This window comes from Lysobacter sp. Root690 (genome assembly GCF_001427785.1).
In the GTDB taxonomy this organism is placed as follows: domain Bacteria; phylum Pseudomonadota; class Gammaproteobacteria; order Xanthomonadales; family Xanthomonadaceae; genus Lysobacter.
Map to the genome: position 1 here is coordinate 402,093 of NZ_LMHM01000017.1, position 57,189 is coordinate 459,281.

A 57,189-nucleotide genomic window follows, 5' to 3' on the forward strand; every position below is an offset into this window, starting at 1 on the left:
GCGGGATCGGGTAGCGTCGATTCTGGAAAGCGTTCGCGGTCTTCAATCCGCGGACGTCAACTTGCAGCGCATAGACGACGTGATGTTGGCCGATCCGGAACGCGACGAGGGCAAGAGCCTCGATCTCGACGGCGCGGCAAACATCGTGATGGAGAACGTATCGTTTCGTTATGCCGAAACCGACGGGGAAATTTTATCCGATGTCTCGCTCGTCGTGCCCGCGGGATCCTGCGTCGCACTGGTCGGTCCATCCGGCGGTGGCAAATCCACCTTGATAAAAATCCTGCTCGGCATTGAAGACGCGTCGAGCGGAAGAATAACCCTGGGAACCGGCGACATCATGGAGATGACCCGTTCTTCCTGGCGCGATTGCTTCGGGACGGTCATGCAGGACGACACCTTGTTGTCGGGAACGATCGCCGCGAACATCAGTTTTTTCGATCCCGACGTCGATATGGAACAGGTGCATCGTTGCGCCCGGGCCGCTGCAATTCACGACGACATCGTCAGGATGCCCATGCAGTACAGCAGCCTGATAGGCGATATGGGCTCGAATCTGTCTGGCGGGCAGCGGCAGCGCATCCTGATCGCCAGGGCGCTGTACCGTGATCCGAAAATATTGATATTCGACGAGGGCACGGCCAACATCGACTCGGATTCGGAAAGATGCATTTATCAGTCGATCAGCGATCTCAGCTTGACTCGCATCGTGGTCGCCCATCGCTCGGAGTTGGTGTCCTTGGCCGACGCGGTATATGAGGTCCGCGAAGGCGGGTTGAGGCGTGTGCGGTAGCCGGCCGATGCGCGCCACCGCGAGGAAGCTGCGGCGGTCTGGTCAGGCTGCTAGGGCGCGAAATCCCAGCCTGGCGGGCGCGGGTATCGTTTCGATGGCGCGCACCGACAACAGGCCAGGGTTGCGATTGCGGCGCCGCGGCACCGGCGTGGCGTTTCGCGCCGACCGGCGATCCAGCCAAAGCGCTTCTCGTTCAGCGGCGATCAGCCGACGTAATAGCCCGGCTGATCGATATCGGCGAGCAGGCCAGGGCCTTGCGGCGTCCAATCCAGCAGTTCGCGGGTGTAGGCGCTGGATGCCGACATGTCCGCGCCGGCCATCATCGCGAACCAACCGAAGTGCTCGCGGTCGCGCGACTCGGCCGGCAGGCCCAGGCGTTTGCCGATCGTTTCCGCGATCGCCTTGAAGGCGACGGCTTCGTCGGCGACGGCGTGATAGACCGGCGAGGTCGCGCCACTCTCTAGCGCCAGGCGATACACGCGCGCCGCATCGCGGCGATACACGCCAGACCAGCGATTGCCGCCTTCGCCCAGATAAGCCGACACGCCGGTCTGCTTCGCCAGACGGACCAGAATCGGAATGAAGCCGTGATCGCCGAGGCCATGCACCGATGGGGCGAGGCGTACCGTCGCGGCGCGCACGCCTTGTTCGGCCAGTGCGCGCGCGGCGCTCTCCGATTTTCTCGGCGAGCCCGAGTTCGGAAGATCGGTCTCGTGCGCGCCAGGGGCGAGTCCCAGCAAGCCCGAAGTCACCAGCAACGGTCGCGCGGAGCCTTGCAGCGAGGCGCCCAAGGCTTCGATCACGCGCCGGTCCTGTTCGCAGTTTTCCGCGAAGCGGGAGAAGTCGTGCTCGAACGCGGTATGGACGACGGCGTCCGCCGTAGCCGCGGCGCGTTGCAGAACATCGAGCTCGGCGAGGGTGCCGCGAACGATACGAACGCCGTTCGCCGCGAGAGCCGCGGCCTTGTCTTCGCTGCGGACCAGGCCGGTGACTTGATGACCGGCGCCGATCAGTTCATCGACCACCGCCGAGCCGACCCAGCCGGTGGCTCCGGTTATGAATACGTGCATGTGCAATCTCCGAACAGGAATGGATCAGCCCAGGCGCATCGACAGTTCGACGTCGTCGGCGAACGGAACCGACAGATAACCGCTGCCCGGCGCGCGCACGCGCTGCAGGTAGTCCGGGCAATAGTCGGCGTTGTCGGCGACGATCATCGCGCCCGGCGCGAGATGCGGTTCGAGCAGGTCGAGGATGTCCAAGTACAGGGACTTGGCGCCATCGAGCAACAACAGATCGATCGAAGGCGGCAGATCGACGCTTAGCGTCTGCAACGCGTCGCCCGCGCGAATTTCGATCAGGTCGCCCAGTCCGCTGGCGTCGAAATGTTCGCGCGCCTTGGCGACCTTGGACGACTCGAATTCGGTGGTAATCACGCGCCCGCCGCCGTTGTCGCGCAGCGCCGCGGCGAGGTGCAAGGTCGAGATGCCGAACGAGGTGCCGAACTCGACGACGGTCTTTGCGCGCGAGCTGCGCGCGAGCATGTAAAGCAAGGCGCCGGTTTCGCGCGAGACCGGAAGCCACAGGTCCTTCAGGCGTCCGTACAGGTCCAGGTATTCGGTCTTGCTGCGCATCAGTCTTTCGCGTTCGTCGCGCGAAATGCCGCTGAAGGCCGGACTCGTCACGGCGTCGGCCTGGTCGAACAAACGCTCCAGCAACGGCGCCAAAGGAGAAGTGGTCAATGTGGTCATGGGGGTTCTCGGATCGTGGCTGAGCGCCTTGCGGCGCGCGTTGAAAAATGCGACTAATTCGTCGTGTTGATAGAATACGATTGATCCCTCGCATTCACTATTCGCATTTCCTCACGACCATTCGAGCGCCATGACCGACCGACCAAGCCCCAGGATTTCCTCGAGAAAACAGCCGAAACAGACCCGCTCGGCCGGGCTGGTGGCGGCGGTGCTCGAAGCGGCCACTCGCGTTTTGGCCGAGGAGGGTGCCGCCCGTTTCACCACCGCGCGGGTCGCCGAGCGGGCCGGCGTGAGCATCGGCTCGCTGTATCAATACTTCCCCAATAAGGCCGCGATCCTGTTCCGCCTGCAATCGGACGAGTGGAAGCAGACCGGCGACCTGCTGCGGGTGATTCTCGAGGACGCCGAACACGCGCCGCTGCTGCGATTGCGCATGCTGGTGCATGCCTTCATCCGATCGGAATGCGATGAAGCGCAGATGCGCGGCGCGCTCAACGATGCCGCGCCGCTGTACCGCGACGCGCCGGAAACGCATGCGGCGCGCGCATCCGGCAAAAAGACCTTTCAGAAATTCATGCGCGAGGCCTTGCCCGATGCGTCGGCGGTGAAGCGCAAGCTCGCCGGCGATCTGATCGCCACGACGCTGAGTACGGTCGGCAAGCAATTCTCGACCACCGCGCCGACGGCCGCGCAAATCAAGGTCTATTCGGACGCGATGGGGGACATGTTCTGTGCGTACCTCCAGAAGATTGCGCGCGACTGAGGTTTCGCCCACCGATCCGATGGCCGGCGGATGATCGTTGGCCTGCGTTGGTCGCATGCGATCGGCGTATGACAGATGGCGATGGCAGCCATTCAGTCGGCGATTCGCGCCGCAACCCGCCGCATAGGTGACGCCCATCGCGGATTGCGTTCGCTGTGGCGGGCACGGCGGCTTTTGCCGGGCCGTTTCTGCAAAAATCCGCAAGCGATGCATGCATGGTGATCGCGCCGCGATCGCGGCGTCGGCGACTGCCCGGCGTGATCGCTCACCGTCTCGAATGTCGGCGTGTTCGATCGGGCCAGCCGAAACTGCATCGTCCGTCATCGCCGCCGAGCGCCTTCGCGTCGCCCGATCCATCGCCTGCTTGTTCGAGTCACCAAGGAAGGAGTACGAAATGGAATTTGAATCGACCCTGCTGCGATCGCGCACCTACACCGGCGTGCTCGCCGCGTTGCAGGAACACGGGATCGACCGACGCAGCCTGGCGACCCTGGAGCAGTCCGGCGCGCGCGATACCGGGCGCGTTCTCAGCCTGTTGCGTGATTTCCCCGGACTGGCGGCGAATGGTCTGGTCGATGCGCCGCGGGTCAGCTTCGCCCTCAGTCGTTCGTTTGGCGGCGCGTATACGCGCATGAACGCCGCACTGGCGGCGATCGAACTGGAGCCACGGCGCGACGACAGCCGGTTCCTGCGCGGCGCGCGGCCGCCGGCGAATTCGCCGTGGCAGATCGGCCACGCAGTGCCGCTCGACAGCGACGCCACCGCGACGCCGGGCGCCGTGTATCCGCGGGTCAGTCAGACCACGTCGCTGGATGTGCGCGCCGGTCTGCCGTGGCCGGTGCGTTATCAGGGCAATCGCGGTACCTGCGTTGCGTTCGCGGTCGCGGCCCTGGTTGAGCTGGAACGCTGCCGGCGCGGCGAGCGCATCGATCTGTCCGAGCAGTTCCTGTACTGGGCGATCAAGACCCACGGCGACGACGGCTTGCCGGACCAGGACGGCACCTGGCTGCAATTCGCGCTGGCGGTGCTGGCCTCGCACGGCATCGCCGAGGAAGCGCTGTGGGAATACGAGCAGCAGCTCGACCCGGACAACATCAGCCACGGCGGTCCCGACCGGCCGTCCGCGGCGGTGCTGCAGGATGCGCTGGCCCGCGCGGTCGATGCCGGCGTGCATGTCGATGCGCCGGTCGCCGCGGCTGTTCCGGTCCTCGAGCTGTTGCGACAGGGGCGCGCGGTGGCGGTCAGCCTGCCGGTGTTCGTCGATCCGATGGGCCGCGGCCGCAGCAACTGGGATGCCGCGATCGCGGTCAACCTGGGGCAGGTGCTGGACCCGCCGCCGACCGCGGTCATGGACGGCGCGCACGCGGTCTGCCTGACCGGGTTCGCGGCCGATCCGGACGAACCGGCCGGCGGCTATTTCATCCTGCGCAACAGCTGGTCCGAGCGCTGGGGCGCCAACCTGCCCGCGCCTGGGGTCCACGGACCGCAGCCGGGTTACGGTCAGGTCTCGGCGAGCTATGTCGACCGCTATCTGTTGGAGTACGCTGCGCTCTAGAAGCTGGTTTAGCTTGTCATCCGCCTCGGAGGTAGGATAGGCCGCATGAAAATCGTCAGCGACAGCCTGCTGCACACCACCTGCGACGACCTTGGCGTCAAGGTCGTCGACGAGGTGTTGCATGCGCCGCCGGAGCTGGTCCGGCTGTTGAACCGCATCGGCATTAAGGACGCGGCCTATCTGCCCTCGGTGGTCGAAGACATGCCGAGTCTGTTCGTGCAGGAACTCGGCATCAGCCGCGGCAGCCTGCGTTCGATCCAGGAAGCCTTGTCGGATCAACTCGAACAACTCACCGGCCCGATCCGCAACGACTTCGTGATGCCGCCGCTCGGGGCGATGATTCACCGGGCGAAGAAAGTCTAGGCGCGACACCTTCAGATAACGTGTCCGGATTGCACGTTCGCATAACCGTTCCGGGTGGAGCGATCGCCCGGTTCGAATGAACTTCACCGCTATCGTCGCTCCCGCACGATGCGACGCATCGATCGCGCATGCAGCCGAGTAATCGCTGCACAACCCTACATTCCCTTCACGCGAGTATTGCCCGACGCTTACGCGCGCCTGGTTAGGCTGCGCCATCACCCGTGATGGAGAGCCACGATGCACATCATCCTCGGCGGCACCGGACATGTCGGCTCGGCCTTGGCCGAGACGCTGCTCGAACGCGGCGAAGCGGTCACGGTGGTGTCGCGCAACACGTCGGCGCGCGAGGCCTGGGAGCGCAGGGGCGCGCGGTTCGCGGTCGTCGACGTGCAAGACGTCGACGCACTGCGTCGATTGCTGCAGCGCGGCCGCCGCCTGTTCCTGCTCAATCCGCCCGCCGCCCCGGCCACCGACACCGACGCGGTCGAGAAAGCCAACCTGCGCGCGATCCTCGCCGCGATCGAAGGCTCGGACCTGGAGAAGATCGTCGCCGAATCCACCTACGGCGCGCAGGACCGCGACCGTAGCGGCGACCTCGGCATCCTGTACGACATGGAGCAGGCCCTGCGCGCGCAGCCAACTCCTTTCAGCGTCATTCGCGCCGCGTACTACATGAGCAATTGGGACGCCTCGCTGCACAGCGCGCGCGAACACGGCAAGGTGCTCAGCTTCTATCCGGCCGACTTCAGCCTGCCGATGGTGGCGCCGCGCGATTTGGGCCGCGTCGCGGCCGATCTGATCACCGAGCCGGTCGCGAACACCGGCATGCATCACGTCGAAGGCCCGCGGGCGTATTCGCCCGCCGACGTGGCCGACGCGTTCGCGCAAGCGCTGGGTCGCGAGGTCGAAGTCGAGGTGGTGCCGCGCGCGCAATGGGTGGCCGCCTATCAAAAGCTCGGATTTTCCGAGGCGGCGGCGAAGTCGTATGCCGATATGACCGCGGTTACGCTGGATAAAAGTTACCGGCCCGCGCACGACCCAGTACGCGGACAGGTCAGTTTGCAGGCCTATGTCCAGGGATTGGTCGATCGCTTCTGATAGAGGCCGTCGCTCGGGCGATGGTTTGAGGCATCGTCCACGCGCGCTTTTGTCGTTGCCCGATCGATTAGGCAGAGCATCGTCGACCCGTCGGATGAAGCCTTGGGCGTACGCGCAATCGGCTCTATTTCCGCAGATCGTCGCGATACCCCGGCGCCAGCAGGCTTACCGATTCCAGTCGATTGTCCAGGGTGTCGAAATTGATCCAGAGCAGTTGATCCGGCGAATACCAGCGGGCCACGCCCCAGGTGTGGCTTTCTTGCCACTGATCGGCCTTGCGTCCGATCTTCTCCTGCAACACCGCGGGCGAATCGTCGAAACCCAGGCCTGACGGCAACCCGCCCAGCCATGGGCGTGAGTCGCCGAGACGATCGCGCACCATGTCCAGACCGACGAATGCAGGGGTGCCGTCGTCGGCGCGGTGGCGCGGGTCGAAGTACAACTCGAAGCCGAATTCGCATTTACGGTTCACCGCCTCGTGCTCGACCGCGGCGACGAGGCCGTCGGGATCGAAGTCGCGGAAGGCGCGGCGAAACTCTTCGCTGTGCGCCGACCGTCCGAACAAGTCGCGGATCTGCTCGGGCGAGGGATAATCCGCCGCGACGAAAGGCGCATCGCTGGCCGGCATCGCGATGCCAAGACTGATGTCGTAGAGACCAGCTTGCTCGGCTTGACCGAGGTCGCCGGGCTGATAAGTGACGCGTAATCGATAGTCGGCCAACCACCACGCATCGCGCTTGTAGGCGTGCAGCACATCGCCATGACCCTGCGCGACCAGCCTGTCCCGTGCCTGCGCCCGCGTATCGTTCCAGTCCAAGCCGAACGGCATTTCGCCGTCGTAGGGCTTGATCCGCCCCGGAATGCCCGAGGTGACCGAGATATTGGTGAACACCAGTTCGTCGCTTTTGCCGTGCAGGTTCTCCGGCAGGTTTTCCCAGTAATTACGCTCGGTGAACGACAGCAGCATCCCCAGCGATTTGATCTGCAGCACGGCTTCGTACGGACTGCGAGGCGGATCGCCGAGCATCGGACGTCGCTTGACGCCCAGTTCGCGCAGCATGGCTTCCACGCCGTCGTCGGTGGCGAGCGAACCGAAGTGCTCGGCATAACGCTGAATTCGCAACATGGTGAGGCGGTCCGTCCTGGAAAGTCGGCGGTGTTACATCACGGGCGCTTGCAGACCGACCGATTTGATCGCACCGCTCTTGGGCTCGTAGTTGACGAGCACGCGGTGCCCGTCTTTCTGCCACGTCTCCACGTATGGATCGCTGGAGTCCGGCGCGCCGAGCAATTGCGCCAGCTGTTGTTTGCTCATGTCGAAGTGCAGGCCGTAGGGCAGCGGCCCCGGATAGGCCTCGGCACCGGCGACAGCCGAGCGCAGGAACACCTGCACCAGCACCCAGGGGCCTTCGCCGATGTCGTGATAGGCGATCTCGCGCCGCCTGCCTTCGTCTTGGTACTCGAGCTGCAGCGCACGGCTCTTGTCTTCGTAGACCCGGCCGCCGACCTCGTCGAGCGGATCGGGTTGCAGGTCCGCCTCGGCAAGGCCGAGCGTTTCCAGCAAACGCGCGCCTTCGGCGCTGGTGTGGGGTTTGTCCAGCGCGGCGATGAACTCGGTCGGAGCGGGGGTGGCCATGCAATTGCCCTCGGGTGTCAAAGAATCCCTTTCCAGGGATTGGTGGTGTTCTTTCCTTTCTTGAAATCGTCCAGCACCTTGCTCAGGAATTTATCGTACTGCGCATTGGTGATTTTTCCGATTTCGCCGGTCGCCTTCTGCAGGGCGGCGAGGCATTTGTGATGTTTATCGCTGCGGCGCATGGTCTCGCGGTGCTGGCGTCCTTCCTCGCGTGCCATTTTCTGCAGATCGCTCGCGCCGTGCTTGTTGTTGGGATTGCTGTTGGTCAGTCCGTCGCCGTGAATTTCCTTGGGAACGCTGACGGTGAACGCGTGGCGTCCTATCCGCTCCCCGAGCGCCTTCTTCTGCTCCACGCCCAGATCGATACCTTGCCGGCGCGCCAGCCGCATTGCCTGCTCGAGCAGAGCGGCCTGGGGCGGGATGTGGTCGCGCTCCATGCCCACGCTTTCGGCGTCGAACTTTTGCAGCTTGCCGTAGGAGCCCTTCTGCCCACATTTGAGCGCTTTCTTGCCTGCGATCTTGCCGCCGGTGGTGGCGGGCGGGGGATCGTCGGGAGTCTTCGGTGGGCCGTCGGGCGCATGCGCGGTGGGTGCATCGTCGAGGTGCTTGGCCGCGGCGTGCTCGAGGGCTTCGCCGCCTTCGCGCGCCATCTTCTTCGCGCCGCCGCCGAGCAGTCGCTTTGGGTTGAGATTGGCCAGCAACGCGCCGCCGCGCTCGGCGGCGGAATTCATCGTGAACGGCGAGGACACCGACATCGATGCCGCATTTACTGCGACGTTGTTGCGCGCCTGCTCGGCCAGTTGGCTGGCGGCCTGCTGGTCGGCCGGATTGCTCGCCCACATCGCCGCTTCGTCCATCTGCGTCGACAGGCCCGCGGCGGTAGAGGCCGCCAGCAGATTCCAGCCGTCGGTGGGCGTGTTGCCGATGTCCTTGGCCGCACCGATCACGCCGCCGACGGGATCGTTCAACGCGGCCTTGGAATCCTGGCCTTGCTGGCTCAACCAGTCGCCGAGCTTGCCCCAGAATCCCTTTTCCTGCGCAACCTCGGGTTGTACCGGCGGATTGGCCTGCAAGGCCGGCTTGTTGGTCCGGCCGACCTGGCCGACCGCCTTGCCTAGGGTATTACCGGTCATCGCCGTTCTCCTCGACCGGCAACAGCCGGTCGAGCGGGCGCGAACGATTGCGACCTGCGATGCGTGGCTCGACGCTCATCCAACTCTCCTTGTATGGCTCGCGTGGCGCATCCTGATATCAGCGTTGTGGTGCGGCCTGCACGCGTTCGTCGGCGACGGAATGCACTTTCCAGCTTTCGTCGACCTTGGCGAAGGTGATCACGACCATGCGCATGACCGCGGTGCGTGGCGGATGACGCACCAGCGCGACCGAATCGTGGCGCAGTTCGAAGATCCATTGCCCGAATCGGCTCGCCTCGCCGAAGCGCCACAGGTTGGATTGGCGTAACTCGGCGGCGAAGGATTGATGCGTCTGGTCGAGTTCCAGCGCCGATACCGCCAGGCTGCGCAGCAGTTCGAGCTCGGACTCGTCCAGCACCAAGCGTTTGCCGGCGATGTCGAAGGTCGCGGATTTATCGTCGTTCATCTGAGCGGGAACCTGTGTCGATGACGGGGTGGGGCCTGCGGCAATCGGCGTACCGCAGGCCAACAGCGTGGCGCAGCACACCAGCATGGCCCCGATAGCGTCGGGTCTGTGCCTGCGAGGCAGCGGGCCGAGAGCTTTGACGGCGATGAGGTCGGACGTGTCCATCATGGGCATTTCCAGTCGGAGGTTTTCACGGTTCGCTGGCCTTTGACGTCTGGCGGTCCCGGCACGACGTCACCTTTTTGCGGCGCCCGGATCGTGCCGTCGGTCAACTTGACCTTGCCCGCGTCGGCGCCGCTGGCGATGATTTCTTCAATGCCCAGGGGATACTCGGCGGTGACGAAATCCGAGATCGCCTTGGTGTTCGGGATCGTCTTGCCGCTGGCATCGGTGGTGCGCAGTTTGGGTCTGCCCTGGAAACCCTTGTCGATCGCCCATTGCTCTGTACGGGTATAAGCGTCGATTTCCGCGTCGTTCCACGACATGCCGCGTTGCTGTTGGTGGGTGAGCTCGTGGTAGAAGGTCTGCGCAGCTCCTTCGCAACTGTCGCCGTCGAGCACGCCGATTTCCTTGGCCGCGCTGCTGGAGCTGCCGCCGGCATGGAAGGGCTTGCTGCGCCACGCTTTTCCGTCGAACTCCTGGTCCATGAAGGTGATCGATTTCGACGACTTCAATGTGGTCTTGGCCAGCAGATCGATCTTGTCTTTGTCCTGCGGGCAGAAGATCCGGATGATGCATTCCTTGGTCCAGGGGCCCTTGCTCGACGGACTGCCCTTGTGCCGGCCGTTCATCCAGAAGACGTCGTCGTGGCGAATGATCCTCCGGCCTTCGAAGCGGACCGTGGAACTGCGGGTCTTGGGCCAGCAATCGGCTTCCACCGTGCCGCTCTTGATGCCGTTGGCGCGACCGGGCGCGTCGCCGATGGTCTTGGGGGTCTTGCTGGCGTCGAACAGGACCACGTAGTGCGAATTCACCCGCACGGTGCTGGTCGGCTGCACGGTCTGCTGCAGTTTGGCGATCACCGGATACGGCACTGGCGGCACCGAGCTGCCCATCGGCGTCTTGCACACGTCAGGCGCCAGGCTGACTACTTTCCAGCCCGATTGCTTGCGCGCGGTGTAATCCTTGGCCATGGTCGGTTCTCCTAGCTCGATTCCGCGACCGGCGCGCCGACTTCGGGGCCTGCCCGCAACAGCGGCGCGGCCGGGTCGGTTTCGAAACGCGCCTCGGCGACGCGGATCTGCGCATCGCGCGGCAGGGTCAGGCGGTGGGTCAACTGCAGTGTCATCTCGTCGGTGTCGACGATCAGCGTGTCGGTCTTGAGCATCAGGGGCAGTAACGCGCCGCTGACCAGGCGCAGCAACACGAAGGCCCGGTGCCCTGGCAGATCGACCGTCAGGCCGCCGCGCGGGGTCAGCTCGGCCGGCGTCAGTTGCCACAGCTCGATCCGTGAGTCGGCCGGCAGGAACGCGATCTGCTGATCCGGCGGCGCGCAATTCCAGTAACCGTAATCGATGTCGAGCGGAACCCCGGGCCAGCGTGTTTCGAGCCAATGGTCGTCGTAGGTGCCGGCCAGCGCCAGACGCGGCGCCCAGGCGCGGCCCACGACGCCGAAACCGGCCGGCGCGCTGCCGCATTCCCGGGCGACCTTCGCCATCGCTGGCGCGGGCAGGTCGCCCTTGGGCAACTTGACCGAGATCAGTTGCCGCGTCGGCGCGTCGAGCGTTTCGATCTGCGGCGCCGGCATGCGCTTGATCTTGCCGTCTCCCGCGGCCAACGCGGCCTGGAGGTAGCGGCCGTCCATCCAGCCCTTGCCCAACGGATTGCTGAAGCAGACCTCATTGAGTGCGTGGCGCGGCGCGGTCGAACCCTCCACGTACTTGGGATTGCGCACCACGCTGCGCCCGCCGAATGCGTACTCCCAACGCAGTGGAACGCGATCGACCGGCGTGGGCGGGGTGAGCCGCCAGCCGGTAAACAGCCCGCGGCGGCGGAATTCGCGGGGGCCGGTCACGCGCAGCGTCTTATCGAGCAGGACGTGTTGGGTCGGCGCGTCCGCCCGTTGCTGTTCTGCCAGTTCGAGTGCCTGTCGCCACTGCGCCTGCTGCTGCGCGGTCAATGCCATGCCCGGACTCAGCGGACGCGGCCGCTCGACCGCGATGTCCAGCGGCGGCAGCGGCGCGCTTACCCGGATGCGCGCATCCCAGTGGCGCGCGAACAGCCCGCCGGGCGCGTGCGCATGGCCGTTGACGATCACGTCGCAGCGCGGTTTGTACGGAGCCAGATCACTTTCCTGGCGCGTGCTGGATTCGCCGGGTTCGCCATAGAACGTATCGGCGGTGACGAGTTCAAGGGCATCGCGATCCATGACTTGCGCGTTGAAACGTCCCGGCTCGCCGTCCACCGGCAGTAAACGATAGCCGACCTTCATCGCGACGACGCGGTTCTCATGGTCGTCGGGCGCCAGTGCGCCATAGCAAAGCACATCGAATGGAGTCAGATTGCGCAACAGCATCAGTGGGATCTCAGTTTATGTCGACGTCCTTGCCGTTGATTTCCACCGGCCCGGATGCGGAGAAATTGAACTTCGTTCCGTTCAAGGTGACCGTGCCGTCGGATTTCATGACCAGCACCGACTTGCCGACCCGGACGGTCAGGCTGTCGCCGACGGTGATGCTGTAGTTCTTGCCGATGCGGTCAGTGCGACTCAGGCCGACCAGTGACACCAACGCCGCACCGACGTTGCGGTTGTAGGCTAGGCCGACGTTGGTCATCTTGGCCAGGCCGACGTTCTGCATGTTGGTCATGGCGATGGTTTCGCGCTTGTGGCCGCCGATATTGAGGGTTTCGTTGTCGCCGACGTCCTCTTCGCGGCTCTGGCCGATGCTGATCTTCTCGTTCTGGTCGACGCGCTCGCTGCGGTTCTGGTGGATGGTGATGGTTTCGTTCTTGTCGACCGTTTCGGTGCGCTGGCCATGCACGGTGATGGTTTCATTGCGATCCACCGTTTCGGTGCGGTCTTGTTTGACCTGCACCGTCTCGTCGCGATCGATGGTTTTCTTGCGGTCGCGGCCGACCCAGTGAGTCTCGTCGTTCTCGACTTCGATGTCCTGGTTCTTCTCGGCGTGGATCCATAGTTGCTCCTCGCCTTTCTTGTCCTCGAAGCGCACCGCGTTGGCGTTGTCGTAGCCGCCGCCGCCGCTGGAGCGGGTTAGGATGCCGGTCTGGGTCTTGTTGGCCGGCAGGTCCCAGGGCGGCATGTTGTCCTGGTTGAACACTCGGCCGGTCAGGATCGGCATGTCGGGATTGCCGCCCAGGAATTGCACCAGTACTTCCTGGCCGATGCGGGGGACGGCCATGAAACCGAAGCGCTCGCCGGCCCAGGTAGAGGCCACCCGGACCCAGCACGAGCTTTTTTCGTCATATCGGCCTTCGCGGTCGAAATGGAATTGCACGCGCACGCGGCCGAACTCGTCGCAATGGATTTCGTCGCCTTCCGGGCCGACTACCAGCGCGCTGAGAACGCCGTAGATACGAGGCTCTTCGCTGTTGAGGTTGCGTCCGGGGCGCCACGGGATCTTCTTGCGCACCGCGGTGAGCTGGTTGGCGTAGTAGGCCGGTACGCCGCTGCTCAGATAGTTGTTGGAAGCGATGTGGTGGGTTTCGACCACGAGGAACTGACGGTCCTCTTCGGTACCGTGGTCGTGATCGTAGTGATCGCGCAACTCGAACCAGCGGCCGGGCTGCATGCGCTTGCAATTGCCCGCGGCATCGAAGCGTCTGGCCTGCGCCTCGATTTCCTCCATCCGTCGCTTGGCCAGGCTTTCGCCTTCGCCGGCGCTCTTGAACCCGTAAGCACCGGTGTGTTCGTACACCTCCAGAGCCGGCACGTCTCCCTGCTGGTTGACGGTGTTGGTGCTGGCGGCGATCGGCTTGGGATTCTTGAAATCGAAACTGGTGACCGCGTACTGGGTCGGGGTGATCTGCCGCACGGGCGACCATTCCGCCACCGCGTCCTCGTCCTGCGAACCGCCGGAGTCGTGGAAGCGGACTCGCTGTTCGCCGTCGATCGGCTTGGCGCGGGCGGAATCGTCGCCGAGCACCAGGCTGTGGCCATCTAGACGGTGTTCGTACCAGTAGTACCAGCCGCGCGATTCCCAGCGTCGGTGCAGGTAGTTGTAATCCGACTCCTCCCATTGCATGGCCTGGGTGATCGGCGGGTCGCCGCCGCCGAGCTGGAATTTGTAATCGCGCACGGCATAGTCGTCGAAGATTTCAACGGTGCTTTCGTAGACGGACTTGTCGTGGAACAAGAAGCAGTCCTTGCGCAGCCTGGAGAATGCCAGCCACGGCCCCAGCACCATTTCGTAACGCGCCCAGCCGCCGTCGGCGCGTACTTTGCGGAACTCGAAGACGTAGCCGTTGAAGTAGCGCGGGCTGCCGTCGTCGCGCGCCAGTTCGACCGTGGCCATCTTGCCGATCAAGTCCTTGGTCGGGATGCGCGCATCGTGCGATAGCAATTGGACGACGAAGCGGAAGTCCTGCGACAAGCCCTCGGTCGCATCGAGCTGGTCGACCAGCAACTGCGAAGAAGGTCCATCGCTGTTAGGAAACCGCAGGTACATGATGCGATTGGCTTGAGGGTCGAGCAGGGACCCGATGGTCCCCAGATTCGTATCAGCCATTGCCGTTCTCCCGGGGCTGGTTTGCGGCCCGCAGTACGCGGGCGACGTCCGTGTGGTGATTCGCGACGGCGATGGCCAATGCGCTGAGGCCTTCGCAATTGAGTCGTTTGCGATCGGCGCCGCGGACGAGCAGAAATTCGACCACTTCGGCGGATGAGCCCTTGGCAGCTTGCATCAACGCGGTGTAGCCACGATCGTCCTGATGGTCGATGCGGGCATGCCGGTCCAGCAGCGTCTGCAGCAGGGCGATCGCATGCGCGGGCGTGTGGAACGACGCCGTCGCGCGCAGCAGCGGCGTGTTTCCGCCTGCGTCGGCCAAGTTCGGATCGGCGCCGGCCGCGAGCAATGCGGCCACGATCGCCAGACGTGCGCGTTGTCGTTTTTGCAATAGCGCGACGCGGTCGTGCTCGGGCAGGAGCGGCTGTCCCGGTTCGGCCATGGACGAACTGACTGCGAGCAGCAACAGGGTTTCGCCGTGGTTGTTGCGCTCGTCGATGTCCGTCACCTTGGTCAGCAGCGTGAGCACGGTGTCCGGGTCGGATCGGAAGATGGCCGCGGCCGCTTCGCCGAACCATGGGCTGGAGGTGGTTCCGGTAGATGCCTGAGCATGCGTTAGCGCCCGGCAGACCGGTGTCGACGCGGCCGCGGGTCCGGCCGTTGATCGAGGCGTGGTCGAAGCGATCGATACGGCCGACTTGAGCGGCGCACTTCGCGGGGAGCATGCGATCAGCGCGATCAGCGCGATCAGCGCGGCGAATAAGCCAACGCGGCGGCGCGGCGAGTTAGCGCGGATGATGGACGGCATACGCGCCCCCCTTGCCCGGGTTCAGCCGCATGACGTCGCGTTCCTGCACGTAACGCAGTTTGCCGCGGATATTGATCAGGCCTTTGGGCGTGGCGGTGACCCACTTGCCACCGAGCCTGACCTGGGTGCTCGACCCGCTGGTCGCACCGTAGGTGTCGAGTTGGAAGTAATCGGCGAACGCCTGGGCGATGCTGGGTTTGACCGGATTGGATTCGTGCAGCGCGCGCCAGTAATAGGGGGCGTCGGCAGTGGATCTCAAATCGGTGATCCGGACACCGTTGCGATCGGTGTCGCTGTAGATCCAGTTCGGCACGGCGGCGTTGCAACCCCATATCTTGACGATCGCGCCGGGCGCGAACAGGCTGCGGATGCGCTCGCGGTAGTGCGTATACGGGCTACGGATGAGGTCGTCGGTGAAGATCATGCCGGCCTCGGTCTGCAGGGTGGTCAGGTACGACGAGCGGCCGCGCATGGCGACGCGCAGTCGATCCTGATACAGCGCCGGATCCGAGTAGCCCAGTGCCAGTCCGGAGCCAAAGGCGTGCGAATAGATATGCAGCGCCTTGAGTTTGTAGCCCAGGCGAGAACCGAACAGCAGGGCGAAGAACGCGTCCCGGCGTTCGGCCGAATGCAGGGAAATGCGCTTGGGGTCGATCGCCGACAGCTCGGTGCTGGCCAGATCGTCGGCGAAAGCACGGAAACTACCGAGGTCGCCCCCGCGGCCGTACACCACCATGGCACCTTCAGCGGACATGCGCGTCTCCGCCATCGAGCATCGTCGTATCGGGACGATGGGCGCATATCGGACAGGCTTCCAACGCGGCTGTTGGCGTGCAGTCCTTATGCGGCCGTTGCGGGCCGCGAGATAATCCCTTTGTCATTAATCGCATCCATACGACATTAATAAGGAACTGCAGGCGGACGCTGCGAGTACCGAGCGGGCCGTAAACCGTTTATAGCAGAAACATATTGGGGTTCAGCGCTTCAATGTGCCAATTGATGCGCTGCGTGTCACAAGCCTAGAGTGCTGTGGAGATTCCGTTCAGCTGAAAATACTGAATGGGCCGGTCTTTGAATGTCCACTTGCGGTCTGGTTGCGACGAGATTCGAATTTAAAGGGCGACAGGATCGGACAAAGTCCTCGCGCCGCCTGAGATTCCACGGCACTTTGCGATGAAAACAGCGGCTGCGTCCCAACGAGACAGCCGCCGATGGGAGAAGTCAATCTAATCGCGGTGGACGATCGGTGCTGTAAGAAAAGTCCGAGTTTCCTGAAGGTCGTTTTCGCGTCGACCATCGTGGATGGCGGTCGATATGCGATCCGCTCGACAGGGAGCGGCCGCGCCCGTGCGCGTTCGTTCGGCCAACCCAGCGACGGACGCTCGACTTCCAACGAAGCCATCGCATTGCCCGATGGCGGCACCCTGCTGCTGAGTACGGCGGTGTTCGCCGATCGCGACGCATCCGATCCGGTGCTCGCGGCAGCGCAGGCATGGCTGGTCGAAGGCAAGTCGCAAGCGCGCTGATTCGGTATTGATCCTGCCTTGATCCCGCACTGATCCGCGGCCGAACCCGCCGTCCAAGGCGGGGCGATCGGCGCTGAAAGCGAATCGGCCCTTGCGCCGAACACTCGTGCCCGTGGCTCCGCCCCGGCGCTCGCCGCGGCCCGGCGAGCAAAAACGTTTCATTCCTGAAATGTCCTGCCCGGCGTTGCACGCTCGTTTACTCGGGGGTGATCGGCGCGGACAGCGCATCGATCCACATCAAGGACCGGACCGGGCGCTGCTGCGTTCGGCCGAACAGCGCGCCGCGCTGAACTTTCAAGGAGAAACGCATGCCGCTGGGTCGACTGCTCAATATCAACCAGGTCCTCGCCGGCATCCGTCCGGCGCCGGCCGCGCAGCCGATCAAGCTGCCCGGCGGGATCGTGGTGCCGGCGCCGGTCGCGCCGGCCGTGGTGGTCGCCCCGCCGGCCGCCCCGCCGCCCGCCGCTGCGCCGCCTGTCGCCGCGCCCGCGCCGGCCGTGCGCGTGGCGCCGCCGTTCATTCCCGGCGCGGTGCGGGTCAATCCGGCGATCCTGCGCGCGCAGCCGGCGATCGTCGCGCAACTGGAAGGCCGCACCCTGCGCCCGCGCTTGAACGACCTGCGCCCGGACCTGTTTCCGATCAAGAGCGGCGGCGGCTTCGGTCGCGGTGAATCGCAGCACCCGATCAGCCCCACCCAGACTCCGGACGATCGTTGCCTGTATGAAAGTCCGAACAACCCGCAGCAACGTTATTGGCTGCCGCGCTATCGCCTGCGCAACGCCAACGGCCGCTACGAAGTCACCGTCGCCGAAGGCCAGAACGGCCTGTGGGCGGTGAGCCTGGGCCTGGAAACCTATCCCGCGCCGGAGATCGCCGATGCCGCGCGCACCGCGCAGATGCTCGAAGTCACGCGCGGCGCATCGGTGACCTACCGCGTGCCCGGCACCGCGATCGAACAACGCCTGCCGGCCGGCGAAGTGCAGAAGGACGCGACCGGTTGCGTGGTGATGCTGCAGCTGAGCCTGGCCGATCGCGACGGCCTGCTGCGCGCGTTCATGAGCAACGACGCGCAATGCAAGCTGGTGCTGTCGCGCGGCTTCACCGTCGCGGTGCCGTTGCCGGCGGGCACCGCGCCCGACGTGCCCAAGCGTCAGCTGATGATGGTCAAGGGTCAGATGCAGCTGGCGCGCGCGCCGCTGGAAAGCGCGCAGTTGATGTCGCGCGCGGCGGTGGTCGATGCGAGCATGGTGGCGAAGCCGGCGGTGACGCTCGATCCAGGCATCACCGCCAAGATGTCGGCCTCGCTTGAGCCGATGCGCATCGCACCGATGCGCGCGGTCGGGGTCAAGCCACCGGTGTCGCGCATTCCGATCTCGACGATCAAGGCGCGCCGTTTCGACGGCACCCCGATCATCGTCCAGCCCGAGCCGATGCCCGACGACGTGCCGCCGCCGCCCGCGCCGGAAACGCGTTACGAAATCTCCAACCAGGTGCAGGACTGGGCGGTCGCGTTGTTCTTCGAACCGCAGCTGCATCCGTATCTGTACCCGGCCGGCAGCGCCAACGGGCCGCAGGCCAGCCGCTGGGTCGTGCATGCGCTGCGCTATCCGGCCGGCAGCGGTCGCAGCCATGCGTATTTCCAGGACTTGAACGATCCGGCGCGGATCTTTTACCTGCCCGACGCGTTCAAGCTGGCGCGTCGCAGCGAAGCGCCGCATGCACCCTCGCTGGTGTTCCAGGTCGATCAGGGCGACAACGCCGAGCAGGTGATGGTCGACCTGACCTGCGAAGTGCGTCCGGTCACCGACGGCGAGCGCCTGCTCGCCGCGCGCCGCGACCTCGCCGACAAAGTGCCGGCGAGCGCGGCCAATCCCAATCGCGAATTCGAACTGCGCCTGCTGCGCGCCAAGTCGAGCCTGCAGATGGCGGTGCTGCGCAACGGCGCGGTGCGTTCGGAAACCGTGGCCGCGACGATCGACTGGGACAACGGCTTCACCGTCAACGAGCGCTTCGAGTTCAAGGATTTCCAGGACGTGTTCGGCGTGTTGATGGCCGCGTCCAATTCCAACCTGCTGCAGGGCAGCGTGGTGGTGACCACCGGCATCAACGAGAACGTGATGGTGCCGGTCAAGCTCAACTTCGCCGACATGGAGGGCGAGTTGTTCCAGTCGATCGAAACGCCCGATCCTCAGACCGGCGCGGTCGCGGTCAAGCTGCTCAACGCGACCGAGAGCAAGCTGCGCATCACCCAGCTGCCGACCTGGATCACCCGCGGCGAAGGATTGGTGGTCGGCCGAATCGAAGGCCTGGACCTGAGCCAGCCGGTCGAGGTCGAACCCGAACAAAGCCTGCAATTCACCGTGCAGCCCACCGATATCTTGAGCGGCAGCGCGCCGGCCGATGCGATCTTCAACACCGCTTCGGTGCGCAGCGTCCCCGACGGCGAGGCGATCCTCAAATACACCCTGGACGACACGATCGATCAGGAAACCTTCCGCGCCGTCACCGTAATGACCGCGCCGGAAGTGCTGGAGAACATCGCCACTGGTTCGTCCGGCGGTCCGATCCTCAACATCATCGTCGAGTTCCGCGGCAACCGCCGGGTGGTGCTGGGCGAGAACAACCAGAGCGTCGATATCGAAGTGCCGGTGCCGCTGATGGACATCCTGTTGCGCAAGGACAGCGAAGGCTTCTACGAATACCGCCAGACGGTGGTGTACAAGTCCGGCCAGAAAGCGCCGACGACGCCGTGGCGCCGCGACGATGCGGGCGTGTTGTTCGTGACCGCGGTCTGAGCCATGTCCTTTTCCGGTCATCCCGATTGGCGCGCGCCGATGCAGATCGGCGAACGTATCGCCTACGCCGCTTACGATCGGCCCGGCGCGTTCGCGCTGCCGCCGACCCAGTTGTCGGCGCAGACGCTCGACGAAACCCCACCGCTGCGCCTGGACATCTTCCAGCAGGACCGCGGCAGCGCCGGACTGGAGCGTTATTCGATTCTGTCGTTGGCGTTCGCCGCGCAGTTCGGCCTCGACGCCGCGCGTCAGGCCGCGTTCGACGCCGCGCAGAACGTGCGCCTGTCGCCGCTGCCGGTCGAAGGCGGCTGGCTGCGTTTGAACGCGGTGCAGGCGCTGGACTTGCCGGCATCGCTCGGCGAATTGCTGCCGCTGGACGCGGCGAGCCTGGGCTCGATGGGCCTGGCGCTGCGCATGGACAGCGCGGCGACCGATCTGTTCGTCGCCGCCCTTCAACGAGGCTTGCTCGCGGTCAGCGCGCAAGCCTGGCTGCGGGTGCGCGGCGTCGCCGATCGCCTGCCGCTGACGATGAGCTTCGATCCGGCCGCGCTGTTGGTGGCGATCAAGTCGCTCGGCAGCGGCGCGACCACGATCGATCACGCGTTGCTGCGGCAACGGCTGATCGACGCGCCGCAGACCCTGGGCCTCGGCCTGGCGGCGAGCTCCGGCGACATCCTCAAGCAACCGCTGGCCGACGCGGTGCTCGATCGCATCGTCGCGCGCTTCGCCACGCCGCAGCCGTCCGCGGCCGATGCGCCGACCGGTGTGCGCCTGGTGTTCGACGAAGCGTCGATGCGCGGCGGCACGGTGCAATGGAATCTCGTCGAGCCGCTGCTGACGCCGCGTTTGTTCGTGATCGAGGCCGATCCGCTCGGTCCGCTGCGCAGCCTGCCCGGCGGCGAACTGCACGACAGCGTGGTGCGCCGTCACGACGTGCGCGCGCTGGCCAGCGGCTGGCGCACGGTGACGGTGCGGCCGAACCTGCCGCAGCGGCGCATCGGCGTGGTCTCGACCCAGGTCGAACTGCAACTGCCGGCCAAGCCGCCGGCGCGAATGTTCACGATCAAGACCAGCACGCCGTTGGCCGCGTCGGATCGTCCGATCACGGTCGATCTGCGCCTGAGCCCCAAGGAAGCGCTGAGCTATCAATGGCAGACCACCGCGGTCGTGCTCAGCGACGGCCGCGCCGAATCGATCAAGGGCCCGGTACGTAAATCCGAGCGCGAGCATCTGCTGATCGACGCCGAGGATTTCGGCCTGCGTTTCGTGCCGATCGAAGCCGAGCCGGCGTTTCTGGCCCAGGCCGACGTCGAGGTCGAATGTGTGGGCACGCGCAAGGGCCGGGCGTGGTCGGTGCGCGGCATGCTCGACGACGTGTCGCCGAGCCTGGCGTTCGCGATCCCGGCCGATGTCCAGGATGCGCAACTGCGCGCCAGCGCGCGTTCGCGCCAGGACGGCCGCAGCTGCGCGATGGCGCCGATCGACGCCGACAGCCTGCGCCTGGACGCTTTCAGTTTCGAAGGCGCCGGTTCGCGCGAACTCGAAGCGGTCTGCGAATTCGACGACGCCGCAACGCAGGTTCTGATCGAAATCGCGCCGGAAGACGGCACCGAGCAGCCGGCACGACGCCGTCTGCTGAAATTCACCCGCAACACCCCACGCGCGCATTGGACCTGGCTTGCGCTGTCGCCGTTCCGCTCCGGCTATCGCTGGCGCTGGACCGCGCAGTCGCCCTGGTCGGACGTGCTGCAACCCGATACGCCGCTGCGACTGCACAGCAGCGACGCCTCAAGGACGAACAACGGAGCAGGGACATGAGCTCGAGCGAAAACACCACCGCCGACAGCGGCGACAGCTACGAAAACCTGCGCGGCGTGCTGGTCGCGCCGGGCGACCAGGCGACGACCTGGTATTACCGCGCCGCCGCGCCGGCGCTGGCGACCGACGCCAACGGCCGCGTCCAGTTCAACATGATCAATGCCGGGCCGATGACGATGTTCGCCTGCACCGGCATGTGGGGCGTGGCGACCGCGACCTTGGACGCGGTGCGCGCCGATCTGGCCGCGCGCGCCGGCGTGGCGGTGGCGCAGTTGAATCTGTTGCCGGCGCCGGTCGAAGTCGGCGAAGTCAGCCTGATGCTCGGCGACGGCCAGGGCGCGTATGTGCAACTGGGCAAGACCCGTTCGTCGGGCGCGCCGCCGTACCACGCCGCGTTCAACATCATGCTCGACGCCGATCAGGCCGGGCGCGTGCGCAAGGCCTTGAGCGGTGAGCGCGGCTGGCTGGAGTTGCGTTACGCGATCACCGCCGCCGCGCCGACCCGGCATACCGCGAGTACGACGACAACCGACGCGATCGATGTCGACGTGTCCTTGCGCGCCGACGGCGAGCAGGCCGATGCGGGCTTGAGTCTGCGCAGCCAGGTCAGCAGCTATGCCGAACGCGGCCAGCAGCAACAGCAAACACAACACGTATCGGCGGATGCCGCGGACTGGGGATTGCCCAAGCCATGAACATCCGATCTTGATCGTGTCGCGACCGGTTGTGAGCTGAGCGAACGCCGCCACCGGCCGCGCTGCGAATCGTAAAGGCGCGATCTTGCGCCAGCGGCGTTTGCCGCGCGATGCAACGCAAACGCCCGCGACCGGTGAATCGGTCGCGACGCTAGCCGTCTCTTCGGCAACGACGATGTGGGTCTCTACCAGGCCCGCAGCGGGCGAGTATTGCCTTGTGGTTTTGTTGGAAAACAGCTGAAAAATAGCACTTTTAACGTGTCCGGTACGAAGCGGTGGTGGCGTTCTAAAGATTCGAACCGCACAACGTTCGCCCGCGGAACATCGTCGCTGTAAGCGCGCAAGCCAAGGCGCGACGGAATCAAACGAACTCAGGATTTATCAGGATAAGGAGCAAGTCCATGCTTAAGATCGACAACGTTGACACCATCCTCGACCACGTGGTTTACGGCGACGATGCCAACGACTTCACCTACTACATCATGCCGAACACGCCGAATTTCGCGCGCATGGCCAGCGGCGGCCTGGCGCTGCGCTTCGTCGAGTACGGCCAGATCCGCGAGGATGGCGGCAAGAAGTTCGGCGGCTTCATCGCCTTCGACACCGAACTGGCCGTCGCCGCCGACGTGCAGACCAAGATCACCGCCGAACTGCAGAAGAAGCTGGCCGAGAAGTACAAAGGCAAGAACGCGCCCAAGGTCGCGATCGCGCCGGTGACCTGGACCGACGGCACCGTCGAGCTGCTGCTGACCGAGGGCGGCGCGCTGGTCGAGAAGATCCGCGGCGCCGGCAAGCCGTCGATCTACGGCAAGAACGTCGCCTCGTTCATGGTCGAGCTGACCGAACTGGGCACGGCGATCTTCAAGGAAACCCTGAGCACCGGTTCGGCCTCGGCGGTGCAGGTCGTCTACAAGATGAACTGCTACATGCGTCTGCCGGAAATGAAGGCCTGGGGTACCTGGAACGCCTCGGAGTTCTACAGCTTCTTCCAGGACATCAACACCGAAGACAACGTCTGGCGCGAAGACAGCTACACCGAGGTCATCAGCTCCAGCCGCTGGAAGAACGACATCACCAAGACCCACTTCGAGTTCGTGCAGGCGCCCAACCTCAGCGCCGAGGACAACGCCAAGCTCGAGGCCGACATCCGCGCGATCATCAACAAGCAGCTCGAAGCGGCGGTGCAGCGCAACTTGCTCAAGGAAATCGCCGACGTCGATCCGAACACCAAGGATCTGCGCGAAGAGCAGGATATCGAGGACATCCGCCGCACCATCAACAAGAGCCAGATCGCCAACGTGCGGGTGGAGTGGAGCGAGGCCAAGGCGGTCATCGTCAACCGCAACCCGCAGGGCATGCTGCCGACGATCACTTCGCTGACCGACGACAAGAAGAAGCCGCTGAAGTGGGAGGACTACTACTCCAAGATCAACCTGGACGAGTTCCTCAAGACCGTGCAGGTGGTGATGCGGGTCAACGCCGACTTCGCCAACCTGCCGATCCACAGCGTCGAGGTCAAGATCCGCTATCCGTACGGGCCGAACAAGAAGGTCCAGGAGTTCGTCTTCACCAAGCCCGACGACGTGGCCAAGTTCGAAGCCTTCGTGTTCGAGGGCAAGCGCGACTTCACCTATCAGGTCACGGTCAATTACAAGGGCGCGACGTTCAAGCAGGTGTCGGAGGAGATCAAGACCGACGACACCAACCTGACGATCAATGTCGACGATCTCGGCGTACTGGCGCTGGACATCGGCCCGGGCGACATCGATTTCGCCCAGGTGCCGCGCACCCAGATCACCGTGCGCTACAAGCACGGCAAGCAGCCGGTCGAAGCCAAGTTCAACATGACCGCGGCCACGCCGAACTTCGCCCTGCGCAAGATCATCGGCACGCCGCGCACCGAAGACATCGACCTGGAGTTCCTGTACACGCTGGCCGACGGCCGCCAGGTCAAGAAGCTGGCCAAGCAGCAGGCCAAGGAACTGTACGTCGACGATCCGTTCTCGGCGTCCAAGACGGTCAGCTTCCGCGCCGCCGGCGATCTGTCCGCCGAGATCGCGTCGATCACGGTCGAGGCGAGCTACACCGACACCGCCAACAAGTACAACCAGAAGACCATCGTGACGCTGTCCAGCGACATGACCTCGTTCGACTGGACCTTCCCGGTGGTCGACGAAACCCTGGGCGAGGTGAAGTACGCGGTCACCACCTTGTTCGCCGACGGCACCAGCAAGGAAGAGAACGAGAAGGTCGCGACCCGCTCGACCATCATGGTCGGCAAGAAGCTCGACGCGCTGGAAGTGGCGGTGGTGCCGGACCTGCTGAACTGGGACGAGCTGAAGATGGTCAGCGTGGCGCTGTCGCACGGCACCAAGCGCATCGATCTGCGCTTCAAGCCCGGCGACGAGGAAAAGAGCTGGAAGCTGCCGCTCACCGACGGCGAAGAGCCCGAGTACAAGGCCACCATCACCTACTTCCTCACCGACGGCAAGCGCAAGGTCGTGGGCCCGGAAACCAAGACGGATCTGTCGCTGTTCCTGGAACTTCCGGCTTGATTCTGCCGACCTGATTCAAGCAGCACGACCTCAGCCGCAAGCGCGGCGGGCCCGGTCATCGGGCCCGCCGTCGCCAACACTTATCACGCTTGACTCGGAAGGAGTCCGATCATGCTTCTCCTCGACAGCCGCACTCGCGAGATCAACGGCATCTCGGTCTTCCCCGACCATGCCGATCCCGAGCAGTGGTATTACATGCCGCTCAATCCGCACCTGACCACGGTGCGCGACAAGACCCTCGGCGTGGATGTGCCCCAGTTCCTGCTGATCGGTTTCCGCGGCGACGCGGGCACCGGCGGCTTTCTTAATTTCGACTGCAACCTCGGCGCCACGCAGAGCCAGATCGACGATCTGGCCCGCGAGATCGCCAACTCCGAAAACCTGCGCAACAAGCCGCGGATCGCGCCGGTGCCGCTGGAAGACGGCGGCGTCAAGCTGATGATGCTCGGCAAGGCCACCGGCGATGTCGCTCCGACCGCCGGCCCGGGCCCGCAGTTCGTGCTCAAGATCGACCAGTCGGCCAAGCCGGCGCTTTACGGCGCCAACCAGGCTTCGTTCTCGGTGCGTCTGGATCAGGACGGCTACACCGTGATGGAGCAGTGCCTGGAAGGCGAGATCCTGCCGGTGGCGGTGATCTATTCGCTGGATTTCCTCGGCCTGCGCCCGGCCTACAACATCAGTCTGAAGATCGATTGGGACCGTGTGCAAAAGCACATGGACGAAAGTTTCTCCGGCGGCAACATGTTCTTCTCCACCGAGATCGGCAGGGCGGTCGACGAGCTGGTCGAAAGCCGCGCGATCGTGCTGGAGGCCGACACCTTCGTCGCCGAAAGCGAGGACACCAAGGGCATTATCGACCGCCGCGACGCCGCCCTGGCGCAGGTGCGCAACATGATCACCGATGCGTTCTTCCAGGCCAGCCTGCCGCCGTGGACGCCGGAGAAGAAGTCCGATTTCGAACGCGGCCTGGATGCGCTGGGCAAGTTCGCCAGCCAGTCCTCGGCGATGGCCGCCGGCGGTCCGATCGGCGCGCTGATGCCGAGCTTCAGCTACAAGCGCATGGACTACACGCGCATCGACAAGAAGAAGCTCAACGTCAATTTCTCCGAGCGCGTCGCGGTCAAGCGTTCGATCTATCCGCAGGGCCACCTGGCGGCGCTGTTCAAGACCATCCGCGAAGGCAACGTGCCGCGCGACCGCCTGGTCAAGCAGATCAGCCTGGACAACGATTTCTTCAAGAAGCGCCGGGTCAAGGTGATTTCGCGCGCCGACCTGGCCGCCGACGACATCGGCAGCCTCAACGTGCGGGTGCGCTACGGCGACAAGGCGCAGAACGCGCTGCTCGGCGCCAGTCAGGGCGATGCGAGTTTCGAATGGCTGAGCCAGCTCGACCGCGGCCAGATGAAGCGCGAGGTGCAGGTCGAGTACGAGGTCAACTTCAAGGGCGTGGACGCGGCCGAGCGGCCGACCAAGCTTAAGTCGAAGGTGCAGACCTACGACGTGGAAAACGTCGAGATCATCCCGCGCGACCTGTACACGATCAACACCGTGCCGGTGTTCGCCGAGAACTTCCCGTGGGAACGCTACAGCTCGGTCGATGTGTTCCTGCGTTATCGCGACCCGGCCAACAAGATCAATCAGAACGATCTGGTGCGGCTGACCAAGGAGTCGCAGTCGGGCGCATGGAAGATGTTCATGCTCGACCAGAGCAAGACCGCCTATGAAGTGCGCATCGTCTTCCATGGCATCAGCGGTGGCGACACGGTGCGCGACTGGACCACGCTGGACGAGCCGCAGGTGTCGATCCGCAACCCGTTCCAGACCCGACGGGTGGTGCAGGTGGTGCCGAACTTCAACTGGAACGAGGTGCAGGAAGCCTTCGTCGATCTGCGCTACGTCGACAAGACCAACGGCGTGCAGGAAGAAATGCAGATGTCGTTCCAGGAAGGCGCGGCCGCTCAGACCTTCGCCGTGGACATGCGCAATCCCGAGATCAAGGGCGTGTTCTACAGCGTCAGCATCCTGTACAAGGACGGGCGCGACATCGAGGAGATTCCCGAGTCGGTGACGAACGGCAATCGCATCATGTTGAAGGCCGGCATGAAGGGACGGCGCATCGTCACGGTCAAGCCGCCCGCGGATTTCGCCAAGCGCAAGATGCGCAAGGCCAAGGTCTCGCTGCGCTTCGAGGACTTCGCCGGCGGCCTGTCGTTCGCCGAGGATTTCGAGTTCACCGACGGCCAGGCCTCGGGCGAGTTCGAATACGACTACCTCGACCCGGCGCGCATGCGCTACGAGTACAAGGCCAGCTATCTGCTCGAGAACGGCACCAACAAGGCCGGTAATTGGGTGGCCAGCGATGCGACCGATCTGGTGTTGAAGATGGCCTGACGCGCGCTGCAACAGCCGGTCTGGCGACGCTCTCGGTCCGTCATCCCCGCGAAGGCGGGGATCCAGAGACTTCAGAGTCATGTCGCGATGGAGCCCTGGATCCCCGCCTTCGCGGGGATGACGGGACGGAAAGGACGGCAGCGGCGGCGTTACGCATACAAGGAAATGTTTCCCTCGCGCGGTGCTCTGCACGTCGGGAGTTCACGATCTACAGGAGTTCGTCATGCTCAGTCTCGAAAAGCCGCTTTCCATCGACGGCATCACCGTGTTCCGCGACCACGCCGACAAGGGCCAGTTCTGGTACCTGCCCGGCCCGGTCACGCTGGCCACGCGTCAGCCCGATGGGCGCAAGGAATTCAGTTTCCTCAAGTACCGCGTCGCCGATGCCACCGCAGCCGACAAGGGCGGCGGCTTCGTGATGTTCGTGACCACCTTGCAGCTGTCGTCGTCGATGGAGTCGAAGATCATCGGCCGGCTCAACGCCGAACCGGGCGTGCAGTTGCCGGTGCGGCTGACCTGCGCCACGTTCGAGGAAGGTTCGGTGCAGTGCATCGCCTTGAACGCGCAGGGCGGTGGCGGCACCTCGGCGCAACCGGCCGCGCCGGGCACGTTCAACGCGGTCGAACACATTCTCGGCGCGACCGTGCCGTCGATGGACGCGGCCAATCGCGCCGCTTTCAGCCTGAGCCTGTCGTCGGAAGGCGCGACGATTCTCGAATCCGCGCTCAGCGACGGCATGACCCCGATCGGGGTGATCTACAACTTCAAGTACCTGGCGATGCGGCCGGCGTTGAAGGTCACCATCACCGCCGACTTCGAACGCATCTACAACCATTTCAGCGTCAGCCTGGAAGGGCAGTACGCGTGGTTCAAGGCCGGCATCGACGCGGCGTTCGAATCGCTGGTGCAGAACGGCGTGATCGATATTCAGGTCGAGGCGTTCACCGACGGCGACGACAAGCGCGACCAGGAAAAGTGGGCGCTGGATTTCTTCAAGAACGATCTGCTGACCAAGTGGTTCGAACCGACCCTGGTGCCGGGAAAGCTGGCGACCGATGCGGCCCATGCCGGAACCGGTACGGGCACAGGCACCGGAACCAATCCGGGCGGCACGGGCGGTACCGGTGGCGGCACGGGCGGCGGCACTGGTGGAACCGGTGGCGGCACGGGCGGTACGGGTGGCACGGGTGGAACCGGTGGAACCGGTGGCGGCACGGGCGGCACGGGTGGTGGCACCGGCGGAACCGGTGGCGGTACAGGTGGTACGGGTGGCGGCACCGGTGGAACCGGTGGCAGTACGGGCGGTACGGGCGGCAGCACCGGTGGAACCGGCGGTAGCACGGGCGGCACGGGCGGAAGCACCGGCGGAACCGGTGGCGGCACGGGCGGCACGGGCGGAAGCACCGGTGGAACCGGCGGCAGCACGGGCGGCACGGGTGGAAGCACCGGCGGAACCGCGCCCGGCGGCTTCAGCGGTACCAGCGGCGCCAGCGGCGGCGGCGCGACTGGTGGCAGCAGCACCGGCACGGGCGGCACCACCGGCGGCACCGGCACCACCACGCCGCCAGCCCCGCAGATCCAACCGGCCGCGCTGACGGTCGAATCGCAATCGCCGACGCCGCTGCCCGCGGGTCAGGCGGTCACGCATACGCCGGCCGCGAACGGCCTGGCCGAAACCATCACCGTGACCGGTGCCGGCGCGGTGGTGAAGGTCGACGGACAGACCGTCGCCGCCGACGCGCAGGGCCGGGTCAACCTCACCGTCAATCCGGCTTCGGAAAAACTCATCGAAGTCGAATGGCCGGCGGCGACCCAGGAACAGACCTTCGGCCTGTTCTTCGATTTCGACAAACCCGCCGCGAGCGGCTGGATGATCAATCCGCCGTCGACGCAATACCGCGCCTATGTCGAGAACACCACCACCGATCCGCGCTATCGCGACGCCTCGGGCACCTTGCGCATCGAAGGCGACGGCAACTGGACCGGCACCGAACGTGGCGCCGATCGTCTGGCCGCGTGGGTGCGCAGCCTGCCGGCGCCGCGCAACGTGCGGCTGGAAGCGTACGCGAGCCACGAGCATGCCAACAACGCCACCGAAGCGCAGCGCGTGACTTACAACCGCGCGCTGTCGCAGCGTCGTCTCGACGTCGCCGCGGCGGTGGTGCGCCGCGCCGGCGGCAACTTCACCGTCACCCCGGCCAACGCGCACGGCGACGTTCCGGCGAGCAGCCGGCCCGGCACGCATTCGACCATGGGCGGCGATCCCGACAATCGCGTCGTCCACGTGATCGGCCAAGTCGCCGGCGCCACGCCGAGTCGTTGGCGCGGCCGTCTGCGTCGTCCCGCGTCGGTCACGCCGACTCCGACTCCGACGCCTACGCCTACACCCACGCCGACGCCTACACCGACTCCCACTCCGACCCCGACGCCCACACCAACTCCGACTCCGACTCTGCCCACACCGCCGACCGCGGTCAGCCTGTCGCTCAAGCTCAAGTTCGTGCATCAGGAAGAGCGCAAGAAATTGACCCTGCGCTACAACCGCGCCGAGGCCACGCGCCGCACTTACGCGCCGCAGGGTTTCTTCGGCCTGATGCTCGGCGATCTGCGCGACAAGTCGAAGTACTTCAAGGAAATCGATCTCGACGATCCGTTCTTCCGTCAGTTCGCGGTCGAGGCGAGCATGCCGATCGCGTTCGAACCGATCGATCTGAAGTCGGCGCAGGTCGCGCTGGACTACGGCGACAAGAAGAAGCCGCGCGATCACAAGCACGCCGACTTCGTGTTCACGCCCGGCGAAACCGGAGTCAAGCGCTTCGAAGCGTTCATGAACGAGACCCGCGACATCGGTTACGACGCCGCGTTCCAATACCACTTCGATCCGCAGTCCGACTGGGCCGCCGACCGCAGCTCGTACACGATCCCGGCGGCCAAGACCGAAGACCGCACCTTGTTCGTCAACCCCTACGAGCACGTCGAGTTCCGTCAGATCACCGCGACCCCGGGCGACATCGATTGGGAAGTGGTCGAATCGATCGACGTGAAGTTGCAGGCGCGTGGCTACACCACGCCCGAGCCCAAGACCACGTTGACCCTGACCAAGACCTCCGGCCCGAAGACCTGGCGTCTGCGCGGCGCCAAGCCGGCTCCGGCCGATCGCGGCGTGACCTATCAGGTCATTCAACGGCGCAAGGGCGTGAGCCAGGCCGATCCGGCGTCGCCGCCGGTGGAAGTCGATGTGCCCGAGTTGATCGTGCACGACAGCTTCGAGGATGCGCTGCAGCTCGAGTTCATCCCGGTGTTCGATCCGGCCATGGTCAAGCGCGTCTACATCGACGTGAAGTACGAAGACGGCGCCTATAAGCGCAACGAACGCATCGAGATGGCCGGCAGCCAGGCCGACCCGGTCAAGCTGCGCATCGCTTTGAAGAACGCGGACAAGCGCAAGTTCCGTCGCCGCTTCACCTTCGTCGGCATGCAGGGCCAGTTCGATCAGCGCGCCTGGGTCGACGAAACCGAAGAACTGATCGCGGTGCAGTGACATGAAGAACGCCGCTTACGTGATGCCGTTCGAAGTCACCGGGGCGTTGCCCGCGCCGGTCGCCGCGACCTTGCGGCGGCTGCGCGCGGTGCTGCCGGCGCAGGCCGATGCGGCGCAGGCGATGTTGGAACGCGTGCTCGCGCCGTTGGCCAAGTCGATCTGGCCGGAAATGGCCTGGCGTTTCAGCAGCCTGACCAACACCGGCGTGCCGGTGGAGTTCGCCTGGACCACGCGCGAAGCCGCGGTGCGCTGGACCGCCGAAGTCGCCGCGCCGGAAACCGACGACGGCGAACGATTGGCGATCGCCGCGCGCGCATTGGACTGGCCGCTCGATTCGTCGCCGGCCGATCTGGCGATGTGGTTCGCGCATCAGCGCGATTGCCGCTTGAAATTCGGCGCCTGGGCGTCGGCGCGTCACGGCGACGGCACCGCGACCAAGTTGTACGCGGATCTGCCGTCGGGCCGCCTGCCGGCGGCGTGGCAAGGCCGTCACCCGGTGCTCAATTCGACCTTGTTGTTCTGGCGCATGGCCGGGGTCAATCCCGATGGCAGTGTCGAGTTCTATGCGCGCGCTCACGACCTCGATCTGAGTGGGCTGGCGTCGCTGGCACAGACGGTGCTCGGCGATGCGACGCCGATGATGAGCCAGTTGGCGGCGTTGATGCCGGGCAGCGATCTGCCGCGGCCGTCGGGCCTGAGTCTGGCCCTGTCGGCGAACGGCGAACCGCGGGCGCTGACCTGGTTCACCTTCGCCAAGGCGATCTACCGCGACGATGCGCAGGTCGCCTCGGTATTGCGCGGCTTAGGCAGCGACGTGTCGGCGCGGGTGTACGAAGCGTTGTCGTCCGGTCCGGACGACGGCCGCTGGCGTCACGGCATGATCGGCGTGGGCGGCGATATCGCCGGCAAGGCCTGGGTGCAGTGCGGGGTGCGGCCGACTTGAGTTTGCGAGGCGATGCGATGCGCCCGGCGGGCATCGCGATGTGGTATCGATGAAAGCGCAAAAGTCCGGCGAAACCTGCAAACGACCATAAAGACGAAAGGCCCGGCGCAATGCCGGGCCTTTGTCGTCGCAACGTTACAGCGATGTAGAACATCGCATCGATCGGTACGAAACCGACCGATGCGACGCCTCAGTTCTTCGGCGCGTAACGCAGGGTCACGAACCACTCGCGGCCGGGCTGGTTGTAGTACGACACGGTCTCGTATTCGCGATCGAACACATTGGCCACGCGTGCCTGCAGGCTCAGCGCATCGCTGATCGCGTACTCGGCGCGCAGGTCGAAGGTGCCGTAACCACCGACGCGGGCGCTGTTGCCGACATCGTCGTAACGCGAGCCGTAACCGACCGCGGTCGCGCCGATGCGGAACTTGCCGAACGCGCGATCCAGGTCGATGCGGCCGCTGCGCTTGGCGCGGCGCGGCAGGTCGTTGCCGCGGTAGAAGCCGACCCGGTTCTCGGTGTCGAGGAAGCTCGCGCTCGCCGCCAGGGTCCATTCGGCGAAGGTGGTGTCGATGCCGATCTCGGCGCCGCGCATGCGCGCGCGTTCGATGTTGTTGGGCAGGTTGATCGCCGAGTCGAAGGTGATCAGCTGATCGACGCGGGTATCGAAGCCATCGATGCGCGCGTTGAAGTTGTCGCCGCGGTAGGCCAGGCCCAGCTCCCAGGTCTTGGATTCTTCCGGCTTGAGATTGGCGTTGCCGAAGAACGGGTAGTACAGCTCGTTGAAGGTCGGCGCCTTGAACGCGGTGCCGTAGCCCACGGTCACGCGCCAGCGCTCGGCGAAGCTCAGGCCCCACGCGGCGCCGCCGGTGGTGTGGCCGCCGAACTGCTCGTTGTCGTCGCGGCGCACGCTGGCTTCGAACGACTGGTTGCCGAAGCGGCCCTGGTACTGGACGAAACCGGCCTTGTTGTCGCGTTCGAGTTCGTCGTACACGGTGTTGCTGTCGACCCGGTCGCGCAGCCAATCGAAGCCCGCGGTCAGCGTATTGCCTTCGAAGAGATTGAAATCGGCCTGCAAGGTCGCGCTGTCGCGATCGGTGTTGAAGAAGCCGATGCGCTGACTCGGAGAAACGCTGTTGGGAAAGGCGTGGGGGCCTTTGAGATCGTAATTCTGCGAGCCGTCGACATTGCGGCCCGCGCTGAGCTGCACATGCACCGTATCCGACGGACGCCAGTCGAGCTTGCCGCCGATCACCTGCTGCACGGTCTCGGAATAATTGCCGAAGTCGCCGTCGTAGGCGTTCTCGCCTTCCGCGCGCAGCGCCTGGCCTTCGATGCTCCACTGATCGCTGATCTCGATGCCGCCGCGCAGCGACAGCGAATGGCTCTCGTAGCCGTCGCGGTCGGGTTCGTCGGTGAAGCAGCCGGCGAACACCGGGAAGCCGGCGCCGCGGCAGGCGTTGATGCCCTGGGTCTTGCGGAAGCTGTAGTCGGCGCCGAACCAGCCGCGGCCGCTGCGTCCGCCGAAGCCGGTGCCGAATTCGATGGTGCCGTTGCTGCCGCCGCCGACGTGCATGCGCGGGGCGAAGCCCTGCTGCTCGCGGCGGGTGAACACCTGGATCACGCCGCCGATGGCGTCGGCGCCGTACAGGCTCGAACGCGGGCCGCGCACGATTTCGATCCGGTCGATCAGTTCCAGCGGCAGGTCCTGCAGCGAGGCCAGGCCCGAGGTCGGCGAACCGATGCGGATGCCGTCGACCAGCACCAGCACGTGGTCGGACTCGCTGCCGCGCAGGAACAGCGTGGTCAGCTTGCCGGCGCCGCCCTGGTTGGCGAGGGTGATGCCGGCGCGGCCGCGCAGCAGATCGTTCAGATCGCGCGCCTGGCTACGCTGGATGTCGGTGCGATCGAGCACTTCGACCGGGGTCAGCAGGTCGTTGACGCTGACCGCGGTGCGGTTGGCGGTGACGACGACTTCGTCCAGATCGGTGGCCTCGCCGGCGGGCGCCGCGGCCGCGACGGTCGGCAGCGCCAGGGCGATGGCGAAGGAAAGATTCAGGGCACGCAGACTTGCAACCGGCATGGGGGAGCTCCAGCGCGCGCGCCGTGGCGCACGCGATTACGACAACGGAATGGGCGGTTGCGCGGGAAGGCGAGCGGGCAGCGGAAGGCGCACGAAGTGCAACAGCCGCCGCGATGCCCTCCGCATCGCAACCTGTAGCACCCCAAGGCCGGTCTCCGGACTCGCCAGCGGGCCGACGCGGGGTCGGTTCCGGTCGCGGCGCCTTCCCGTGCCTTGCACAGTGGCGGATGCCGCGATCTGACTGGCTTACCGTTGCGGGGGCAGTGCCGGAATGGCGCCGGCTCGTCCGATCGGAGGAGGGCGTGTCACCGGCTTCCCGTTTCAACCCCGGCGGCGCAAGCCGTGGGGTCACCTTGAAGCGGTGCGCAGTCTACGCGATGCGGGGGGCAAAGTCCGGGCGGGCCCTCACCCCAACCCCTCTCCCGCAGGCGGGAGAGGGGCTTAAGGCGGCGTGGGGATTGAAAGTGCTCTCTGCCGAGCAGTCCGAAGCTGCCTGGCCGCGAGCCGGGCCAACCGCAAGCTCAATGATGTTCCCTTCTCCCGCCTTGCGGGAGAAGGTGCCCGAAGGGCGGATGAGGGCGCTTGCGCTGGCGATTACGACGACGGTCGCTGACCGACGCCTCACACCTCAAGCCAACCGAACCGGCCGACCTCAGTCGTGGCGTTCTTCGCCGTCCTGATCGCCCTGCCGCTCATTGCCGTCGGACGCGTCGTCGTCGTCATGCGCCGCCGGACCGCCATCGTAAGCCGAAGCTTCCTCGTGCCGTTCCTCGGCATGCATGGTCGTGTGCACCGGCGCGGCGGCCGGCTTGTTGCGCGGCGCCGGCAGCAGCGCGGTCGCCGCTTCGGCGGCCAGGATCAGCTCCTGGCGGCGTTCGTCGCTGATCTCCTGCCAATGGCAGTCGAGCAGCGCGCCTTCGATCGCGTAAAGCAGGTTCAAGGTCGGCTTGAAGCCGGCGCGCTTGACCCGCATGAACGCCTCGACCGTGCCGATCGCAGCAATATCTTCATGCGTGCGCAGACCCACTTGGCGCAGCCAAGCTGCACTTTTGGGCCCGATATTGCGCATCTTGGGTGCCGCGGTCATGCCACAGACTCCAGGTAGACCTGCGCCAGGGCTTCCAGGCCCGCCTGGTCGTCGGCATCGAAGCGGTTCGGCACCGGGCTGTCGAGATCGAACACGCCGATCAGCCGCTCACCCTTGAACAACGGCACCACCACCTCCGAACGCGAGGCCGCGTCGCAGGCGATATGGCCGGGGAAGTCGTGGACGTCGGCGACGCGCTGGGTCTGGCGGCTCGACGCGGCCGCGCCGCACACGCCCTTGTCGAGCGGAATACGCACGCAGGCCGGCAGGCCCTGGAACGGTCCGACCACCAATTCGGTGCCATCGTAGAAATAGAAGCCGACCCAATTGAGCTGCGGTAGCGCCTGATTGACCAGCGCCGACAGGTTGGCGGCATTGGCGACCCGGTCGCGCTCGCCGTCGAGCAGGCCGCGTGCCTGATCGAGCAACTGGGCGTACTGCTCGGGCTTTCCGCCCGAAAGTGTGGAGGCTGTAAACATTCAGGGAGTGTAACAGCGGGGCCTGCCGCGACTACCATGGCCGGCTGGCATCGCCGGAAAGCGCGAGATGAGTCACATCCATGGTGACTTGAGCGCCCACGCCGCCTGCGTCTTGTCCGCCTTGCCGCATCGCTTTATCCAGCCTCCAGGACCCCGCGCCTCCCCGCATGACCGAATCTCTCAGCCTTCCGCGCGGCCCGATTCCCAAGGGCGTGTTCGTCACCGGCACCGACACCGGCATCGGCAAGTCGCTGGCCAGTGCCACGCTGCTGCACTGCCTGCGCTCGCTCGGGGCGCGCGCGGTCGGCATGAAACCGGTCGCCAGCGGCTGCGACGCCACCGCGGACGGCTGGCGCAACGAGGACGCCCTGTTGCTGCAGGCGGCCAGTGCGCCGACCCCGCGCTACGACGACGTCAATCCCTATGCGCTGCCGCAACCGCTGGCCCCGGAGATCGCCGCCGCGCAGGCCGGTGTCGAGATCGCGCTCGCGCCGATCCAGCAGGCCTACGCGCGACTGTCGGCGCAGGCCGATACGGTCGTGGTCGAAGGCGTCGGCGGCTGGGCCGCGCCGATCAGCGCCGAGCTCGATCAGATCGACCTGGTGCGCGCGCTGGATCTGCCGGTGGTGCTGGTGGTCGGCGTGCGACTGGGGGCGATCAACCACGCCCGCTTGAGCGCGTGCGCGATCCAGGCCGACGGCGCGCGGCTGGTCGGCTGGATCGCCAACGGCATCGACCCGCACATGGCGAGCGCCGAGGAAAACTTCCAGATCCTGTGCCGTCGCCTGCCGGTGCCGTGCTGGGGCCGGCTGCCGTATTCGCCGTCGCCCGATCCGGCCGCGATGGCGGGGCTGTTGACGCCGGTGTTCTGAAAACGCGGTATCCGCGATGCGGGCGGAGCGAGATTGCGTGCTGCGACGATGGGCTGTGGTGGCGTGCGGTCCGTTCGAAAACTACTTGGTTCGCGCTTCGACCCGGGATCTTTCGGCGATAGCCGCGCCGCGGTTTCCATGCGTCGGCGAAGCACGGCAGCGAAGCGGTCAAGCTGAGCGACCGCGATCAGGCAATCGCCATCGCCCCAACCGCAAGACCACTTTCGCGCACACAACAAAAAACCCGACAGCCTGCGCTGCCGGGTTCTTGTATCCGCATTACCAGCCGGAGAGAGAGACGGTTGCGATTACTTCGCAGCGGTCGCCTTGGTCGCGGCCTTGGTGGCCTTCTCGACGTTGGCCTGGGTGGCCTTGGCGGCGGTTTCGATCTGCGACTTGGCCAGCTCGGCGATGGCTTCGTTGGCCTTGATGGTGCGGCCGAACGCTTCCTGACCGGTGCTGACAGCGCGCTCGACGTTTTCGCGAGCGATCTGCACGCCCTTCGGCCACAGGGTCTTGAAGGCTTCCGGATCGCGCGCTTCGGCGGCTTCACCGAAGAACGCAAAGGTCGCGTTGACGCGCTCTTCGATCGCGGCGATCTGCAGACCGAACACGGCGCCGGCGTTGTCGAGGGCCAGGCGGTTGACCTGAGCGGCCGTGTCCGCGAACTGGCGCGTAGCGGCGGCGAACTGTTCGTTGAATTGCTGGTACATGGCTGAGCTCCTGAGTAAGGGTCCAGACGAAGAACGACTGGATTGTGCGGTGCAGCATAGATCCGGCTTTGTTGCGATGCAACATCGGCCCGACGAGCGGTCGCCAACCGTTCAGAAAGTCCGCCTATTCAGCTAGTTAGCGGCGAGGCAGCTGTTCAGGCAAAGCGGCGCGCAACGGTGAAATCGGGGCCGGATGCGCCGGTTGGGCGCGCGTCGGTCGGCGCTCTCGGGTTCGATCGGCCGACCGCGGCACCGTGCATGGGCCGGGTTACAGCCGGACTATTCGCGGCGCTGCTCATGGCTGCCGAAACGCGGAATTGCGCGCGCGGTCCAGGAACGCGTCGTTGCGTTCCGGCGCAGCAGTCGCGGGTGGGCGAGGTTGGATTGGCGCGGGGCGAGCGGTTGCCGTCAGGTCAGAGCCGACGCGCAGACGAAACAGCGATACGTTCGCGACCGCGCTGATCGGCGCGTCGTCGAACCAATCAGCTCGGGACCCGGGCCGCAGCCTCAGCCGCGGTAACGACAACCCGCGGTGCAGGTCTCGTGCACGACGATTTCGCTCAGCAGCGGCAGCACCGGCTTGAGCTGATCCCAGACCCACACCGCCAGACGCTCGCTGGTCGGGTTTTCCAGGCCTTCGATGTCGTTGAGGTAATGATGATCGAGACGGTCGTAGATCGGCTGGAACGCCTTTTTGACGTCGGCGTAGTCCATCACCCAGCCGGTGTGCTCGCCCAGTTCACCGCGCAGATGCACCTCGATCCGGAACGAGTGGCCGTGCAGGCGCGCGCACTTGTGGCCTTCGGGAACGTTCGGCAGCCGGTGCGCGGCTTCGAGGGTGAAGACCTTGAAGATGTCGACGGCAGTCATGGCGGTAACCGGTGGCGGTGCGGACGCGGCGCGGCGTCGGTGAGTGGGGCGGCAGGCGCGTCCGGCGCCGGAAACGAAAAGGCCCGCAGCGCGGGCGGGCCTGGGTCTTGCTGCGCGGGTATCCATGGTGGCTATGGGTGGACTCGAACCACCGACCCCAGCATTATGAGTGCTGTGCTCTAACCGGCTGAGCTACATAGCCATGGGGAACCGCGAATTCTTCATGCCGGACGCGCGCTTGTCAATCGTCTGAGCGCGGCTTTGCCCGACTTGTCGTCTGCGCCACCCCGTGGCAGAGTCGGTCTCAGTGAATTTGGAGTCCGCATCGTGATCGATCCGGACGGCTATAGGCCTAATGTCGGCATCGTGCTCATGCACTCGGACGGCCGCTTGTTTTGGGCCCGGCGAGTGCATCGCGATGGCTGGCAGTTCCCGCAAGGCGGGATGAACACCGACGAGACGCCGCTCGAGGCGATGTACCGCGAGCTGCACGAGGAAACCGGCCTGCTCCCGCAGCACGTCGAAGTCCTCGGCTCGACCCCGGGTTGGCTGCGTTATCGCCTGCCGCGGCGGGCGGTGCGCCGCAACGACCGGCTCGTCTGCATCGGCCAGAAACAGGTCTGGTTCCTGCTGCGCCTGACCGGCGAGGAGTCCGACTTGCGCCTGGACCTGACCGACAAGCCCGAGTTCGATCACTGGCGCTGGGTCGACTTCTGGTATCCGGTGGAGCACGTGGTCATGTTCAAGCGCGGCGTCTATGCCAGCGCCTTGCGCCACCTGGCGCCGTTCGCGCGCCAGCTCGCCGGTCCCCAGGCGGTCCCCGTGCCCAGCCCGGAAGCGCGCCTGCGCGAGGCGCAGATGGGCGGCTGCGGTCATCCGCCGCGCGCGCGTGCGTTCGGTGGCGGCAATCCGGCTCGTGGCAGCGGGTCCGATTCCGGCGGCTGAGCCGGTCGGGCCAGTCCGGGCGGGTGATTGTGGGCTTGTTGGTCGCGGTTAATTGACAATCATTCGCATCCGTGGCGGAATGGCGCTGCAGCCAGTTGGCTGCATGACCGAAGACCTGCGCCGTGTACGTCTGCATCTGCAACGGAGTCACCGACCGCGATATTCGCCAGGCCGCCGAAGCCGGTTGCCGCAGCGTGCCCGAGCTGACCATGCGCACCGGTGCCGGCGCCAATTGCGGCAGCTGCCTGGAACTGGCCAGCTCGCTGCTGGAGCAGGCGCGCAACGTGCGCGAGCTGCCGTTGAACGTGCTGCAACAGGCCGCCTGAGCCGTCGCAGCGTTGTGTGATTCGGGCTGGGCCCGACTTCGAATGTCCCTCTGATCTTCGCCGCGGCGGTCACGCTGCGGCTTGGCCTTGTCCGTGCGGGTCGACTCGACGCGCGACCGCGTCATCGATGCCGCTTACACAACGCCGCGCGCCGGTTGCGAGCGGCGCCATGGCGGCCCGAACGACACTGATTCTCGGCTCCCGTTGCGCACGATTCGCGTTTCGTCATGGCTCGGGCGAAACCGTTAGAGTGCCGCCCATTGCAACGTCGGAGCACGGCCATGAAAGGCGACCCCAAGGTCATCGAATTCCTCAACAAGGCGCTCTTCAATGAGCTGACCGCGATCAACCAGTACTTCCTGCACGCCAAGATGCTGAAGAACTGGGGCCTGAAGGAACTGGCCGAGCACGAGTACCACGAGTCGATCGACGAGATGAAGCACGCCGACAAGTTGTCGGACCGCATCTTGTTCCTCGACGGCCTGCCGAACTTCCAGGCACTGGGCAAGCTGCGCATCGGCGAAAACCCGCGTGAGCTGCTGGCCTGCGACCTGGCGCTGGAGCTCGAGGCGATCCCGCTGCTGCGCGAAGCGATCAAGTACTGCGAAACCGTCAGCGATTACGTCAGCCGCAAGCTGTTCGCCGACATCCTCGATTCCGAAGAAGAGCATGTCGACTGGATCGAAACCCAGTTGGCGTTGATCGAGCGTCTGGGCGAGCAGAACTATCTGCTGACCAAGATCGAGGAGTGAGTTTGGAGGAGTGAGGAACGCGTTGGGCTTGAGGGTTCCACTGCTTCCGGGGATTTCGGTTCTAGCCAGCCAGCGACGTAGATGACGTAGCCAGCCAGCCAAGATCGTGATTTGCCGAGCGCGAGTCAGGTCTCGTTTTTTGCTTCCGCACTTGCTGTCAAAAAACATCAAAAAAGCCGCAGGCGATGAGCTTGCGGCTTTTTTTGTTGCTGCGATAAGCGTGGGTGCTTGAGGATTCGTCGATGATCTGAGCGAACAGCGTGGGGGCTGAAGCCTTTCCCACAAAAGACCTCGCCGCAACGAAGAACCTTTGTCGCAACGAAGATTAGTGCTTGAAGTCTTTCGTGGGAGGAGGCTTCAGCCCCGACGCGTTCCTTTCAGCTCGCAGCGCGACAGCGTCCGGCCGCCGCGATCAGCCAACGAGTCGCCGCTTCTCGCTCCTACTCACGTCTCACTCCTGCGCACTCACTTCCCACTCTCACCCCGAAGCCGCGGCCCCCACCTTCGGCCTGCGCCGGAACAACTTGCGCCACAGCCACCACAGCGCCGTCGCGATCACCACGCTGATCAGCACCGCGACGCCGAGCACCACCCACGGGTAAGCGAACACCAGCGACAGGCCGCCGAGCACGGCGACGTCTTCGGTTACCGAGGCGGTCCAGTTGCTGACCGGTTCGGGCGAGGTGTTGAGCACGGCGCGCGAGCCGGACTTCAGCAGGTGACTCGTAAGCGCCACGCCGGCGCCGGTGGCGAGCGCGCCGGCACCGAGTTGGCCGTCGGGCGACATCGCCGCGGCCGCGAGAAAGGCACCCACCGGCACCCGCAACAACGTATGCAGAAGATCCCAGCCCGAGTCCACGCCGGGGATCTTGTCGGCGAAGAATTCGCCCACGGTCAGCAGGCCGCACACGCCGAGTACCCACGGCGACTGGGTCGCCTGCAGCGCGGTCGGCAGTTCCAGCCAGCCCAGCGCGCCGGCGATGCCGACCCCGAACACGGTCAGATAGACCCGGACCCCCGACAGCCAGGCGAGAACTACGCCAACTGCGAACAGGTGCGCATCGGACATCGTGGCTTTCCCGTTAAGATTTAGGGTTGAGTATAGGTAAAGCCGGCGGTGTGAGCCGTCGCTGTCGAGTATGGCCAAAACCCCGCCGCCGCGTTTCGTCATCGTCCAGCAGCAGCCGGACAAGCGCCCTTATATCTGGACCGCCGTCGGCGTGGCGTGGGCGTTGTCGTTGATCGTGGCGTGGCTGTGGTCGCAGTCGCTGGCCGCGCCCAGGCTGCCCACGTTGACCGCCGAACTGGAAACCACCAAGCGCGAGTTGCGCGACCGCCAGAATCAGCTCGACCGGCTGGCCCAGCGCGAAGCCACCTTGCAGCGCTCCGACCAGATCAGCCGCGCCGCCAACAAGCAGGTGCAGGGCTCGCTGGCCCAGCGCGAGGAGGAAATCTCCGACCTGCGCGCCGATGTCGCCTTCTACGAACGCCTGGTCGGCGCGACCGCGCCGGCCAAGGGGCTCAACGTGCACTCGGTCGAGTTCAAGCCCGAAACCGGCGGCACCTGGCATTACCAGATCGTCCTGACCCAGAATCTCAACCGCGGAGCGGTCAGCAGCGGGGGGCTGCAGTTCCAGGTCGAAGGCGTGCGCGGCGGCAAGCTGGCCGCGATCGGCTGGGACGAGTTGCACCAGAAGTCCAAGGCGCCCGCCCAGGACTATTCCTTCCGCTACTTCCAGCAGGTCGACGGCAGCGTGATGCTGCCGGCCGGGTTCACTCCGCAACGCGTACGCATCTCGCTGCGCGGGGAGAACGCCTCGATCGATCAGCACTTCGCCTGGAAGAGCGGCGTCACCGTAAACGGGGAAACTTAAAGACCATGTTCAAGACCAACAGCAAACCGACCCAACTGCGCGAAGGCCAGGTCGACACCATGATCGGCCCGCAGGTGGTGATCCGCGGCGACCTGCACTTCAGCGGCGGGCTGTATATCGAAGGCCGCATCGTCGGCAAGCTGCTGGCCCTGGACGGTCAACCGGCCAGCCTGACCCTGGCCGAGAACGGCAGCATCGAGGGCGAGGTGCGCGCGCCGGTGGTGATCATCAACGGCGAACTGACCGGTGATGTGTATTCCAGCGAGCGGGTGGAACTCGCGGCCAAGGCGCGGGTCCAGGGTAATGTGCATTACCGGGTGGTCGAGATGACGGCCGGTTCCCAGCTCACAGGCCGTCTGATTCATGCAGAGTCCGCCGCTGCGTTGCCGGCGCCTGAAGCCCTGATTACCGCCGACGCCCTGATGGATTGAGGGCGAACGCCCCAGCCCCCAGACGGTGCGGATGAGCGAAGAATCTTCCCAATCCGCGCCGACTTCCGCCGCACCGGTGACCTCCGGCCCGGCGGCGCCCTCGGAACAGCCCGCATCGGCCGGCGATGGCCGCCACCCGTGGCGGGTTCCGGCCGCCGTGCTGCTGACGGCGGCCCTGACCTTCGGCGCCTGGGGCCTGTGGCGCGGCCTCACCCAGCCCGAACAAGCCCCGCCGCCGCCGATCGCGGACGGCGCCGCGCTGAGCCCGCGGCAGTTGCAGGCCGAACTCGAGCAACTGCGCCAGCGGGTGACCACCCTGGGCCGCTCCGACGCGATCAGCCGCCAGGCCAACCGCGACCTGCAAAGCGCGCTGGCCGAACGCGACGAGGAAATCGCCGGCCTGCGCGCCGACGTGGCCTTCTACGAGCGCCTGGTCGGCGCCACCGGCCAGCGTCGCGGCCTGACCGTCCACGCGTTGAAGATGCAGCCGCAGGACGGCGCGCCCTCGGCCTGGCACTTCACCACCACCCTGACCCAGAACCTCAACCGCGGCGCGGTCAGCGCCGGCCGGCTGACCCTGGCCCTGGAAGGCACCCGCGCCGGCAAACTCGAAAAACTGGCCTGGGCCGACCTGCGCCAGCAGCCGGCCGCGCCCGGCACGGCGTATTCGTTCAAGTACTTCGAGCAGATCGAAGGCGACGTGTTCGTGCCGCAGGGCCTGACCCCGGTGCGGGTCACGGTGCGGCTGACCCCGCAATCCGGGCCGGCGGTCGAGCAATCCTTCAGCTGGGCCGACGCGACCCGCGACACCGCGGCCGCCGCCACGGGCGCCGGCAACCCCGGCAGCTGATCGCTGTGTTCGCCTGGCGCGCTTGAATGCGAGGGCCGCGGCCCTCATCCTTTCGGCATGGAAATCACCACTCTCACCGCGGCGCCTGGCTACCAGTCGCTGGATCGGCCGTTGCAGTTCAGTTCCTCGGCCGCCGGCAAGGTGCGCGAGTTGATCGCCGAAGAGGGCAACGACGCGCTCAAGCTGCGGGTCTATATCCAGGGCGGCGGCTGCTCGGGCTTCCAGTACGGGTTCGAATTCGACGAACAGCAGGGCGAGGACGATCTGGCCGTGCAGACCGACGGGGTGACCTTGCTGGTCGATCCGCTCAGCCTGCAGTACCTGATGGGCGCGGAAGTCGACTACACCGAGAGCCTGCACGGTTCGCAATTCGTGATCCGCAATCCGAACGCGAAGACCACCTGCGGCTGCGGCTCCTCGTTCGGCGTGTGAGTACGGCCCCAGCCTTCGCCTTCGTCGAAGCCGATTCGGCCTGGCGCGCGGCGCTGGACCGCGCCGATCATCTGCGCGATCAACCCGAGGCCTTGGCGGCGTTGTGGCCGCGGGCGCGGGTGATCGTGCTCGATGGCTCCGGTCAGGCTTATGCCGACGACGACGACAACTTGCTCGCACCCTTGGGCCATGAGCTGACCGATGGCCCGGGCGGTACCGGCGCCTCGATTTTTCTGGGACTGGCGGCGGACGGGCAGGCGTGGTTCGCGATCGAATCGGATCTGGTCGCGTTCCAGGCGCCGCGGCGGGTCGATCTGCGCCGCGCCGCCGCGCATTGGCCGTTGCTCGACGCCAGCGTGTTCGCCCAGGCCCGCGCCCTGCAGCACTGGCGCAGCCGGCATCGCTACTGCGGTGTGTGCGGCGGCGAAATCGCCTTCGCCCGCGCCGGCTGGACCGGCCGTTGCGGCCAATGCGGCACCGAACATTACCCGCGTACCGACCCGGCGGTGATCGTCGCGGTCAGCGACGGCGAGCGTCTGTTGCTCGGTCGCCAGGCCGGTTGGCCGGCGCAGCGTTATTCGGTGATCGCCGGCTTCGTCGAGCCCGGCGAATCGCTGGAGCAGACCGTGGCCCGCGAGGTGCTGGAAGAAACCGGCGTGCGCGTGCGCAGTTGCCAATACCTGGGCTCGCAGCCGTGGCCGTTCCCGAGCGCATTGATGCTCGGTTTCGCCGCCCTGGCCGAACCCGATGCGCCGCAGGTCAGCGACGAACTGGAAGAAGCGCGCTGGTTCACGCTCGAAGAGATCCGCGCCGCCGCGGCACGTGGCGAACGCAAGGCGGCCGCGCCGTCGGCCGAGGCCGCTGCTGCCGCGGGCGACGACGACGGCCCGCTGCTGTCGCCCAGCATCTCGATTTCGCGCTGGCTGATCGAGCATTGGCGCGTGGCCGCCGAGGCGCGCGCGGGGCGTTGAAGTACGCGAGGGTGGCGAGGACGACGAGATCGAGTCCGATGCTGCTGCGTACGGTGCTGAGCTCGTTGTGTTTCGTGATCGGTCGATCTGGTTAATTCCAACCTTTCCGATTCCAGGCTTTCTGCGTTAGCCCGGGATCTTTTGTGGGCGGGGCTTCAGCCCCGACGCTGTTCGATCCGGTGTCGGTGTTCGCTGCGGATGGGTTTGTCGCGGTCTGAGCGGAAAGCGTCGGGGCTGGAGCCCGTCCCACAAAAGACCTCGTAACAACGTGGGCAAACCTCAAAAGCAGGGCCGCCACAGGCCAGGCCTCGCGTGGGGCTTCGCAGCAAGCCGAACTCACAGCAAGCGGGCTCCACCGCAAGTCGTACCGCACCGCAACGCCGCGGCTTGGTTTCTCGTCGAGTCGCCATGGGCCCGCGACCGCGCCTGCACGCGGTCGCGCTAGAATCGCGAGAGTTTGATGCTTGCCTTCTTCGCCTCGCCAGGAGCGTCGCCCCGATGTCCGTCACGCTGATCGCCGCCGTCGTCGCACTCGTGCTCGGCCATCTCGCGCAGTCGCTGGCCGCGTCGGTGCGTCACTACGGCTGGTACAGCGACTGGCTGCGCTGGATCGACAGCCGCTTTCCCGAAGGCAGCTTCTGGCGCGGCCGCTGGGGCCTGCTGATCGCGCTGGTGCCGCCGCTGCTCGCGGTCGGCTTGTTCCAGCTGGCGCTGGACGAACCCCTGATCGGGCTCGGCGGACTGGTGTTCGGCATCTTCATCCTGTTCTACGCCTGGGGTCCGCGCGACCTGGATCTCGATGTCGAGGCGCTAGCCTCGGCGCGCGATCCCGCCTCGCGGCGTGAGGCCGCGACCAAGCTGTGGCCCGAAGGCGCCACGCCGCTGCTCGACGGCGGCTCGCTGGTCGAAGCCGTGTTCCGCAGTGCGCTGCGGCGCTGGTTCGGTGTGCTGTTCTGGTTTCTGCTGCTCGGGCCGATCGGCGCGCTCGGCTATCGCCTGGTCGCGCTGGCCGCCGAAGGCGAGGCCTCGCGCCACCTGCCCGGCGAGACCCGGGCCGGCGCGCACACGCTGCTGGCCCTGCTGGACTGGCCGGTCGCGCAGCTGCTGACCCTGGCGCTGGCCCTGGTCGGCAATTTCGACACCGTGCTCGGCGCCTGGCGCGAGGCCGGCGGCACCCGCTTCAACCTCGACAACCGCTTCCTCGGCGCGGTCGGGCGCGCCAGCGTCAAGTGCGAGCTGGCCGAAGAAGCCGCCGACTACAACGACGAATCCGGGGTCGCCGCGCCGGCCCTGTCCGGCCCGGGCACTACCCTGGTCGCGGCCGAAGTGCCGGAACTGCGCGATGCGATGAGCCTGGTCTGGCGCAGCCTGCTGGTGTGGCTGGCGGTGCTGGCGTTGTTCGTGATCGCCGGCTTCGTCGCCTGACCCGCCGCGGCGCCCGCGCCGTGTTCGCGACCCCGTTCGCGACCCCGAACTGAGACCGCCTGAGCGGAAACCCAACGCCGCCGCATGGATGGGGTAGGGAGGCGGCGCGCGACCTGCGTTTGTAGGGACAGGTTTCGCGCAATCCGCGAGCCGCGCGACTCCGTCCGTCCCCGGCCACCCCGGCGTCGAACGGTTGTCCTGTCGCAGGGGGTTGGACAGGGCCCGCGCGCCGCGGATATGCCGGAACCGGTTCGCACGCTCGCGCGTGCGTTCGCGTCACAGCAGCCAGAAAGCGGCAATCGCGACGAAGAAGCGCCGGTTACGCATGCACGGGAGTCCAGCGGTCAAGAACTGAGCCCCGTGCATCGCGTAAGCGGTCGCCTCGCGTCCATGCGCCATCACGCTTGCGGAGGATTCGATTTGGGCAATCGCTTCACGTCTGTGATCCATGCCAGTTTTGCGCCGGCAATCGCCGCGCATGACGGCCTTGGCTTCGTTCAATCCCCGGCGCCGGCTGGGCTAGTATCGAAGCAGGTAACCGCAACGTGGGCGAAAGTGGACGTAGGCCAGGAAACTTCAGCGGCGAATCAGCCCGCGGCGACGCGCGAGGGCGACGATCATTTCGTCGTGTTCCTGCGCGATCACCGCGAGCCGTTGATCGCGTTTCTGCGCAAGTCCGCGGCCTCGCACGAGGACGCGCAGGACATCGCGCAGGAAACGATGATGCGCATGCTGCGTTATCGCGATCAGCCGGCCGATGCCCTGAAGATCCTGATGTACCGCATCGCGATCAACGCGCTCAACGATCGCGGCCGGCGCCAGAAGACCCGCCACGCGCCCGAACACGTGAGTCTGGATGAGGACTATCACGCGTTGCCGTCGCACGAACCGGCGCACGATCAACGCGTGGCCACCGAGCAGGAATTGGCGCTGGTGCGCGCGGCGATCATGCAATTGCCCACGCGCAGCCGACAGATTTATTTGCTCAATCGCATCAATGGAATGAGTTACACGCAAATCGCTCGCCACTGCGGTATTTCTGTAAAGGCAGTGGAGAAGAATATCGGCCGGGCGCTCGCGCTGTTGCGCGTGCGTATGAAGGAAAGCGGCTACGAGAGCTTGCAAGAACCATGAAGACCACACTGCTCACATCCACGGCCGATCATTCCGCCGACTCCGACGACGACCGCGCGAGCGCGTGGGTCGCGCTGCTGGATTCGCCCGAATGCACGTCGCACGATCGCGCCGAGTTCGATCGCTGGCTCGACGAATCGCCGCAGCACGTCCTCGCCTATGTCGAGGCCGAGCGCGCGCATCAGGCGGCCGCGCAACTGAAGAACGACGAACTGCTGCAGGCGGCCGCGCGCATCGCTTGGCGCGCGACCGGTCGCGACAACTCACGCTCGCGCTGGTGGGTGCCGACCACGCTGGTCGCCTCGCTGCTGGTCGCGACCGTGGTCGGGGTCAACTGGCTGCGCGCGCCGGGCGAACCCACCGTCCAGCACTACGCCACCGCGATCGGCGAGCAGCGTTCGCTGCGTCTGGCCGATGGCACCCAGGTCATGCTCGATACCGACTCGGCGATCGTCGCGCGCTTCGGCGACGACCGTCGCGAGATCGAACTCGATCGCGGCCGGGTCCAGTTCCAGGTCGCCGCCGACGCGGCGCGTCCGTTCTCGGTCAAGGCCGGCGACGGCGTGATCCGCGACATCGGCACCACCTTCCAGGTCAGCAAGCACGCCGACTCGATCAACGTCGGCCTGATCGAAGGTTCGGTGATCGTGTCCAGCGGCGTGGCCCAGGTCGGCAGCACGCTCAACCCCGGCCAGCAGATCAGCTACGACCGCAGCGGGCGCATGACCCCGGCCGAGCCGCTCGATCTCAACGTCGCCCAGGCCTGGCCGACCGGCGACTTGGTGTTCAAGAACAGCCGCCTGGACACCCTGCTCACCGAGATGAACCGTTACTCGTCGACCAAGCTGTTGCTGGCCGAACCGGCGCTGGGCGAGATCACCATCAGCGGCGTGTTTCACATCGGCGATCAGGCGTCCTTGCTCAAGGCGCTCGAACAGGGTTGGTCGTTGCGCGCCGAGCAGGGCCAGGGCGGCGAAATCGTGCTCCATCGCAAGTCGGGCTGAGTCCCCTGGCCGCCACGGCGATGCTATGGTTGGATCGCGCCTGCACACAGGGGGCGTATGGGTTCAGCAGTAGCCTGATCGATGCGGTTGGTGGATGGCCAAGATTTCCTATGCGTTCATCGTTTCCGTCGCGCTGACGTTCGCGTCCGAAGCCGGGGCCTTCCCGGCCGCTGCGGACGATTTTCCAGCCGATGGCTACAACATTCCGGCCGGCGCGCTCGATGACGCGCTGAACGAATTCGCGCGTCGGCATCACCTGCAGATCTCCTATTCCCCGGCCCTGGTGGCGCGTCGGCGCAGCCGCGGCCTGCGCGGCGCCGGCTCGGTCCGCGAGGGCCTGGCCCGCCTGCTGGAGGGCACCGGCCTCACCGCGGTAGCCGTAAAGCCCAATGTTTACTTGCTACAGGCGTCGCCGCGCCCGGCCCGGCCGGTGCCCGCGCCGGTGCCGGCGGCCAAGCCGATGGCCACCGCCAAGCCGCCGGTACCGACCGAATTGGACACGGTTCATGTGACCGGAACGCGCATCGGCCGCGCCGATTTCGAAAGCTCGCTGCCGCTGACCCTGATCACCAACGAACAGATTCGCGCCAGCGGTCACCAGACCCTGTTCGACCTGCTGCGGCTGATGCCGGGCATGACCGGCCACCATCCGCGCAACGTCGCCACCGAGGGCGGCGCGACCCAGGTGCCGTCCGCGGCCGCGGCCTCGGCCAGTCTGTATTCGCTGGGACCGCGCGCGACCTTGTTCCTGGTCGACGGCCGGCGCATGGCCAACTACGGCCTGGTTTCCACCGACATGGGCGCGCTGACCGATCTCAACGGCATTCCGCTGAGCATGGTCGACCATATCGAAATCGCCCACGGCGGCGCCTCGGCGATCTACGGCGCCGACGCCATGGCCGGCGTGGTCAACATCATCCTCAAGAAGGATTACCGCGGCGCCGAAGTCGGCGGCAGCTTCGGCGTGTCGCAGCGCGGCGACGCCGAGCAGACGCGCGCCTACGCCAGCTTCGGCGAACGCACGCCCGGCGACGGCAGCATCTTCGTCAGCGTCGATCACTACACCCGCAACCCGCTGCTCGGCAGCCAGCGCCGTTGGAGCACGCTCGACCAGCGCTTCGACGGCCAGCGCGACCTGCGCGTGCCGTCGGGCTTCACCTTCGGCAACTTCGTCGTGGCGCCGGCGCCCGGTTGCGAGGGCGACGAAGCGGTCGCGGACAGCGCCGCCTGCACCCTCGACATTCCGCGTTACGTGAGCCTGCAGCCGGGCATCACCAGCAACGCGTTCTACACCCACTTCCGCCAGCCGCTCGGCGACAACGCCGAGTTCTACGCCGACCTGCGCGCGACCCGGGTCAGCCTGGAGATGCAGAACGCGCCGTTTTACGCCTCGGTGCAGCTGCCCGAAGGGCATCCGGATTCGTTCAAGCCGTTTCCGGCGCTGCGCCTGAATTACTGGTTTTCCGAATTGGGCCCGGTGCGCAACCGCAGCGTCACCACCACCCGCGACTACACCGCCGGCATCAAGGGCTATCGCGGCAAGTGGGAGTGGGACGTCAGCCTGTCGCGCCGGCGCAACAAGGTGGTCAACCGCATCGACGGATTGATCGACGAGTCGGCGCTGTTCGGCACCCAGGGCGATGCCGAGGTCACCACCTTCCGTTTCAGCAAGGCCGAGGAAAACCCGACCGAGGTGCTCGAGGCGATCTCGCCGCGCACCACCATGGGCGGCGAAGTGGTGCTCGACACCGTCTCGGGCAGCATCGAGGGGCCGCTGTTCGCGTTGCCCGCGGGCGACGTCAAGGTCGCCGCCGGCTTCGAGGCGCGGCACGAACGCGTGCGCAACCGGCCCGACGACGCCTTCATCAAGGGCAAGATCGCATTGGCCCAGGAAGCCGACTCGCGCGACGCCAGCCGCAACACCTCGGCGATCTACGCCGAGTTCAACGCGCCGCTGCACGAGAAGCTGTGGGTCAACGCGGCCTGGCGCGTGGACCGCGATGCCGGTTACGGCAATCAGATCTCGCCGATGTTCGGCGTGCGCTGGCAGCCGTTGCGTTCGCTGGCCTTGCGCGGTTCCTTCGGCGAGGGCTACCGCGCGCCGACCCTGGCCGAGCTGCGCCGTCCGCTGGTGGTCGACAACCAGGCGTTCGTGCGCTCCGACGCCACCACCCAGCCCTGCCTCAACGATTACGGCGATTACTGTCAGGTCGTGCAGCGCGCGGTGATCAATCCCGACTTGCGTCCGGAAACCTCGACCAGTCGCAGTCTGGGCCTGATCTGGACGCCGAACGAAGACTTCACCGCCACCGTCAATCGCTACCGCATCCGCCGCAACAACGAGATCCTGGCGATCGACGCCGCGTCGCGGCCCGACCTGTTTCCGAAGGCCTTGATCCGCGACGCCGACGGCTATCTGGACACGGTCGAGACCTACCTCGACAACGTCGGCAGCACCGAAGTGCGCGGCTGGGAAATCGATGCCGAGTACCGTCACCAGACCCAGCGCTGGGGCAACCTGTCGTTCCGCATCAACGGCCACTACATGGATCACCTGCTGCGCCGGTTGCATCCGAAGGAACGCGAGTACGACTTCTCCGGCTACGGCACGCCCAACAACACCGTGCTGGGCAGCGTGCGCTGGAGCTATCGCGACTGGATCGCCACGCTCAACCTTCGCTACATGGGTCACGCCACGGTCGGCATCCAGCCGGGCCAGGACTGCGTGCTGCTGGACGAGCCCGCGCGCTGCCGCACGCCGAGCGCGACCCTGGTCGGGTTCGATGTCGCCTACGGCGGTTTCGACAAGTGGCTGATCGGTTTGAACGTCAGCAATCTCAACGATCGCCGGCCGGTCAATTACGATTACAGCTTCGGCGGCTACAGCATCGTCGACGACGATCCGGTCGGCCGCTATTACCTGGTCAGCGCGGTGTACCGCTTCTGAGATCAGGGAGTGGCCGCAATCGGCCTGCAATGGGCCGACGGCAGCCGTCAGGCGCTCAGCCCGGCGCGAGCCACGAGAACGGCGGCCACGGCAGATTGCGCAGCACCCAGAACGCGCCGAGCGCGATCAGCCACAGCTTGCCGTCGACCATCGTGGCGACCGCGCGTCGCGGCAGCGGCAGCCGATAGCCCAGGCCGTGCAGCACGATCAGCGGCAAGGTCAGCATCGCTACCGGCAGCAATGCATTCATCGCCAGCATCTGGGCGAGATCGCCATGCACCAGCGCGTGCAGCGCGCGGGTCATGCCGCAACCCGGGCAGTACAGCCCGGTGAAGCTGTGGAACACGCACGCCGGCAGCGGACTGCCGGCGGCGTTGGGATCGAAACGGCGCAGCACCCACACGCCGGCCGCCGTCGCCGCGAGCGCGGCGGTTGCGGTCGCCGCGAGGGCGAGATGGCGCGGGTGGGCGCTGTGCTGCACGTTGCGGGTCCCGATGCGGGCGCTTAGCGCGACTGCGCCTGCTGCAACTGCTGCAGGAAGTCTTCCGACATGAAGGACATGCCGTTGACGAAGAACGACGCGATGTTCAGCAGCAGGCTGACCGCGACCAGGGCGGTGCCGACCCAGCACCAGATCTTCGCGTTCTCCGAAGCCTTGCGCGCGCCGGCATCGTCGCCGGCATTGAACTTGGTGTTGACCTGATTGCCGAACACGATCGCGACGATACCCGGCGCGGCGCCGATCAGGCAGCAGAAACAGGCGCCCAGCACGGTGATGGTGATCGACCAGGCCAGGTAGGTGGGATACGGCGCGGCCGCGGTGGTGACGGGCTGATTCATGGTGTCCTTCCCCAAGACAAACGTCGGTCGCCGACGCGGCGACCGTTCGCGGGCATCCTAGCAGCGCGTCGCGACAACGGCACGTCGCCGCGACGGCCCAGGGCATGCCGATCGCGGCCGATTACGCCCGGCCGCGCCGATTGTGGGGACCCGCGGCGATCGGCGACGGTTCGCGGCGTCGCCGGCACGGCGCCTCGCGCGGCGATCAGGCCCGATCGCCGCGCAGCGCGCGGACCTGCGCTTCCAGCGATTGCGCGGTGATGCCGGCGGCGTCCTGCGGCGGATCGGCGACGACCTCGATCGCGGCGCGGAACCGGCGCGGCACCCGCATGCGATCCAGCCAGCCACCCTCGGCGCGATTGCTGCGGCGGCTCCACATGCTGGCCCACATGCCGCGCAGCGCCATCGGGATCACCGGCACCGGATTTTTCTCCAGCACCCGCTCGACCCCGGACTTGAACGGCGCGATCTCGCCGTTCTTGGTCAATGCGCCCTCGGGGAAGATGCCGACCAACTGGCCGTCGGCGAGCGCGGCCTCGATTTCCTCGAACGCGCGCCGCATTACCTCGGGGTCCTCCTTGGCCCCGGCGATCGGGATCGCCTTGGCGGTGCGGAAGATCCAGCTCATCACCGGGATGTTGAAGATCTTGTAATACATCACGAAGCGCACCGGCCGCGGGATGCTCGCGCTTAGGATCAGCGCGTCCATGTAGCTGACGTGATTGCACACCACCAGCGCCGCGCCTTCGTCGGGGATCTTCTCGACCCCGGCCACGCGCAACCGGTACAGGGTGCGCACCAGCACCCAGCTCAGGAAGCGCATCAGGAACTCGGGCACGATCGTGAAGATGTAGATCGCGACCAGCGCGTTGGCGATCGCCAATGCCAGGAACACCTGCGGGATGGTCCAGTGCAGGAAGCGCTGCACGACCACGCCGAGCACCGCCGCCGACACGATGAACGCCGCGTTCTGGATGTTCATGCCGGCAATCACGCGGGACAGCTCGTTCTTCGGCGAGCGGTTCTGGATCAGCGCGAACAGCGGCACCACGAAGAAACCGGCGAACAGGCCGATCCCGACCAGATCGATCATGATCCGCCACGAACCGGCGCCGCGCACGAACGCGGCCACGTCCAGCCCGGTCGCGGTGGCCGCGCCGGTGCGGGCGAAATACAGGTCGATCATGAAGGCGCTGATGCCGAACGCGCCCAGCGGCACCAGACCGATTTCGACCGTGCGCGCCGACAGGCGTTCGCACAGCATCGAGCCCACGCCGGTGCCGATCGAGAACAAGGCCAGAGCGAAGATGTAGAGGGTCGGATCGCCGCCGAGATTAGTCAGCGCATAACCCGGCAACTGCGAGGTCAGCACCGTGCCGACAAACCAGAACCACGACACGCCCAGCACCGAATTGCGCACCGCCGGCTGACGGCGGGTCATGCGCATGATCTTCACCGACTCGGGAATCGGGTTCCACTGGATCTTCAGGTCCGGCTCGCCGGCGTCGGCGCGAGGGATCATCCGGCTGACCAGATTGCCGGTCACCGCCAACACGATGATCGCGGTCGCCGCGACCACCGGCCCGTGAGTGCCGGCGAGGGTAAAGATCAGGCCGCCGAAGATCATGCCGGTGAGGATCGCGATCGAGGTGCCCATCTCGACCAGGCCGTTGCCGCCAGTGAGTTCCTCGGGCTTGAGCACCGACGGCAGGATCGAATACTTGACCGGCCCGAACAGGGTCGACTGCAGGCCGGTGCCGAACAGCGCGATCAGCAGGATCGTCATGTTCTGGGTGACGAAGCCGACCGCGGCCAGCGACATGATCGCGATCTCCATCGAGGTCGTGATCCGGATCAGCTTGTGCTTTTCCAGCTTCTCGGCGATCTGCCCGGCGGTGGCCGAGAACAGGAAGTACGGCAGGATGAACAAGGCCGGCGCGAGGTTGGTGTAGAGCGTGCGCTGCGCGTCGTCGACGCCAAGGTAGAACAGCAGGCCGATGATCGCCTGCCGGTAGACGTTGTCGTTGAAGGCGCCGAAGGCCTGGGTCAGGAAAAACGGCAGGAACCGCCGTTGGGTGAGCAACGCGAACTGGTTGTGCGCCATGCCGTCCTGCTTGTGGATTCGTGTCCGCGCGTGGATGCGCGGCTCGGGCGAAGGATTCGCGTGGGGAGCCTAACAAAAGCCGACTGGCCGGGTGTAGCGGCATCAGCGAGGTAGCGCAAAAGTAGCCCCGGCAATGCACGCCCCTAGACCACCCGCTCCCGCCCAGCCCCCGAACCCGTCCACCGCCGCCACCCGCCTTTGCTTTTTTGTCTTTGCCTTTGCTTTTCCCCCCTTTGCAAAAGGGGGGGGGCAGGGGGGATTCGCTTTTGCCCTTAGCCTTTACCGCACCTCACCCGCCATGACGCATCGCCGCCGATGCGCTACGCGCGAGAAGCGCTCTCAAGCCCCTCTCCCGCGAGCGGCGACCGCAGGGAGTGCAAAGCCGAGAGGGGGCGGGATGAGGACACGCTCCCGCGCCAACCCTCAACGCACCGCCGCATCCTTCCAATCCGCCCCATGCGGCCCATCCGCGGCCTTCTCCCGCGCCACCCGGCTCCACTCCGGCTCCTCGCGCCAGCGCCGCGTGCTGCGCTGGAAGAACTGGCTGTTGGGCACCTGCAGCACCGTGTCCTCGCCGCTGGCGTGGCTTTCCTGCAGCGTGGTGAAGATGAAATTGATATCGACCACCCGCCCGCGCAGCCCCGGCTTATCGCCGCCTTCCAGCACCTCGATGTAGTCGTACAGCCGGAACGGCCGCGTGGTCAGAATCAACAACGCGCAGAAGATATTCGACAGCACGCTCCACGCCGCGAAGAACGCCACCGCGCCGACCGCCACGAACCCGGTCAGCGTCGTCCACACCACCGATCCCTCAATCCCCAACCGATTGAGCAACAACAGCAACGCCGCGATATAGATCAGCGTGTTCAACACCCGCCGAACCCCGATCGCGAACGCCGGCGCCAGGTCGTACTGGTTCGACAACCGCCGCAGCAGATGCCGCAGCAGCGTGGTCAGCAGCCATGCCCCGGCCAGAATGGCCAGCGCTTCGCCGAGTTTCGCGGCGATGTAGGCGGCCTGGGCGATGGTGGGGGACATGGTCGGTTCGGCCTCTGGCAGCGGATATGGCCGAGCAGTGTACGAAGGCGGTGGTTAGCGCGCCGTGCCTGACCGGGCGACAGCCTGACGATGCGTCTACACTCGATGCGCGCGTCGTGTCGCCAAGGGGCCGACGGCCGACCCGGCGCTTGAACGCTTAATTGACCCGGCGACCTGGTGGCAGCGTCGTACGGATGGGGGTTCACCGTTTTCCTGAGGTCTGCGGCGTCACGACCCGAGCGGCGCCGGAGGGCTATCGGTCGACGCGTTGATAGGCATCCAGGATCGCGTCTCTGAATTCCGCAGGCAGGGCGTCATAGTCCTGGGCGCGGTCCGCCAGTTTCTGGTCCAGGTCGGTATGCGTATCGAACCCCGAAGCCACCGCGCGCAGCACCAACAAACTGCAGGCGGTGAACTCTCGTTCGTGTCCCGGTATCAATGACTGCGCGCACAACTCGATCACCTCGTAGGGATGCCAATGCTGACCCCGCGTCAGGACGCCGTGTTGTACGTCGATAAGCTGTTTCAACGCGTCGCGATGCCGCTCGACGTCGGTGCCGTAGTCGCTTTCGGCAATGAACGTGAGTTCGGCGTGTTTGAGCGATTTTAAGAGGTCGTCGAGCATGGTTTCGAACGCTTGTGTCTAAGTCCAACCGGTTGGTGGCGCTGCATCGGATCAAAGGAAAACTCAGAGCTGGTTTGCCGTTACGAAGCCATGTTGAGTGAACGCTTCTCGAGTCCGCAGACATTAATCGATGCAACCCTCATTCAAGCCGAGGCGTTTGCGTCGGTTGATGGCGGGCCGGGTACGCAGCGGCGGGCGGATGGTCCGCGTGCCGGCCGCAGCGCGCGGGCCTTTACGACTCATAGCCCGGCACCCGAACGTCCAGGTAGTGCAACAGATCGCCGGCCGCGTCGTCCGCGTGGCCTCGGACATATGCGCTCTCGTCCTGCAGCGCAGCGGCTATCAGGGGAACGACGGTTGCCGCGTCGATGCGGCGGCAAGTACGGGCGAGATGGCCGAATCCCAGGATGGCGTTGCCCCCTGACATTGAAATGCGGATGCGATGCCAATGAGATGCAGATCGCCTGGGACCACTCGAAGTCCGGCGGGTCCATGCTGATCACGATGGGCACGTACAAAAGTTCATCGGGTACACCGCGCGCAATCACGGCCGCGACGTCCTGTTCCGTCCATCCGTCTTGAAAGGGGCCCATTGTTCGATCGCGTCCGAATGCGGGGCCAAGAGGCCGTTTTGTCCCAGGTGATTGCGAGCATTCTGGCATGGGTCGATCCGGCGTTCGACATTGTCGGCGTCGAGTGAAGATTCGGCTTTTATTCCATGCTTTCTGCGCGGCGAATTTCAGGTCCAGCCAGCTTTCCTTCGATACCCTGGGTCCAACCTTGCGAAGTGGAGGTCTTTATGTCCGCCGATACCAAGACGCCGTTGGACCATGTCAACGCGACGCTGAATCAGCTGAAGGAAATGCGACATTACTCCAAGAACTATGTGGAGCAGCTGACCGCGCAGTGGCTGCTGTTCGACGGGGAACTGTCGAAGTTGAAGCAGGCCGAGCGGATCGAGGAATTGATGACGCGGCAGGGCGAGTTGTACGACGCGCTGGAGGCGGAGATCGCGGAGCTGGAGGAAGTCGCGGTTTCGCTGCAGCCGGCGGCCGAGGATGCGGCGGGGACTGTGCATTAGCCCTGTGGCTTGCTCGCCTCAGTGACGAAGCCATTCCTTTAAATCGAGACCACGACGGCCGGACGAGCGCGAGCTTTTCCGGCCGTCTTGATTTGGGCCAGACGGGCGTGTTTCTGTTGAGAGCCGGCTTCTGTGGTCGCCAGTGCGCTCTAACGCATCGGCCAGGACCGCCGCCGCGCAAGCCGCCATGGGCGGCATTCGTAAGGTTTGGAAGTTCGCCCCGATCGAGTGAGCCGCCGATTGCGGCGCTGTACGGCTGGACGGAAGCCTGTTCATCGTGCTGAGCGAACCGAGATGAAAAACATCGGTGTCTGCCCCTACCAACATCTTACTCCCCCGGGGGCTTGCGGCAAGCCCCGGCGCGTGGTGCTCAATCGCCGACCTGACTTGGCCAGTGGATCGGGAGAGTGCGATGAGCAGGTTGTCGTCGAAGGGTGAGGCGCGCGGTTGGGTTGAGGATGCGACGGCGGGGCTTCCGAAGCGGTCGCGGGCGGTCGATGCCGCGGTTTGCGAGGTTCGGGCGGCACACGCCGCGCTGTTGATGGGAGCGTGTCGATGAACGTGCATGCGGTGGTGATCGTGGGCGGTGGTCCGACCGGGTTGATGCTGGCGGGTGAGTTGGCGCTCGCGGGTGTGGACGTCGCGGTGGTCGAGCGGCGCGCCAATCAGGAACTGGCGGGTTCGCGCGCGGGCGGGCTGCATGCGCGCACGCTGGAGATGTTCGATCAGCGCGGCATCGTCGATCGATTCCTGGCGGAAGGGCAAAAGGCGCAGGTCGCGGGGTTCGCCGGGGTCAAGCTGGACATCAGCGCGTTTCCGACCCGGCACAATTACGGGCTCGGGCTGTGGCAGAACCATATCGAACGCATTCTCGCCGGCTGGGTCGGCGAGTTACCGGTGACGTTCTATCGCGAACGCGAGGTGCTGGGGTTCGCGCAAGACGATAGTGGGGTCGACATCGTCATGTCCGACGGCAAGTCGTTGCGTTCGCAGT

Annotated in this window: 48 protein-coding genes, 1 tRNA gene, 1 pseudogene and 1 riboswitch (2 of these 51 running past the window's edge); of the genes and pseudogenes, 27 read left to right on the forward strand and 23 right to left on the reverse strand. The window is 65.8% G+C overall.

Going from position 1 to position 57,189, the window contains the following annotated elements; genetic code table 11:
* A protein-coding gene (locus tag ASD86_RS22315; protein ID WP_255357310.1) for a peptidase domain-containing ABC transporter crosses the window boundary here: on the forward strand, positions 1 to 793 show its final stretch. It extends 1,295 nt beyond the left edge of the window; 793 of the gene's 2,088 nt are visible here — the last part of the coding sequence; its start codon lies beyond the left edge, outside the window; it ends in the stop codon at positions 791 to 793.
* Positions 794 to 996: 203 nt separating this feature from the next.
* On the opposite strand, the gene ASD86_RS22320 is transcribed toward ASD86_RS22315, so the two are convergent.
* Both ASD86_RS22320 and ASD86_RS22325 read right to left on the reverse strand, forming a co-directional pair.
* Positions 997 to 1,863: an SDR family oxidoreductase gene (locus tag ASD86_RS22320; RefSeq protein WP_056116029.1), complete on the reverse strand. Its 867-nt coding sequence runs from the start codon at positions 1,861 to 1,863 to the stop codon at positions 997 to 999.
* 24 nt (positions 1,864 to 1,887) lie between these two features.
* Positions 1,888 to 2,544 (reverse strand): O-methyltransferase, encoded by a 657-nt coding sequence (locus tag ASD86_RS22325; protein ID WP_056116032.1) that lies wholly within the window; start codon positions 2,542 to 2,544, stop codon positions 1,888 to 1,890.
* A 130-nt stretch (positions 2,545 to 2,674) separates the two neighbouring features.
* On the opposite strand from ASD86_RS22325, the gene ASD86_RS22330 reads away from it, so the two are divergent.
* From ASD86_RS22330 to ASD86_RS22345, 4 genes are all read left to right on the forward strand, one after another.
* A complete protein-coding gene (locus ASD86_RS22330; protein WP_056116035.1) occupies positions 2,675 to 3,307 on the forward strand; it encodes a TetR family transcriptional regulator in 633 nt (210 codons plus the stop codon).
* A 394-nt stretch (positions 3,308 to 3,701) separates the two neighbouring features.
* Entirely contained in the window at positions 3,702 to 4,862 is a 1,161-nt protein-coding gene (locus ASD86_RS22335; RefSeq protein WP_056116038.1) for a C1 family peptidase, read from the forward strand.
* Between the two features lie 45 nt (positions 4,863 to 4,907).
* Positions 4,908 to 5,225 (forward strand): hypothetical protein, encoded by a 318-nt coding sequence (locus tag ASD86_RS22340; RefSeq protein WP_056116041.1) that lies wholly within the window; start codon positions 4,908 to 4,910, stop codon positions 5,223 to 5,225.
* A gap of 237 nt (positions 5,226 to 5,462) precedes the next feature.
* The gene (locus ASD86_RS22345) at positions 5,463 to 6,323 is read left to right on the forward strand and encodes an NmrA family NAD(P)-binding protein (RefSeq protein WP_056116043.1); all 861 of its coding nucleotides are present in this window, start codon (positions 5,463 to 5,465) and stop codon (positions 6,321 to 6,323) included.
* Positions 6,324 to 6,447: 124 nt separating this feature from the next.
* Here ASD86_RS22345 and ASD86_RS22350 read toward each other — a convergent pair whose 3' ends face one another.
* The 9 genes from ASD86_RS22350 to ASD86_RS22390 form a co-directional block, all read right to left on the reverse strand.
* On the reverse strand, positions 6,448 to 7,449 hold the full coding sequence (locus tag ASD86_RS22350) for a hypothetical protein (RefSeq protein ID WP_056116046.1): 1,002 nt from the start codon (positions 7,447 to 7,449) through the stop codon (positions 6,448 to 6,450).
* Positions 7,450 to 7,482: 33 nt separating this feature from the next.
* The gene (locus tag ASD86_RS22355) at positions 7,483 to 7,959 is read right to left on the reverse strand and encodes a hypothetical protein (RefSeq protein ID WP_056116049.1); all 477 of its coding nucleotides are present in this window, start codon (positions 7,957 to 7,959) and stop codon (positions 7,483 to 7,485) included.
* Between the two features lie 17 nt (positions 7,960 to 7,976).
* Complete coding sequence (locus ASD86_RS22360) at positions 7,977 to 9,092, reverse strand: hypothetical protein (RefSeq protein WP_056116050.1); 1,116 nt, start codon at positions 9,090 to 9,092, stop codon at positions 7,977 to 7,979.
* Between the two features lie 118 nt (positions 9,093 to 9,210).
* Complete coding sequence (locus tag ASD86_RS22365) at positions 9,211 to 9,726, reverse strand: hypothetical protein (protein ID WP_157477021.1); 516 nt, start codon at positions 9,724 to 9,726, stop codon at positions 9,211 to 9,213.
* Complete coding sequence (locus ASD86_RS26205; protein ID WP_082578626.1) at positions 9,723 to 10,691, reverse strand: DUF4150 domain-containing protein; 969 nt, start codon at positions 10,689 to 10,691, stop codon at positions 9,723 to 9,725. Before ASD86_RS26205 ends, ASD86_RS22365 begins: the two co-directional genes overlap by 4 nt.
* Before the next feature lie 11 nt (positions 10,692 to 10,702).
* The gene (locus tag ASD86_RS22375; protein WP_056116056.1) at positions 10,703 to 12,073 is read right to left on the reverse strand and encodes a DUF2169 domain-containing protein; all 1,371 of its coding nucleotides are present in this window, start codon (positions 12,071 to 12,073) and stop codon (positions 10,703 to 10,705) included.
* Between the two features lie 10 nt (positions 12,074 to 12,083).
* On the reverse strand, positions 12,084 to 14,243 hold the full coding sequence (tssI, locus tag ASD86_RS22380; RefSeq protein ID WP_056116059.1) for a type VI secretion system tip protein TssI/VgrG: 2,160 nt from the start codon (positions 14,241 to 14,243) through the stop codon (positions 12,084 to 12,086).
* Positions 14,236 to 15,048, reverse strand: a complete 813-nt coding sequence (locus tag ASD86_RS22385; RefSeq protein WP_082578627.1) for an ankyrin repeat domain-containing protein — start codon at positions 15,046 to 15,048, stop codon at positions 14,236 to 14,238. The genes tssI and ASD86_RS22385 overlap by 8 nt, the downstream gene beginning before the upstream one ends.
* Complete coding sequence (locus ASD86_RS22390) at positions 15,026 to 15,817, reverse strand: hypothetical protein (protein WP_056116065.1); 792 nt, start codon at positions 15,815 to 15,817, stop codon at positions 15,026 to 15,028. The genes ASD86_RS22385 and ASD86_RS22390 overlap by 23 nt, the downstream gene beginning before the upstream one ends.
* A gap of 1,065 nt (positions 15,818 to 16,882) precedes the next feature.
* On the opposite strand from ASD86_RS22390, the gene ASD86_RS22400 reads away from it, so the two are divergent.
* The 7 genes from ASD86_RS22400 (at position 16,883) to ASD86_RS22430 (ending at position 31,312) form a co-directional block, all read left to right on the forward strand.
* On the forward strand, positions 16,883 to 19,369 hold the full coding sequence (locus ASD86_RS22400) for a hypothetical protein (RefSeq protein ID WP_056116071.1): 2,487 nt from the start codon (positions 16,883 to 16,885) through the stop codon (positions 19,367 to 19,369).
* Between the two features lie 3 nt (positions 19,370 to 19,372).
* Positions 19,373 to 21,187, forward strand: a complete 1,815-nt coding sequence (locus ASD86_RS22405) for a hypothetical protein (RefSeq protein ID WP_056116074.1) — start codon at positions 19,373 to 19,375, stop codon at positions 21,185 to 21,187.
* Positions 21,184 to 21,882 carry a hypothetical protein gene (locus ASD86_RS22410; RefSeq protein ID WP_056116078.1) on the forward strand — a complete coding sequence of 233 codons (699 nt, stop codon included), beginning with the start codon at positions 21,184 to 21,186 and terminating at the stop codon, positions 21,880 to 21,882. Before ASD86_RS22405 ends, ASD86_RS22410 begins: the two co-directional genes overlap by 4 nt.
* A gap of 401 nt (positions 21,883 to 22,283) precedes the next feature.
* The gene (locus ASD86_RS22415) at positions 22,284 to 24,437 is read left to right on the forward strand and encodes a hypothetical protein (RefSeq protein WP_056116082.1); all 2,154 of its coding nucleotides are present in this window, start codon (positions 22,284 to 22,286) and stop codon (positions 24,435 to 24,437) included.
* A 111-nt stretch (positions 24,438 to 24,548) separates the two neighbouring features.
* Complete coding sequence (locus ASD86_RS22420; RefSeq protein WP_056116084.1) at positions 24,549 to 26,828, forward strand: hypothetical protein; 2,280 nt, start codon at positions 24,549 to 24,551, stop codon at positions 26,826 to 26,828.
* Positions 26,829 to 27,051: 223 nt separating this feature from the next.
* The gene (locus tag ASD86_RS27560; protein ID WP_200957291.1) at positions 27,052 to 30,369 is read left to right on the forward strand and encodes a hypothetical protein; all 3,318 of its coding nucleotides are present in this window, start codon (positions 27,052 to 27,054) and stop codon (positions 30,367 to 30,369) included.
* Between the two features lies 1 nt (position 30,370).
* On the forward strand, positions 30,371 to 31,312 hold the full coding sequence (locus ASD86_RS22430) for a hypothetical protein (protein WP_056116087.1): 942 nt from the start codon (positions 30,371 to 30,373) through the stop codon (positions 31,310 to 31,312).
* Positions 31,313 to 31,502: 190 nt separating this feature from the next.
* Here the strand turns inward: ASD86_RS22430 and btuB are convergent, their stop codons facing one another.
* The 3 genes from btuB to ASD86_RS22445 form a co-directional block, all read right to left on the reverse strand.
* Positions 31,503 to 33,395: a TonB-dependent vitamin B12 receptor gene (btuB, locus tag ASD86_RS22435; RefSeq protein ID WP_056116090.1), complete on the reverse strand. Its 1,893-nt coding sequence runs from the start codon at positions 33,393 to 33,395 to the stop codon at positions 31,503 to 31,505.
* A gap of 128 nt (positions 33,396 to 33,523) precedes the next feature.
* Positions 33,524 to 33,766: riboswitch (cobalamin riboswitch) on the reverse strand.
* A 281-nt stretch (positions 33,767 to 34,047) separates the two neighbouring features.
* Entirely contained in the window at positions 34,048 to 34,482 is a 435-nt protein-coding gene (locus ASD86_RS22440) for a TfoX/Sxy family protein (RefSeq protein ID WP_056116092.1), read from the reverse strand.
* The gene (locus tag ASD86_RS22445) at positions 34,479 to 34,961 is read right to left on the reverse strand and encodes a GAF domain-containing protein (protein ID WP_056116094.1); all 483 of its coding nucleotides are present in this window, start codon (positions 34,959 to 34,961) and stop codon (positions 34,479 to 34,481) included. The genes ASD86_RS22440 and ASD86_RS22445 overlap by 4 nt, the downstream gene beginning before the upstream one ends.
* Positions 34,962 to 35,128: 167 nt before the next feature.
* Between ASD86_RS22445 and bioD the strand changes: the two genes are divergently transcribed.
* Complete coding sequence (gene bioD / locus ASD86_RS22450) at positions 35,129 to 35,833, forward strand: dethiobiotin synthase (protein WP_056116097.1); 705 nt, start codon at positions 35,129 to 35,131, stop codon at positions 35,831 to 35,833.
* A 308-nt stretch (positions 35,834 to 36,141) separates the two neighbouring features.
* On the opposite strand, the gene ASD86_RS22455 is transcribed toward bioD, so the two are convergent.
* From ASD86_RS22455 to ASD86_RS22465, 3 genes are all read right to left on the reverse strand, one after another.
* Positions 36,142 to 36,546, reverse strand: a complete 405-nt coding sequence (locus ASD86_RS22455; RefSeq protein WP_036108864.1) for a phasin family protein — start codon at positions 36,544 to 36,546, stop codon at positions 36,142 to 36,144.
* 507 nt (positions 36,547 to 37,053) lie between these two features.
* Positions 37,054 to 37,416, reverse strand: a complete 363-nt coding sequence (gene queD / locus ASD86_RS22460; RefSeq protein ID WP_036108861.1) for a 6-carboxytetrahydropterin synthase QueD — start codon at positions 37,414 to 37,416, stop codon at positions 37,054 to 37,056.
* 125 nt (positions 37,417 to 37,541) lie between these two features.
* Positions 37,542 to 37,618, reverse strand: a tRNA-Met gene (locus ASD86_RS22465).
* 125 nt (positions 37,619 to 37,743) lie between these two features.
* Between ASD86_RS22465 and ASD86_RS22470 the strand changes: the two are divergent.
* From ASD86_RS22470 to bfr, 3 genes and pseudogenes are all read left to right on the forward strand, one after another.
* A pseudogene (locus ASD86_RS22470) lies at positions 37,744 to 38,223 on the forward strand (RNA pyrophosphohydrolase); the annotation flags it as partial.
* Positions 38,224 to 38,483: 260 nt separating this feature from the next.
* The gene (locus tag ASD86_RS22475) at positions 38,484 to 38,687 is read left to right on the forward strand and encodes a (2Fe-2S)-binding protein (protein WP_036108858.1); all 204 of its coding nucleotides are present in this window, start codon (positions 38,484 to 38,486) and stop codon (positions 38,685 to 38,687) included.
* Positions 38,688 to 38,968: 281 nt separating this feature from the next.
* Positions 38,969 to 39,439, forward strand: a complete 471-nt coding sequence (gene bfr / locus ASD86_RS22480; protein WP_056116104.1) for a bacterioferritin — start codon at positions 38,969 to 38,971, stop codon at positions 39,437 to 39,439.
* A 478-nt stretch (positions 39,440 to 39,917) separates the two neighbouring features.
* Here the strand turns inward: bfr and ASD86_RS22485 are convergent, their stop codons facing one another.
* A complete protein-coding gene (locus ASD86_RS22485) occupies positions 39,918 to 40,508 on the reverse strand; it encodes a DUF4126 domain-containing protein (RefSeq protein WP_056116107.1) in 591 nt (196 codons plus the stop codon).
* 70 nt (positions 40,509 to 40,578) lie between these two features.
* Between ASD86_RS22485 and ASD86_RS22490 the strand changes: the two genes are divergently transcribed.
* The 9 genes from ASD86_RS22490 (at position 40,579) to ASD86_RS22530 (ending at position 50,507) form a co-directional block, all read left to right on the forward strand.
* Complete coding sequence (locus ASD86_RS22490) at positions 40,579 to 41,313, forward strand: DUF6776 family protein (protein WP_056116110.1); 735 nt, start codon at positions 40,579 to 40,581, stop codon at positions 41,311 to 41,313.
* 5 nt (positions 41,314 to 41,318) lie between these two features.
* A complete protein-coding gene (locus ASD86_RS22495) occupies positions 41,319 to 41,744 on the forward strand; it encodes a polymer-forming cytoskeletal protein (RefSeq protein WP_056116114.1) in 426 nt (141 codons plus the stop codon).
* Between the two features lie 31 nt (positions 41,745 to 41,775).
* Positions 41,776 to 42,594, forward strand: a complete 819-nt coding sequence (locus ASD86_RS22500; RefSeq protein ID WP_157477025.1) for a DUF6776 family protein — start codon at positions 41,776 to 41,778, stop codon at positions 42,592 to 42,594.
* Between the two features lie 57 nt (positions 42,595 to 42,651).
* Positions 42,652 to 43,026 (forward strand): iron-sulfur cluster insertion protein ErpA, encoded by a 375-nt coding sequence (erpA, locus tag ASD86_RS22505; protein WP_056116118.1) that lies wholly within the window; start codon positions 42,652 to 42,654, stop codon positions 43,024 to 43,026.
* Positions 43,023 to 43,997 (forward strand): NAD(+) diphosphatase, encoded by a 975-nt coding sequence (gene nudC / locus ASD86_RS22510; protein ID WP_056116121.1) that lies wholly within the window; start codon positions 43,023 to 43,025, stop codon positions 43,995 to 43,997. Before erpA ends, nudC begins: the two co-directional genes overlap by 4 nt.
* A gap of 498 nt (positions 43,998 to 44,495) precedes the next feature.
* Entirely contained in the window at positions 44,496 to 45,422 is a 927-nt protein-coding gene (ampE, locus tag ASD86_RS22515) for a regulatory signaling modulator protein AmpE (protein WP_056116124.1), read from the forward strand.
* A 237-nt stretch (positions 45,423 to 45,659) separates the two neighbouring features.
* A complete protein-coding gene (locus ASD86_RS28320) occupies positions 45,660 to 46,556 on the forward strand; it encodes a sigma-70 family RNA polymerase sigma factor (protein WP_343123612.1) in 897 nt (298 codons plus the stop codon).
* Complete coding sequence (locus tag ASD86_RS22525) at positions 46,553 to 47,560, forward strand: FecR family protein (protein WP_056116128.1); 1,008 nt, start codon at positions 46,553 to 46,555, stop codon at positions 47,558 to 47,560. Before ASD86_RS28320 ends, ASD86_RS22525 begins: the two co-directional genes overlap by 4 nt.
* A gap of 94 nt (positions 47,561 to 47,654) precedes the next feature.
* The gene (locus ASD86_RS22530) at positions 47,655 to 50,507 is read left to right on the forward strand and encodes a TonB-dependent receptor (protein ID WP_056116131.1); all 2,853 of its coding nucleotides are present in this window, start codon (positions 47,655 to 47,657) and stop codon (positions 50,505 to 50,507) included.
* Positions 50,508 to 50,562: 55 nt separating this feature from the next.
* On the opposite strand, the gene ASD86_RS22535 is transcribed toward ASD86_RS22530, so the two are convergent.
* The 5 genes from ASD86_RS22535 to ASD86_RS22555 form a co-directional block, all read right to left on the reverse strand.
* A complete protein-coding gene (locus tag ASD86_RS22535) occupies positions 50,563 to 50,988 on the reverse strand; it encodes a DUF2752 domain-containing protein (RefSeq protein ID WP_200957292.1) in 426 nt (141 codons plus the stop codon).
* Between the two features lie 23 nt (positions 50,989 to 51,011).
* Entirely contained in the window at positions 51,012 to 51,347 is a 336-nt protein-coding gene (locus tag ASD86_RS22540; RefSeq protein WP_056116134.1) for a CD225/dispanin family protein, read from the reverse strand.
* Between the two features lie 205 nt (positions 51,348 to 51,552).
* Positions 51,553 to 53,451 (reverse strand): MFS transporter, encoded by a 1,899-nt coding sequence (locus ASD86_RS22545; protein ID WP_056116137.1) that lies wholly within the window; start codon positions 53,449 to 53,451, stop codon positions 51,553 to 51,555.
* A 423-nt stretch (positions 53,452 to 53,874) separates the two neighbouring features.
* Positions 53,875 to 54,489, reverse strand: coding sequence for a mechanosensitive ion channel domain-containing protein (locus tag ASD86_RS22550; RefSeq protein WP_082578632.1), 615 nt, complete (start codon positions 54,487 to 54,489; stop codon positions 53,875 to 53,877).
* A gap of 253 nt (positions 54,490 to 54,742) precedes the next feature.
* A complete protein-coding gene (locus tag ASD86_RS22555) occupies positions 54,743 to 55,114 on the reverse strand; it encodes a hypothetical protein (protein WP_056116140.1) in 372 nt (123 codons plus the stop codon).
* Positions 55,115 to 55,913: 799 nt separating this feature from the next.
* Here ASD86_RS22555 and ASD86_RS22565 point away from each other — a divergent pair.
* A complete protein-coding gene (locus ASD86_RS22565) occupies positions 55,914 to 56,195 on the forward strand; it encodes a hypothetical protein (RefSeq protein ID WP_056116148.1) in 282 nt (93 codons plus the stop codon).
* A gap of 555 nt (positions 56,196 to 56,750) precedes the next feature.
* A protein-coding gene (locus tag ASD86_RS22570) for an FAD-dependent monooxygenase (protein WP_056116151.1) crosses the window boundary here: on the forward strand, positions 56,751 to 57,189 show its 5' end (the start). Its footprint extends 1,064 nt past the window's final position; the window shows 439 of its 1,503 coding nt (coding positions 1-439); the start codon lies at positions 56,751 to 56,753; its stop codon lies beyond the right edge, outside the window.

Excerpts from the sequence above, each read along its gene's own strand:
- ASD86_RS22330 (WP_056116035.1), top strand. The coding sequence starts at position 2,675 with ATGACCGACCGACCAAGCCCCAGGATTTCCTCGAGAAAACAGCCGAAA.
- tssI (WP_056116059.1), bottom strand. The coding sequence starts at position 14,243 with ATGGCTGATACGAATCTGGGGACCATCGGGTCCCTGCTCGACCCTCAA.
- ASD86_RS22490 (WP_056116110.1), top strand. The coding sequence starts at position 40,579 with ATGGCCAAAACCCCGCCGCCGCGTTTCGTCATCGTCCAGCAGCAGCCG.
- ampE (WP_056116124.1), top strand. The coding sequence starts at position 44,496 with ATGTCCGTCACGCTGATCGCCGCCGTCGTCGCACTCGTGCTCGGCCAT.
- ASD86_RS22545 (WP_056116137.1), bottom strand. The coding sequence starts at position 53,451 with ATGGCGCACAACCAGTTCGCGTTGCTCACCCAACGGCGGTTCCTGCCG.
- erpA (WP_056116118.1), top strand. The coding sequence starts at position 42,652 with ATGGAAATCACCACTCTCACCGCGGCGCCTGGCTACCAGTCGCTGGAT.
- ASD86_RS27560 (WP_200957291.1), top strand. The coding sequence starts at position 27,052 with ATGCTCAGTCTCGAAAAGCCGCTTTCCATCGACGGCATCACCGTGTTC.
- ASD86_RS22495 (WP_056116114.1), top strand. The coding sequence starts at position 41,319 with ATGTTCAAGACCAACAGCAAACCGACCCAACTGCGCGAAGGCCAGGTC.
- ASD86_RS22555 (WP_056116140.1), bottom strand. The coding sequence starts at position 55,114 with ATGCTCGACGACCTCTTAAAATCGCTCAAACACGCCGAACTCACGTTC.
- ASD86_RS22430 (WP_056116087.1), top strand. The coding sequence starts at position 30,371 with ATGAAGAACGCCGCTTACGTGATGCCGTTCGAAGTCACCGGGGCGTTG.
- ASD86_RS22320 (WP_056116029.1), bottom strand. The coding sequence starts at position 1,863 with ATGCACGTATTCATAACCGGAGCCACCGGCTGGGTCGGCTCGGCGGTG.
- ASD86_RS22530 (WP_056116131.1), top strand. The coding sequence starts at position 47,655 with ATGGCCAAGATTTCCTATGCGTTCATCGTTTCCGTCGCGCTGACGTTC.
- ASD86_RS22565 (WP_056116148.1), top strand. The coding sequence starts at position 55,914 with ATGTCCGCCGATACCAAGACGCCGTTGGACCATGTCAACGCGACGCTG.
- ASD86_RS22550 (WP_082578632.1), bottom strand. The coding sequence starts at position 54,489 with ATGTCCCCCACCATCGCCCAGGCCGCCTACATCGCCGCGAAACTCGGC.
- ASD86_RS22410 (WP_056116078.1), top strand. The coding sequence starts at position 21,184 with ATGAGCTCGAGCGAAAACACCACCGCCGACAGCGGCGACAGCTACGAA.
- ASD86_RS26205 (WP_082578626.1), bottom strand. The coding sequence starts at position 10,691 with ATGGCCAAGGATTACACCGCGCGCAAGCAATCGGGCTGGAAAGTAGTC.
- ASD86_RS22445 (WP_056116094.1), bottom strand. The coding sequence starts at position 34,961 with ATGTTTACAGCCTCCACACTTTCGGGCGGAAAGCCCGAGCAGTACGCC.
- ASD86_RS22340 (WP_056116041.1), top strand. The coding sequence starts at position 4,908 with ATGAAAATCGTCAGCGACAGCCTGCTGCACACCACCTGCGACGACCTT.
- ASD86_RS22500 (WP_157477025.1), top strand. The coding sequence starts at position 41,776 with ATGAGCGAAGAATCTTCCCAATCCGCGCCGACTTCCGCCGCACCGGTG.
- ASD86_RS22525 (WP_056116128.1), top strand. The coding sequence starts at position 46,553 with ATGAAGACCACACTGCTCACATCCACGGCCGATCATTCCGCCGACTCC.
- bioD (WP_056116097.1), top strand. The coding sequence starts at position 35,129 with ATGACCGAATCTCTCAGCCTTCCGCGCGGCCCGATTCCCAAGGGCGTG.
- ASD86_RS22325 (WP_056116032.1), bottom strand. The coding sequence starts at position 2,544 with ATGACCACATTGACCACTTCTCCTTTGGCGCCGTTGCTGGAGCGTTTG.
- ASD86_RS28320 (WP_343123612.1), top strand. The coding sequence starts at position 45,660 with ATGCCGGAACCGGTTCGCACGCTCGCGCGTGCGTTCGCGTCACAGCAG.
- ASD86_RS22355 (WP_056116049.1), bottom strand. The coding sequence starts at position 7,959 with ATGGCCACCCCCGCTCCGACCGAGTTCATCGCCGCGCTGGACAAACCC.
- ASD86_RS22540 (WP_056116134.1), bottom strand. The coding sequence starts at position 51,347 with ATGAATCAGCCCGTCACCACCGCGGCCGCGCCGTATCCCACCTACCTG.
- ASD86_RS22385 (WP_082578627.1), bottom strand. The coding sequence starts at position 15,048 with ATGCCGTCCATCATCCGCGCTAACTCGCCGCGCCGCCGCGTTGGCTTA.
- ASD86_RS22485 (WP_056116107.1), bottom strand. The coding sequence starts at position 40,508 with ATGTCCGATGCGCACCTGTTCGCAGTTGGCGTAGTTCTCGCCTGGCTG.
- ASD86_RS22335 (WP_056116038.1), top strand. The coding sequence starts at position 3,702 with ATGGAATTTGAATCGACCCTGCTGCGATCGCGCACCTACACCGGCGTG.
- ASD86_RS22345 (WP_056116043.1), top strand. The coding sequence starts at position 5,463 with ATGCACATCATCCTCGGCGGCACCGGACATGTCGGCTCGGCCTTGGCC.
- ASD86_RS22440 (WP_056116092.1), bottom strand. The coding sequence starts at position 34,482 with ATGACCGCGGCACCCAAGATGCGCAATATCGGGCCCAAAAGTGCAGCT.
- ASD86_RS22390 (WP_056116065.1), bottom strand. The coding sequence starts at position 15,817 with ATGGCGGAGACGCGCATGTCCGCTGAAGGTGCCATGGTGGTGTACGGC.
- ASD86_RS22365 (WP_157477021.1), bottom strand. The coding sequence starts at position 9,726 with ATGATGGACACGTCCGACCTCATCGCCGTCAAAGCTCTCGGCCCGCTG.
- ASD86_RS22400 (WP_056116071.1), top strand. The coding sequence starts at position 16,883 with ATGCCGCTGGGTCGACTGCTCAATATCAACCAGGTCCTCGCCGGCATC.
- queD (WP_036108861.1), bottom strand. The coding sequence starts at position 37,416 with ATGACTGCCGTCGACATCTTCAAGGTCTTCACCCTCGAAGCCGCGCAC.
- ASD86_RS22415 (WP_056116082.1), top strand. The coding sequence starts at position 22,284 with ATGCTTAAGATCGACAACGTTGACACCATCCTCGACCACGTGGTTTAC.
- ASD86_RS22360 (WP_056116050.1), bottom strand. The coding sequence starts at position 9,092 with ATGACCGGTAATACCCTAGGCAAGGCGGTCGGCCAGGTCGGCCGGACC.
- bfr (WP_056116104.1), top strand. The coding sequence starts at position 38,969 with ATGAAAGGCGACCCCAAGGTCATCGAATTCCTCAACAAGGCGCTCTTC.
- ASD86_RS22455 (WP_036108864.1), bottom strand. The coding sequence starts at position 36,546 with ATGTACCAGCAATTCAACGAACAGTTCGCCGCCGCTACGCGCCAGTTC.
- ASD86_RS22420 (WP_056116084.1), top strand. The coding sequence starts at position 24,549 with ATGCTTCTCCTCGACAGCCGCACTCGCGAGATCAACGGCATCTCGGTC.
- ASD86_RS22405 (WP_056116074.1), top strand. The coding sequence starts at position 19,373 with ATGTCCTTTTCCGGTCATCCCGATTGGCGCGCGCCGATGCAGATCGGC.
- btuB (WP_056116090.1), bottom strand. The coding sequence starts at position 33,395 with ATGCCGGTTGCAAGTCTGCGTGCCCTGAATCTTTCCTTCGCCATCGCC.
- ASD86_RS22375 (WP_056116056.1), bottom strand. The coding sequence starts at position 12,073 with ATGCTGTTGCGCAATCTGACTCCATTCGATGTGCTTTGCTATGGCGCA.
- ASD86_RS22350 (WP_056116046.1), bottom strand. The coding sequence starts at position 7,449 with ATGTTGCGAATTCAGCGTTATGCCGAGCACTTCGGTTCGCTCGCCACC.